This is a genomic window from Nocardia noduli (genome assembly GCF_019038455.1).
Classification (GTDB): domain Bacteria; phylum Actinomycetota; class Actinomycetes; order Mycobacteriales; family Mycobacteriaceae; genus Nocardia; species Nocardia noduli.
In genome coordinates, this window is the sequence record NZ_JAFMPL010000023.1 from 1 (window position 1) to 57,671 (window position 57,671).

The 57,671-nt window shown below is 68.5% G+C and carries 55 protein-coding genes (1 of these 55 running past the window's edge); 15 read left to right on the top strand and 40 right to left on the bottom strand.

Annotation, left to right across the window (positions count from 1 at the left end; all coding sequences use genetic code 11):
* The 8 genes from JZ792_RS15545 to ftsY all read right to left on the bottom strand — a co-directional run.
* Positions 1–937, bottom strand: a 937-nt coding sequence (locus JZ792_RS15545) for an amidohydrolase family protein (protein WP_216911180.1), incomplete at its 3' end; no start/stop codon positions are given.
* 117 nt (positions 938–1,054) lie between these two features.
* Positions 1,055–1,462, bottom strand: a complete 408-nt coding sequence (locus tag JZ792_RS15550; protein WP_216911181.1) for a DUF302 domain-containing protein — start codon at positions 1,460–1,462, stop codon at positions 1,055–1,057.
* Positions 1,463–1,617: 155 nt separating this feature from the next.
* Complete coding sequence (gene ffh / locus JZ792_RS15555; RefSeq protein ID WP_216911182.1) at positions 1,618–3,180, bottom strand: signal recognition particle protein; 1,563 nt, start codon at positions 3,178–3,180, stop codon at positions 1,618–1,620.
* 143 nt (positions 3,181–3,323) lie between these two features.
* Entirely contained in the window at positions 3,324–3,608 is a 285-nt protein-coding gene (locus tag JZ792_RS15560) for a hypothetical protein (RefSeq protein WP_408637484.1), read from the bottom strand.
* Positions 3,609–3,806: 198 nt separating this feature from the next.
* Positions 3,807–6,254, bottom strand: a complete 2,448-nt coding sequence (locus tag JZ792_RS15565; RefSeq protein ID WP_308165310.1) for a [protein-PII] uridylyltransferase — start codon at positions 6,252–6,254, stop codon at positions 3,807–3,809.
* A gap of 101 nt (positions 6,255–6,355) precedes the next feature.
* A complete protein-coding gene (locus tag JZ792_RS15570) occupies positions 6,356–6,694 on the bottom strand; it encodes a P-II family nitrogen regulator (protein ID WP_039799550.1) in 339 nt (112 codons plus the stop codon).
* A gap of 5 nt (positions 6,695–6,699) precedes the next feature.
* Positions 6,700–8,046 (bottom strand): ammonium transporter, encoded by a 1,347-nt coding sequence (locus JZ792_RS15575; protein ID WP_308165311.1) that lies wholly within the window; start codon positions 8,044–8,046, stop codon positions 6,700–6,702.
* Between the two features lie 587 nt (positions 8,047–8,633).
* On the bottom strand, positions 8,634–10,277 hold the full coding sequence (gene ftsY, locus JZ792_RS15580; RefSeq protein ID WP_254189878.1) for a signal recognition particle-docking protein FtsY: 1,644 nt from the start codon (positions 10,275–10,277) through the stop codon (positions 8,634–8,636).
* A gap of 155 nt (positions 10,278–10,432) precedes the next feature.
* On the opposite strand from ftsY, the gene JZ792_RS15585 reads away from it, so the two are divergent.
* Positions 10,433–10,822, top strand: a complete 390-nt coding sequence (locus JZ792_RS15585; protein ID WP_109529650.1) for a DUF2237 family protein — start codon at positions 10,433–10,435, stop codon at positions 10,820–10,822.
* Between the two features lie 245 nt (positions 10,823–11,067).
* On the opposite strand, the gene JZ792_RS15590 is transcribed toward JZ792_RS15585, so the two are convergent.
* Entirely contained in the window at positions 11,068–11,853 is a 786-nt protein-coding gene (locus JZ792_RS15590; RefSeq protein ID WP_216911184.1) for a TetR/AcrR family transcriptional regulator, read from the bottom strand.
* Positions 11,854–11,985: 132 nt separating this feature from the next.
* Here JZ792_RS15590 and JZ792_RS15595 point away from each other — a divergent pair, with 132 nt between their 5' ends.
* Positions 11,986–12,903, top strand: coding sequence for an NmrA/HSCARG family protein (locus JZ792_RS15595; RefSeq protein WP_216911185.1), 918 nt, complete (start codon positions 11,986–11,988; stop codon positions 12,901–12,903).
* A 31-nt stretch (positions 12,904–12,934) separates the two neighbouring features.
* On the opposite strand, the gene smc is transcribed toward JZ792_RS15595, so the two are convergent.
* Positions 12,935–16,549, bottom strand: coding sequence for a chromosome segregation protein SMC (smc, locus tag JZ792_RS15600; protein WP_216911186.1), 3,615 nt, complete (start codon positions 16,547–16,549; stop codon positions 12,935–12,937).
* A gap of 412 nt (positions 16,550–16,961) precedes the next feature.
* Here smc and JZ792_RS15605 point away from each other — a divergent pair, with 412 nt between their 5' ends.
* Entirely contained in the window at positions 16,962–19,466 is a 2,505-nt protein-coding gene (locus JZ792_RS15605) for a hypothetical protein (protein WP_216911187.1), read from the top strand.
* Positions 19,467–19,493: 27 nt separating this feature from the next.
* Here the strand turns inward: JZ792_RS15605 and JZ792_RS15610 are convergent, their stop codons facing one another.
* Positions 19,494–19,991: a DUF1707 SHOCT-like domain-containing protein gene (locus tag JZ792_RS15610; protein ID WP_254189879.1), complete on the bottom strand. Its 498-nt coding sequence runs from the start codon at positions 19,989–19,991 to the stop codon at positions 19,494–19,496.
* Positions 19,992–20,109: 118 nt separating this feature from the next.
* Between JZ792_RS15610 and JZ792_RS15615 the strand changes: the two genes are divergently transcribed.
* Positions 20,110–21,195: an S-(hydroxymethyl)mycothiol dehydrogenase gene (locus JZ792_RS15615; RefSeq protein WP_216911188.1), complete on the top strand. Its 1,086-nt coding sequence runs from the start codon at positions 20,110–20,112 to the stop codon at positions 21,193–21,195.
* Positions 21,192–21,818 carry an MBL fold metallo-hydrolase gene (locus tag JZ792_RS15620; RefSeq protein WP_216911189.1) on the top strand — a complete coding sequence of 209 codons (627 nt, stop codon included), beginning with the start codon at positions 21,192–21,194 and terminating at the stop codon, positions 21,816–21,818. The genes JZ792_RS15615 and JZ792_RS15620 overlap by 4 nt, the downstream gene beginning before the upstream one ends.
* Positions 21,819–21,880: 62 nt before the next feature.
* Here the strand turns inward: JZ792_RS15620 and JZ792_RS15625 are convergent, their stop codons facing one another.
* The 6 genes from JZ792_RS15625 to JZ792_RS15650 form a co-directional block, all read right to left on the bottom strand.
* Positions 21,881–22,330 (bottom strand): DUF350 domain-containing protein, encoded by a 450-nt coding sequence (locus JZ792_RS15625; protein ID WP_216911190.1) that lies wholly within the window; start codon positions 22,328–22,330, stop codon positions 21,881–21,883.
* 27 nt (positions 22,331–22,357) lie between these two features.
* Positions 22,358–23,524, bottom strand: a complete 1,167-nt coding sequence (locus tag JZ792_RS15630; RefSeq protein WP_216911191.1) for a glutathionylspermidine synthase family protein — start codon at positions 23,522–23,524, stop codon at positions 22,358–22,360.
* Positions 23,524–23,877, bottom strand: a complete 354-nt coding sequence (locus tag JZ792_RS15635; protein WP_254189899.1) for a hypothetical protein — start codon at positions 23,875–23,877, stop codon at positions 23,524–23,526. The genes JZ792_RS15630 and JZ792_RS15635 overlap by 1 nt, the downstream gene beginning before the upstream one ends.
* 808 nt (positions 23,878–24,685) lie before the next feature.
* Positions 24,686–24,994, bottom strand: a complete 309-nt coding sequence (locus tag JZ792_RS15640; protein WP_216911192.1) for an acylphosphatase — start codon at positions 24,992–24,994, stop codon at positions 24,686–24,688.
* A gap of 88 nt (positions 24,995–25,082) precedes the next feature.
* A complete protein-coding gene (locus JZ792_RS15645; protein ID WP_216911193.1) occupies positions 25,083–25,565 on the bottom strand; it encodes an OsmC family protein in 483 nt (160 codons plus the stop codon).
* A gap of 240 nt (positions 25,566–25,805) precedes the next feature.
* Positions 25,806–26,768: an NADP-dependent oxidoreductase gene (locus tag JZ792_RS15650; protein ID WP_254189880.1), complete on the bottom strand. Its 963-nt coding sequence runs from the start codon at positions 26,766–26,768 to the stop codon at positions 25,806–25,808.
* A 69-nt stretch (positions 26,769–26,837) separates the two neighbouring features.
* Between JZ792_RS15650 and JZ792_RS15655 the strand changes: the two genes are divergently transcribed.
* A complete protein-coding gene (locus JZ792_RS15655; protein WP_216911194.1) occupies positions 26,838–27,881 on the top strand; it encodes a GlxA family transcriptional regulator in 1,044 nt (347 codons plus the stop codon).
* A gap of 96 nt (positions 27,882–27,977) precedes the next feature.
* Here JZ792_RS15655 and JZ792_RS15660 read toward each other — a convergent pair whose 3' ends face one another.
* The 3 genes from JZ792_RS15660 to JZ792_RS15670 all read right to left on the bottom strand — a co-directional run bounded on the left by JZ792_RS15660 (position 27,978) and on the right by JZ792_RS15670 (position 31,536).
* A complete protein-coding gene (locus JZ792_RS15660) occupies positions 27,978–28,688 on the bottom strand; it encodes a response regulator (RefSeq protein WP_216911195.1) in 711 nt (236 codons plus the stop codon).
* 62 nt (positions 28,689–28,750) lie between these two features.
* A complete protein-coding gene (locus JZ792_RS15665; RefSeq protein WP_216911196.1) occupies positions 28,751–31,375 on the bottom strand; it encodes a sensor histidine kinase in 2,625 nt (874 codons plus the stop codon).
* A complete protein-coding gene (locus tag JZ792_RS15670) occupies positions 31,372–31,536 on the bottom strand; it encodes a hypothetical protein (protein ID WP_216911197.1) in 165 nt (54 codons plus the stop codon). Before JZ792_RS15670 ends, JZ792_RS15665 begins: the two co-directional genes overlap by 4 nt.
* A gap of 289 nt (positions 31,537–31,825) precedes the next feature.
* On the opposite strand from JZ792_RS15670, the gene JZ792_RS15675 reads away from it, so the two are divergent.
* The 5 genes from JZ792_RS15675 (at position 31,826) to JZ792_RS15695 (ending at position 38,029) form a co-directional block, all read left to right on the top strand.
* A complete protein-coding gene (locus JZ792_RS15675; RefSeq protein ID WP_109529663.1) occupies positions 31,826–31,909 on the top strand; it encodes a potassium-transporting ATPase in 84 nt (27 codons plus the stop codon).
* An 83-nt stretch (positions 31,910–31,992) separates the two neighbouring features.
* A complete protein-coding gene (gene kdpA, locus JZ792_RS15680) occupies positions 31,993–33,663 on the top strand; it encodes a potassium-transporting ATPase subunit KdpA (RefSeq protein WP_216911199.1) in 1,671 nt (556 codons plus the stop codon).
* Position 33,664: 1 nt separating this feature from the next.
* The gene (gene kdpB, locus JZ792_RS15685; RefSeq protein WP_216911200.1) at positions 33,665–35,800 is read left to right on the top strand and encodes a potassium-transporting ATPase subunit KdpB; all 2,136 of its coding nucleotides are present in this window, start codon (positions 33,665–33,667) and stop codon (positions 35,798–35,800) included.
* 1 nt (position 35,801) lies between these two features.
* Complete coding sequence (locus JZ792_RS15690) at positions 35,802–36,725, top strand: potassium-transporting ATPase subunit C (RefSeq protein WP_216911201.1); 924 nt, start codon at positions 35,802–35,804, stop codon at positions 36,723–36,725.
* Positions 36,726–36,946: 221 nt separating this feature from the next.
* Positions 36,947–38,029, top strand: a complete 1,083-nt coding sequence (locus tag JZ792_RS15695; RefSeq protein ID WP_216911202.1) for a saccharopine dehydrogenase family protein — start codon at positions 36,947–36,949, stop codon at positions 38,027–38,029.
* A gap of 113 nt (positions 38,030–38,142) precedes the next feature.
* Here JZ792_RS15695 and JZ792_RS15700 read toward each other — a convergent pair whose 3' ends face one another.
* Genes JZ792_RS15700 through JZ792_RS15720 form a run of 5 tightly spaced genes read right to left on the bottom strand, consistent with a single transcriptional unit; the run spans position 38,143 to position 41,833 of the window.
* Entirely contained in the window at positions 38,143–38,583 is a 441-nt protein-coding gene (locus JZ792_RS15700; RefSeq protein WP_308165312.1) for a hypothetical protein, read from the bottom strand.
* Entirely contained in the window at positions 38,580–39,857 is a 1,278-nt protein-coding gene (locus JZ792_RS15705) for a molybdopterin-dependent oxidoreductase (protein ID WP_216911204.1), read from the bottom strand. Before JZ792_RS15705 ends, JZ792_RS15700 begins: the two co-directional genes overlap by 4 nt.
* A complete protein-coding gene (locus tag JZ792_RS15710; RefSeq protein WP_308165313.1) occupies positions 39,844–40,518 on the bottom strand; it encodes a methyltransferase domain-containing protein in 675 nt (224 codons plus the stop codon). Before JZ792_RS15710 ends, JZ792_RS15705 begins: the two co-directional genes overlap by 14 nt.
* Positions 40,515–41,195 carry a TIGR04282 family arsenosugar biosynthesis glycosyltransferase gene (locus JZ792_RS15715; RefSeq protein ID WP_216911205.1) on the bottom strand — a complete coding sequence of 227 codons (681 nt, stop codon included), beginning with the start codon at positions 41,193–41,195 and terminating at the stop codon, positions 40,515–40,517. Before JZ792_RS15715 ends, JZ792_RS15710 begins: the two co-directional genes overlap by 4 nt.
* Positions 41,192–41,833 carry a glycosyltransferase family 2 protein gene (locus JZ792_RS15720; protein WP_216911243.1) on the bottom strand — a complete coding sequence of 214 codons (642 nt, stop codon included), beginning with the start codon at positions 41,831–41,833 and terminating at the stop codon, positions 41,192–41,194. The genes JZ792_RS15715 and JZ792_RS15720 overlap by 4 nt, the downstream gene beginning before the upstream one ends.
* 174 nt (positions 41,834–42,007) lie before the next feature.
* Here JZ792_RS15720 and JZ792_RS15725 point away from each other — a divergent pair, with 174 nt between their 5' ends.
* The 3 genes from JZ792_RS15725 to JZ792_RS15735 are packed head-to-tail and all read left to right on the top strand — an operon-like array spanning position 42,008 to position 45,186.
* A complete protein-coding gene (locus tag JZ792_RS15725) occupies positions 42,008–43,465 on the top strand; it encodes a hypothetical protein (RefSeq protein WP_438804335.1) in 1,458 nt (485 codons plus the stop codon).
* A 4-nt stretch (positions 43,466–43,469) separates the two neighbouring features.
* Positions 43,470–44,168, top strand: coding sequence for a response regulator transcription factor (locus JZ792_RS15730; protein ID WP_216911207.1), 699 nt, complete (start codon positions 43,470–43,472; stop codon positions 44,166–44,168).
* Positions 44,161–45,186 carry a sensor histidine kinase gene (locus JZ792_RS15735; RefSeq protein WP_216911208.1) on the top strand — a complete coding sequence of 342 codons (1,026 nt, stop codon included), beginning with the start codon at positions 44,161–44,163 and terminating at the stop codon, positions 45,184–45,186. Before JZ792_RS15730 ends, JZ792_RS15735 begins: the two co-directional genes overlap by 8 nt.
* A gap of 3 nt (positions 45,187–45,189) precedes the next feature.
* On the opposite strand, the gene JZ792_RS15740 is transcribed toward JZ792_RS15735, so the two are convergent.
* From JZ792_RS15740 to JZ792_RS15785, 10 genes are all read right to left on the bottom strand, one after another.
* Positions 45,190–46,245, bottom strand: a complete 1,056-nt coding sequence (locus tag JZ792_RS15740) for an NAD-dependent epimerase/dehydratase family protein (protein WP_216911209.1) — start codon at positions 46,243–46,245, stop codon at positions 45,190–45,192.
* 145 nt (positions 46,246–46,390) lie between these two features.
* Entirely contained in the window at positions 46,391–47,479 is a 1,089-nt protein-coding gene (locus JZ792_RS15745; RefSeq protein ID WP_216911210.1) for a winged helix DNA-binding domain-containing protein, read from the bottom strand.
* Between the two features lie 84 nt (positions 47,480–47,563).
* Complete coding sequence (locus JZ792_RS15750) at positions 47,564–49,069, bottom strand: PstS family phosphate ABC transporter substrate-binding protein (protein ID WP_216911211.1); 1,506 nt, start codon at positions 49,067–49,069, stop codon at positions 47,564–47,566.
* 126 nt (positions 49,070–49,195) lie between these two features.
* Entirely contained in the window at positions 49,196–50,260 is a 1,065-nt protein-coding gene (locus tag JZ792_RS15755) for a PHP domain-containing protein (protein ID WP_216911212.1), read from the bottom strand.
* 5 nt (positions 50,261–50,265) lie between these two features.
* On the bottom strand, positions 50,266–50,847 hold the full coding sequence (locus tag JZ792_RS15760) for a dihydrofolate reductase family protein (RefSeq protein WP_109529676.1): 582 nt from the start codon (positions 50,845–50,847) through the stop codon (positions 50,266–50,268).
* A gap of 64 nt (positions 50,848–50,911) precedes the next feature.
* Positions 50,912–51,772: a bifunctional DNA-formamidopyrimidine glycosylase/DNA-(apurinic or apyrimidinic site) lyase gene (gene mutM, locus JZ792_RS15765; protein WP_216911213.1), complete on the bottom strand. Its 861-nt coding sequence runs from the start codon at positions 51,770–51,772 to the stop codon at positions 50,912–50,914.
* A 1-nt stretch (position 51,773) separates the two neighbouring features.
* Positions 51,774–52,496 (bottom strand): ribonuclease III, encoded by a 723-nt coding sequence (gene rnc, locus JZ792_RS15770; protein WP_216911214.1) that lies wholly within the window; start codon positions 52,494–52,496, stop codon positions 51,774–51,776.
* 22 nt (positions 52,497–52,518) lie between these two features.
* The gene (rpmF, locus tag JZ792_RS15775) at positions 52,519–52,701 is read right to left on the bottom strand and encodes a 50S ribosomal protein L32 (RefSeq protein ID WP_109529679.1); all 183 of its coding nucleotides are present in this window, start codon (positions 52,699–52,701) and stop codon (positions 52,519–52,521) included.
* 66 nt (positions 52,702–52,767) lie between these two features.
* Positions 52,768–53,400 (bottom strand): YceD family protein, encoded by a 633-nt coding sequence (locus tag JZ792_RS15780; protein WP_216911244.1) that lies wholly within the window; start codon positions 53,398–53,400, stop codon positions 52,768–52,770.
* A gap of 88 nt (positions 53,401–53,488) precedes the next feature.
* Positions 53,489–54,235: a DivIVA domain-containing protein gene (locus tag JZ792_RS15785; RefSeq protein ID WP_216911215.1), complete on the bottom strand. Its 747-nt coding sequence runs from the start codon at positions 54,233–54,235 to the stop codon at positions 53,489–53,491.
* 399 nt (positions 54,236–54,634) lie between these two features.
* On the opposite strand from JZ792_RS15785, the gene JZ792_RS15790 reads away from it, so the two are divergent.
* On the top strand, positions 54,635–55,150 hold the full coding sequence (locus JZ792_RS15790; protein WP_216911216.1) for a GtrA family protein: 516 nt from the start codon (positions 54,635–54,637) through the stop codon (positions 55,148–55,150).
* A 75-nt stretch (positions 55,151–55,225) separates the two neighbouring features.
* On the opposite strand, the gene coaD is transcribed toward JZ792_RS15790, so the two are convergent.
* From coaD to JZ792_RS15815, 5 genes are all read right to left on the bottom strand, one after another.
* On the bottom strand, positions 55,226–55,714 hold the full coding sequence (gene coaD / locus JZ792_RS15795; protein WP_216911217.1) for a pantetheine-phosphate adenylyltransferase: 489 nt from the start codon (positions 55,712–55,714) through the stop codon (positions 55,226–55,228).
* A 132-nt stretch (positions 55,715–55,846) separates the two neighbouring features.
* The gene (locus JZ792_RS15800; RefSeq protein ID WP_216911218.1) at positions 55,847–56,218 is read right to left on the bottom strand and encodes a VOC family protein; all 372 of its coding nucleotides are present in this window, start codon (positions 56,216–56,218) and stop codon (positions 55,847–55,849) included.
* A gap of 105 nt (positions 56,219–56,323) precedes the next feature.
* On the bottom strand, positions 56,324–57,025 hold the full coding sequence (locus JZ792_RS15805; RefSeq protein ID WP_216911219.1) for a helix-turn-helix transcriptional regulator: 702 nt from the start codon (positions 57,023–57,025) through the stop codon (positions 56,324–56,326).
* A 40-nt stretch (positions 57,026–57,065) separates the two neighbouring features.
* Positions 57,066–57,629, bottom strand: a complete 564-nt coding sequence (rsmD, locus tag JZ792_RS15810) for a 16S rRNA (guanine(966)-N(2))-methyltransferase RsmD (protein ID WP_216911220.1) — start codon at positions 57,627–57,629, stop codon at positions 57,066–57,068.
* Positions 57,626–57,671, bottom strand: partial view of a pyruvate carboxylase gene (locus tag JZ792_RS15815; RefSeq protein WP_216911221.1) — the 3' end only. 3,359 nt of this gene lie beyond the right edge of the window; the window shows 46 of its 3,405 coding nt (coding positions 3,360–3,405); its start codon lies beyond the right edge, outside the window; the stop codon is at positions 57,626–57,628. The genes rsmD and JZ792_RS15815 overlap by 4 nt, the downstream gene beginning before the upstream one ends.

Genomic DNA, 57,671 nt, shown 5'->3' on the forward strand with positions numbered 1-57,671 from the left:
AGGTGCGGGCGTTCCAGGAGGCGGCGCCGAGCGCGTCGTGCGGAGACAGGCCGGCGGCGGTGAGCGCGGTGATCTCGTCGGCGATGCGGCCGTGGCGGATGGAGCCGCCCGCGTCGGTGCCCGCGTAGATGGGGACGCCCGCGTCGTAGGCGTTGGCGACGGTGCCGCGCACGCGACGGTGCAGGTCGCGCATGTGGGCGGCGTAGGTGGGGAATTTGCCCGCGCCGTCGGCGATGTCGGGGAAGGTGTCGATATTGATGAGGGTCGGCACCAGGGCGGTGCCGTGTTCGACCATCATCGCGACGGTGTCGTCGGTCAGTCCGGTGCCGTGTTCGAGGCAGTCGATACCGGCGTTGATCAGGCCGGGCAGCGCGTCCTCGCCGAAGACGTGGGCGGTGACGCGCGCGCCGTTGGCGTGGGCGGCCTCGATGGCGTCCTTCAGGATCGCGTCGCTCCACAGCGGACGCAGATCGCCGACCGAACGGTCGATCCAGTCGCCGACGATCTTGACCCAGCCGTCGCCGAAACGGGCCTGTTCGGCGACGATATCGGGCAGGTCGCGCTCGTCGTCGAGTTCGATGCCGAGTTCGCGGATATAGCGCTTGGGGCGGGCGATGTGACGACCCGCGCGGATGATGCGCGGCAATTCGTCGTGGTCGTCGATGAACCTGGTGTCGATGGGTGATCCGGCGTCGCGCAGCAGCAGCGCGCCCGCGTCGCGTTCGGTCTCGGCCTGCGCGATGGCGCCGTCGCGGTCCTCGTGTCCGCCGCCGTACCGGATCCCGACGTGGCAGTGCGCGTCGACCAGGCCCGGCACGATCCAGCCCCTGTCACACAGGGTTTCGGCCCCGGGCACCGGCTCGTCGGTCACCAGCCCGTCATGGACCCACAGATCCCGCACCTCGTCATCGGGCAGAACCACACCGCGTAGATGCACAGCGACCTCCTGACGTCTCGGCTGCGTCGAACCTACCGCGCCCGCCGATCGGCGACACGGCGGCCGAGACCATCCGAGGCGAACTCGCGGTGACAGCCGATGTCGAGGCCGAAGCGGTTACGGACGCACCGCGGTCAGCGAGTCGATCGCCGCTTGCAGCGCGGCGGTCGCGTCCTCCGCGACGGGGCACAGCGCCCGGTCGTCGGTGACCTCGACCATCACCTGCGGATTCATCGCCTCGACGATGATGTCGGTCTCGGTGTCCGGATCCCGGCGCACGATGACATTGCAGGGCAGCAGCAGCCCGATCCGGCGGTCGACGCCGACGGCGCGGTGCGCGAGCGACGGATTGCACGCGCCGAGGATGAGGTAATCCTCCATGTCCACGTCGAGTTTGGCCTTCATGGTGGCGCGCATATCGATTTCGGTCAGGACACCGAAACCCTGCCGGGCGAGCGCGTCACGGGTGCGATCGACGGCCTCGTCGAAACCGGTGCGCAGCGTGGTCGACAGTCCCAATTCCATGATCGTTCCTTCCGTGTTCGAGCCGTTTCCCCTTTTCATCGCCCCTTTCCACTATGGCACCGAGTGCGGGGTCACCACCGCGCCGCCGCCACGAACAGACGCGAATCGGCCGCCGTCGGAATGTCGACGGCGGCCGATTCGTGAGGAGGTAGCCCCTACTGTTTCGGGAATTTGAACTTGCTGAGGTCGAAACCTTCGAGTCCGGGCGGCAACTGGTCCAGACCGGGCGGCATATTCGAGATATCCATCCCCGGCGGCAGCCCCGGCATTCCGGCGGGCATTCCGGGGATTCCGCCGCGCATCTTCGGCGGGGTCGGTCCGCGACCGCCCTTCTTACCCTTCTTGCCCTTGCGGTTGTTTCCACGACGCGCGCCGGGCATCCCCATCTGGCGGCCCATCATGGCCATCATCTTCTTCGCGTCGAAGAAACGGTCGACGAGCTGGTTCACCTCGGAGACCTGTACGCCGGAGCCGTTGGCGATGCGCAGCCTGCGCGAGGCGTTGATGATCTTGGGGTTGTCGCGCTCGGCGGGGGTCATACCGCGGATGATGGCCTGCACCCGGTCGAGTTGTTTGTCGTCGACCTGGGCCAGCACATCCTTCATCTGGCCCGCGCCGGGCAGCATGCCGAGCAGGTTTCCGATCGGGCCCATCTTACGGATGGCGAGCATCTGATCGAGGAAATCCTCGAGCGTGAGCTCGCCGCTGCCCATCTTGCGCGCGGCCTCTTCGGCCGCCTGCGCGTCGTAGACCTGTTCGGCCTGCTCGATGAGGGTGAGCACGTCGCCCATGCCGAGAATGCGACTGGCCATCCGGTCCGGGTGGAAGACGTCGAAATCCTCGAGCTTCTCACCGGTGGAGGCGAACATGATCGGCGCACCGGTCACATTGCGGACCGAGAGGGCCGCGCCGCCGCGTGCGTCGCCGTCGAGTTTGGTGAGCACGACGCCGGTGAAGCCGACTCCGTCGCGGAACGCCTCGGCGGTGCTGACCGCGTCCTGGCCGATCATCGCGTCGAGGACGAACAGGGTTTCGTCCGGCTGGACCGCGTCGCGGATACCGGCGGCCTGGCGCATCAGCTCGGCGTCGATGCCGAGACGGCCCGCGGTGTCGACGATGACCACGTCGTACTGCTTGGCCTTGGCCTCGGCGACACCGTCGCGTGCGACCACGACCGGGTCGGCGGCCGCGATGCCGAGCGGATTCTCACCGGCGCCGATGGAGATGCCGGGATGCGGGGCGAAGACGGGGACGCCCGCGCGTTCACCGACGACCTGCAACTGGGTGACGGCGCCGGGACGCTGGAGGTCGCACGCGACCAGCAGCGGCTGATGTCCCTGTCCCTTCAGCCATTTCGCGAGTTTGCCCGCCAGGGTCGTCTTACCGGCGCCTTGCAGGCCCGCGAGCATGACCACGGTCGGCGGATTCTTGGCGAGGGCGAGCCTGCGGGTCTCGCCGCCGAGGATGGTGACAAGTTCCTCGTTGACGATCTTGACGACCTGCTGGGCCGGGTTGAGCGCCGCCGAGACCTCGGACCCCTTGGCGCGTTCCTTGATCTTGGCGATGAAACCGCGCACGACAGGCAGGGCGACGTCGGCATCGAGCAGAGCGAGTCGGATCTCGCGGCAGGTGGCGTCGATGTCGGCCGGTGACAGACGCCCCTTACCGCGCAGATCCTTGAGGGCACCGGTAAGCCGGTCGGACAGGGATTCGAACACCGATCGCGCTCCTGATCTCGGGGGACATCACCGGGGACGGGTATGAGTACCGTCTAGTGAAATGACTACCTTCTGATCAAGGGTAATCGGATCACCCGTACCGGCGCGCAACCGGTGTGTCCTCCGAGGTCACAGGAGTTCGATCAGTCGAGCACGCGGGCGCGCGGCTCGACGGTCTTGCGATAGTCGTGGTTCTCCAGGGCCACCATGAATGTCGCCTCGCGGGCGGTGAGCCCCAATTCCAACGCGAGGTCGTCGAGCAGGGCCCACTCCGCACCGGTCCGCATCTCGCGGGTGGCGACGGTGGTGGCGATGGTCATCGCGGTCACCGCCTGCCTGCCGGTCAGGGTGCGCCCGGGTAGCCAGGAAACGACCCAGCGGTCTCCGCCGACACACCGAGCCATATGTGTCGTCTCGTCACTCGTCATCATCGAAGCCGAAACAACCTCAATTGCCACCGACATGCTCCCCTCGTACTAAGGCGATAGGGCGGGACGCTCTGATCGTAGGGTGCGCAAGGCAGCACGCCGATATGTTCCAGCAAATAGTCTGCAACGGTTTGATTGCTGGCGATTTTTACTGGAACAGCCGGATATAGACGAGCGGACTGGACATTTGGCAAACAACTAGGAAACCTGATCGCCGCCCGGTGTCGACGGCTCGTCGGGCTTCTTGGGCGCGGGTCGTGGCACCACTTCCAGGACCGCCTTCTCGATTGCCTCGCGCCGCGCCGGGCCGGTGTCGGAACCCAGCTCGAGACCGAACACGTCCACCACCGCGGAGCCCATCGTGACCGCCTTCGCCCACCGCACATTCGCGCCCGCGGCGGCGAAGGTCGCGGCCAGCCTGCTCAGCAGTCCGATCCGGTCCTCGGCGCGCAGTTCCAGGATCGCCTGTCCCTCATTCGAGCCGTCGAACCAGATCACCCGAGGCTGAGCCTGCGCGTAGGGACTCGGCCCCACACCGGTCGCCTCGCGTTCCCGCTTGGCGAGCAACGCGGTCAGATCGAGTTCGCCCGAAGTCGCCCTGATCAGTTCCTGGCGCAGCAGCCCGGCGTCGGGCGGATCGCCGAATTTCGGTGAGACCACGAAGGTATTGATCGCCGAGCGGCCCTCGCCGCCGACCGAGGCCGAGAGCACACGCAGCGAATGCAGGGCGAGAACACCCGCCGCGTCGGAGAGCAGACCCGCCGTGTCGGGCGCGATCACCGTGACGGTGTAGGTGTACTTGCCCTCGCCCGGACGCAGATCGACGTGCACGCCGCCCGCCTCGGCCCTTTCCAGCAGTTCCGCGGCGATGGGTTCCGGGGTCGGCAACGGGTCACCGGCCATGACCAGGCGGCACCGGCGCACCAGTTCGCCGATCAGCGAGGCCTTCCAGTCCCCCCACACACCGGGCCCGGTCGCCAGCGAATCCGCCTCCGCGAGGGTGTGCAGCAGTTCCAGTAATTGCACGTCGCCGTCGAGCGCGTCGACGACGTGCTGCACCGTGTCCGGGTCGGCGAGGTCGCGGCGGGTGGCGGTTTCGGGCAGCAGCAGGTGGTAGCGCACGATCGCGCTGAGGGTCCGCACATCCGAAGGCCACAGTCCGAGCCGACGTCCGATGTGGGTGGCCAGTTCCGCGCCGACGACGCTGTGATCGCCCGCGCGTCCCTTGCCGATGTCGTGCAGCAGCGCGCCGAGCATGAGCAGATCGGGGCGGGCGACCCGGGTGACCAGCGCGCTGGCGTAGGCGACGCACTCCATGAGATGGCGATCCACGGTCCAGGTGTGCACCGCGTCGCGCGGCGGGAGATCGCGTACCGCACCCCATTCGGGCAGCAGCCTGCCCCACAACCCGGTGCGGTCGAGCGCCTCGATCGCGTCGATGGTGCCGCGACCCGCGCCGAGCAGCACGAGCAGATCGTTGACCGCGTCCTTGGGCCACGGCTCCCGCAATTCGGGCGCGTCCTCCGACAGCCGGTTCAAGGTGGTCGCCGACATCGGCAGCCCGGTCTGCGCCGAGGCCGCCGAAACCCGCATGATCAGCCCGGGATCACGTTGCGGGCGGGCGTCTCGCGCCAGCACCACCTCGCCCGCGTGCTCGACCACCCCCTCATCGAGTGGTCGTCGCACCGGCATCCGACGCAGCCGCGCCAGACCGCGCCGCGGCAGCGCGTTCGCGGCGGTCCGCAGGCCGACATCGACGGAGTAACTCACCGTGCGCGCGGAATCGCTCAGTGTGCGAGCCAGATCGAAGCGATCCCCGATCCGCAGGGCCGCGCCGATCTCGTCGGCGTCCTGGGCGCGCAACTGATCTCGCGCCCGGCCCGCGACCCGGTGCAATTCCGTCCTGACGTCGAGCAGCCTGCGGTGGGCCTGTTTGAGCCCGCCGCCGGGCACGTCGGGGCCGAGGCCCGGCATCGCGTCGGTCAACTGGGCGATGGAAAGGGCGTCGAGCAGTTGAATATCGCGCAGCCCACCGCGACCGTTCTTCAGATCGGGTTCGGCCCGGTGCGCGATCTCGCCGCTGCGCTGCCAGCGGGTGGCGGCCTGGGCGATCAATTCGTCGAAGCGAGAACGAATTCCGTTGCGCCATTCCCGTCGCACCCCGCCGATCAGCAGGTTGCTCAGTTCGACGTCACCGACGATATGCCTGGCCTCGAGCATGCCGAGCGCGGCGATCAGATCGTCGTTCGCGACACGCAATGCCTGCGGGACGGTGCGGACACTGTGGTCGAGTTTGATGTGGGCGTCCCAGAGGGGATACCAGAGTTGGTCGGCGACCTCGGCGACCCGGGCCGGATCGACATTGTCGTGCAGCAGCACCAGGTCCAGATCGGAGTACGGCAGCATCTCCCTGCGGCCGAGTCCGCCGACCGCGACGACCGACAGTCCGCTGTCGGCGGTGATCCCGAGTTCGGATCCTTTACTGGACAGCCATAATTCGTAGAGGTCGACCAGGGCCGAACGCAGCGATTCCGCGTCGAGCCGAGGATTGCGGGGCATTCCGCCGTCGAGTAATTGTTCCCGTGCCCTGACCAGATCGGCGGCACCGTTGGAAACCCGGTCTCCGCTGTCACGATCGCTACCCACTACCCCACCGCCCGTCAGATGCTTGCGGCCCCGCTCCGACCGGAATTCCGGTGGGAGCGGAGCCGCTGCTCGATTTCGATTTTTCCGTGTCGACCTTGCGCTTACAGCGCGTCGGTGCCGCGTTCGCCGGTCCTGACCCGGATGATCGCCTCGACGGGCGTCACCCAGACCTTGCCGTCACCGATCTTGCCGGTGCGCGAGGCCTCGACGATCACCTCGACGACCTTGTCGACCGACGCGTCGTCGACGACGACCTCGACCCGGACCTTCGGCACGAAATCGACCGAGTACTCCGCACCGCGGTACACCTCGGTGTGGCCCTTCTGCCGTCCGTAACCCTGCACCTCGCTGACGGTCATACCGAGCACGCCCGCCTGTTCGAGCCCGGACTTCACGTCCTCGAGTGTGAACGGTTTGACGATTGCCGTGATCAGTTTCATTGTCGTCATGCCTCCTTGACGAGCGAGCGTGCCGTGCCACCCACAGCAGCGAAATCGTATGCGGTCTCCGCGTGCTCGGACTCGTCCAGACCCACCGACTCGCCCTCCTCGTCTTTACGCAGGCCGATCGTGAACTTGATGGCGTACGCGATCACGGCCGTAGCGACCAGGGAGTAGGCAAGCACGGTGAACGCACCGACGGCCTGCAGCTTCAACTGCTCGATCCCACCACCGTAGAACAAGCCCTCGACCGCCGCCGGAGCTTCCGGCGCGGCGACCAGGCCGATCATGAGGGTTCCGACCAGACCACCGACGAGGTGGACGCCGACGACGTCGAGCGAATCGTCGAAGCCGAACTTGAACTTCAGGCCGACCGCGAGGGCGCACAGGGCACCCGCGACGACACCGATGACCACGGCGCCCAGCGCGTTCACCGAGGAACAGGCCGGGGTGATGGCGACCAGACCGGCCACGATGCCCGAGGCGGCACCCAGCGAGGTGGGCTTGCCGTCACGGAACTTCTCGACCAGGATCCACGCCAGCATGGCCGCGGCCGTGGCGATCGTGGTGGTGAGGAAGGTGGCACCGGCGATGCCGTTGGAGCCGACAGCGGAGCCGGCGTTGAAGCCGTACCAACCGAACCACAGCAGACCGGCGCCGAGCATGACGAACGGCAGGTTGTGCGGACGGAACGGGGTGCCCGGCCAGCCCTTGCGCTTGCCGAGGACGATGGCCAGCACCAGACCGGCGGCGCCGGCGTTGATGTGGACCGCGGTACCACCGGCGAAGTCGATCGCCTTCAGGTTGTTGGCGATCCAGCCACCGGCCTCACCGGTGTAGCCGTCGAACGCGAACACCCAGTGCGCGACCGGGAAGTACACGACCGTTGCCCAGATTCCGGAGAAGATGAGCCAGGAGCCGAACTTCAGGCGATCGGCGACAGCGCCCGAGATGAGTGCGACGGTGATGATCGCGAACATCAACTGGAACGCGACGAATACCGACAACGGGATGGTTCCGTTCAAGGGAACCGCGGCAGGTGCCGCCGGATCGGTGGAGGCAAGGTAGCTACCGCCGAATACGCTCTTCAATCCGAAATATTGACCCGGGTCTCCGATGAGATTGCCTTTGTCCTCGCCGAATGTCAGCGAGAAGCCGTACAGCACCCACAGGATCGTGATCAAGCCCATGGAGCTGATGCTCATCATGATCATGTTCAGCACGTTCTTGGAGCGGACCATGCCGCCGTAGAAGAACGCGAGTCCGGGTGTCATCAAGAGCACGAGTGCTGAACTGGCCAGCATCCATGCGGTGTCACCGGCGTCCGGCGCGCCGATTACGGGAAATGCCACCTTAATGTCCTCCTCATCTCGGGCCCAGCCGACTCCGGCAAATGGACCTGCACAAGAGGTTCCTCACTCGGTGTTTCATCCGTCATGCTGCAATGTTTCACCTGCGTGAACGGATGGCGGAGTTGTGTTGCCGCCACGTTTCGCGGTGTACACCACGGGTTTCCGCCCCCGCGTGAAGCCGGTGCCGCGCCACCCGAAATATGACTACCCGACAGTAGGTCATGTGTCACATTCCCCCGGGGAGCGCGCGATGTTTGCGGGATCTCCGCGCGAGGACAGAAAGAATGTCACCACTCCCTCCCCCTTCACGAAGAAATCTGCGATCAACCGCAAAGCAGCAAACCCTCCGCACAACCGCTACCTACGGTGAGCCCCCATTCGACCCCTCCGAACGAACCCGCCCCGCCCACGGTGAGCCCATATACGAACCCTCCGAACCGAAACCGGCCCCGCCCGGCGCGAGTCTTACGAGCGCCCGGTTCGCGGCCGTCTCGCGTCCGAGCGGTCGAAGCGCATGCGCCGAAGGCGCGAGTCTCGACCGCTCGGACGCGAGACGGCCGCGAACCACGCCGCGCCGCAGGCGCGGCCTAACCAAGGAGCGCGTCCACGAAGGCGCCGGGCTCGAACGGCGCCAGATCGTCGGCGCCCTCACCGAGCCCGACGAGCTTCACCGGAACCCCCAACTCGTGCTGAACCTGGAAGACGATTCCGCCCTTGGCCGTCCCGTCGAGTTTGGTGAGCACCACACCGCTGATGTCGACGACTTCGGCGAAGACCCTGGCCTGGGTGAGGCCGTTCTGGCCGACGGTGGCGTCGAGTACGAGCAGTACCTCGTCGACCTTCGCCTTCTTCTCCACGACGCGTTTGACCTTGCCGAGTTCGTCCATCAGGCCGGTTTTGGTGTGCAGGCGGCCCGCGGTGTCGATGAGGACCACGTCGACGCCGCGTTCGATACCCGCGGCGACGGCGTCGAAGGCGACGGCGGCGGGGTCGGAGGCTTCCTTGCCGCGTACGGTCTCGGCCCCGACCCGTTCACCCCAGGTCTGTAGTTGGTCTGCGGCGGCGGCGCGGAAGGTGTCGGCCGCGCCGAGCAGTACCCGGCGGCCGTCGGCGACGAGCACCCGGGCCAGTTTGCCGGTGGTGGTGGTCTTGCCGGTGCCGTTGACGCCGACGACGAGCAGGATCGACGGGTGGTCGTCGTGCGGGAGCGCGCGCACCGATCGGTCGAGTTCGGGGCGCAGCGCTTCGATCAGCACATCGCGCAGCACGTCGCGGGCCTGATCGGGGGTCCGCACGCTGCGGAGTGCCATTTCCTCGCGCAGCCGGGCGACGATGGCGGCGGTGCTGGCGGTGCCGAGGTCGGCGAGGACGAGGGTGTCCTCGACCTCTTCCCACGAATCCTCGTCGAGATCGCCGCCGCCGAGCAGCCCGAGCAGGCTCTTGCCCACGGCGTTCTGGGAGCGCGACAGACGGCCGCGCAGGCGGATGAGGCGGCCCGCGGTGGGTTCTATCTCCTCGAGCGCGGGAGCGGTCGTCTCCGGCGCGGTGAGGGCTGTCTCCGGCGCGACGGTGGCGGGGGCGTCGGTCGGCGCGGATAGCGTGTCGGGTTCGGCGAGCCCGATCCCGTCGGAGGCTGCCGCGGCGGTGCCGGGCGTGGAGGTTTCCGCCGCGGCGGTACCGGGCGCGACAGTGTCGGCCCGGGCGGTATCAGGCGTCGTGAGGTCGGGCGCGACTGTGCTGGTCGCGCCGGTATCGGGTGTGGCGGTTGTCGCCCCGTCTGCGGTCGCCGTGCCGTCCGGCTCGGCGAGGGCGGTACTCGTGGCCGACGCGCCCGCTGATCCGTCGGTGTCGGGTGCGGCGGTCGCCGTATCGGGCGCGACGGCTGTCTCGACATCCGCGTCCGGCAGCGGGACATTGGTGATCCCGCGTTTGGGCGCGTCGCGCGGGATCGCGGCGTCGTCACCGATATGCGGTTGGCCCTCGGTGTCGGTCCGTTCGATCGGCGCGGGCTCCGGGCGTGTCGGCGTCGCCGTGCCGCCGCCCTGGCTGAAGCTGAAGCCGCCCGAGGCGGTGTAACCACCCGATCGGTCGGTCAGCTCCTTTTCCTCGGTCGGTGGCGTCAGCGATACGCGGCGACGCTTGTACAGGACGAATCCGGCCACAAACGCCACCAGCAGCAGCGCGGCGACAACGGCGATCAGAATCCAGGCTTCGGAACTCACGCCGACCATCCTTGCAGAACCCGGCGCGGATGCCGGTCGCCGCGTCGCGCCGCAGGTAGTCGGCGCGCGGGCATGCGCTGGGGGCGGCGAAGAGGCCATCGACACAGCCCCCGAGATTTCTTGTCCTGCGGAACTTCTCGCGAAGTGACAATAGGATCGGCCACGTGACCGATCGAAACGTGCTTGGGGGGCCGCTGGAAGAGTGCGGCGCCGATCCTCTCACCGGGTTCTACCGGGATGGCTGCTGCAGTACCGGGCCGGAGGATCTGGGAAGCCATACAGTATGCACTGTTGTCACGGCCGAGTTCCTCGAGCATCAGGCGTCCATCGGGAACGACTTGAGTACGCCGCGTCCGGAGAACAATTTCCCCGGACTGCAACCGGGCGACCGCTGGTGTGTGGTCGCGGTGCGCTGGCTGCACGCGCACGAGGACGGCGTCGCCGCCCCCGTCGTACTGGCCGCCACCCACGAGAACGCGCTGGAAGTGATCTCCGTCGAGATCTTGCGGAAATACGCCGTCGACGTCCCCGACGACGTCAGCGACCTGCTCTGAGTCCCCCACCGACGCCCTGAACCACGGCAGCCCGCACGGAGTCCGGCTGTCGGGCTCTCGCATGCCCGGACGCCGGTGTCTCCCACGATGCGGATGAGCGCCGCTCGCCGTGCGTCGCACACACCTGCCGAGGCGGCACTGTGCCGCGCGACGGATGCCCTCGCTCACCTCCGCGCCCGATCGGCCGAATCGGTCGACATAGACGACACGACAGTCCCGTATACCGGTTCAGCGGCGCGCCCCGCTCACGATGCCGAACCGACCGCCCGACGCCTGCGGTGCGCCTTCTGGCGGCAGGCCGCCGAGCAATACCGCGCGGGCCGCCCCATTCCGGTGCTGCGCACCGGGCCGCGACAGATCGGGCACCGCGCGACAGTGGCACTTTCGTTACGTTCCGGCGTTTCGTAGCGGTCATCACTCTCCGGCGCACGTTTCGTTACCGAAGGTGCGGTGGGATTCGTGCGCAGTGCGTCGAGCACCAGGGCGGCGGCGCGGACCAATTGCCCGTCGGGGCGTTGATATCGCTGGATCGCAACACATCCGGTGAACAGATCCTGGACATCGGCGGCGGTGATGTCGGCGCGGACCGACCCTTGACGCTGGGCGGCGCGCAGCAGTTCCTCCAGCGCGCGTTGGAAGCGTTCCCCCGCGCCGCGCAGCAGGGCCTTCGGCCAGCCGTCGTCGGATTGGACCAGATCGCACAACGCCTGGTTGCCGGGGCTGCGGGCGACCACCTCGGTGCAGACCGCGAAGAAGGCGGCCCCCGGGTCGGGGTCGCCGAGGCGAGATGTGGCGAGCCGGGCGAGACCGTCCACCCGCTGCTGCATAACCGCTTCCAGCAGATCGGTTTTCGTCGGGAAATGCCGGTACACGGTGCCCGCGCCGACGCCTGCCCGCCGCGCGATCTCGATGAGGGACACCCCGGTCCCGTTTTCCGCGAAGGCGCGTTGAGCGGCGTCGAGAACACGACCGCGATTGCGCCGAGCGTCGGCGCGACCGAACCCGTCACGCGGGAGCGAAGGGGCGGACATTCGTTACGGCCTTCCATTTCGAGTGCTGGCCAGGGTGCGCGGCGGCACCATACGGTGCTGATACGGGTTGATCGACCCGATTCTACCGAGACTGTCCGATCGGACGAAGTCCGTTCGGACCGAAAGGTCAGCATGTCCTCTCAGCACGATCCGATCCTGGTCACCGGAGCGACCGGCCAGCAGGGCGGCGCCACCGCGCGCGCACTTCTCGCCGACGGCGTCGCCGTGCGCGCGCTGGTCCGCGACCCGCTGTCGGCAGCCGCGCGCGATCTCGCCGTGGCGGGCGCGGAATTGGTGACCGGTGACCTCGACCGACCCGAGAGTCTCGCGCCCGCTGTCACGGGCACGCGCGGTGTCTTCCTGGTGCCTCCGGTGGCCTTCGGGCCCACCGGGTGGGATGTCGATCTGGAGGCGAGCCGCGGCATCCACGTCATCGAGGCCGCCGCGCGCGCCGGGGTCGACCACATCGTGTTCACCGGAGTCGCGTCGATGAGCCGCGACAGCCAGCGTGACGCCGAGGGCAAGCGACGTATCGAAGCGGCGCTGATCGACGGCCGGACCCGCTACACGGTGCTGCGACCGGTGCGGTTCATGGAGAACTACCTGATCCGGGATTTCCCCATCGACGGCATCGTCGACGGCGTGAACCACCACATCTTCCGGGCCGATCGCCCGTTGCAGATGATCGCGGTGGCTGATATCGGGGCATTCGCCGCTATGGCCTTCGCGAATCCCGACCGCTTCCACGGCGAAATCCTCGAGATCGCCGGTGACGATCCCACTCCCGACGATGCCGCGGCGACCATCACCCGCGTCACCGGTCACCCGGTCCGCTACCAGGAACTCACCGAGGCCGAAGCCGAGGCGTTCGGCACGGAGATCGCCGGTGCCTGGCGTGTGTCGCGCGAAACCGGCGGCTGGCGTGCCGACATCCCCGCGCTCCGGGAACTGCACCCCGGCCTGCTCACCCTCGAAACCTGGCTGACCACGGGCGGATCCGCGAAACTCGCGGCCGAGCGCGATCAGCAACGGGCCGACGCCGGACACTGATCGAACGGGCACGCCCTCGCGACGGTGGTTCTCAGCTCGCGGACCGCACCCGCGACGGCTCGTCTCCGCGCAGACGCTGGGAGATGACCTGGGTGATGCCGTCGCCGCGCATGCTCACGCCGTAGAGGGCGTCGGCGATCTCCATGGTCGGCTTCTGGTGCGTGATGACGATCAGCTGACTCTTCTCGCGCAACTGCTCGAACAACCCGATCAGACGCCGCAGGTTGGTGTCGTCGAGTGCGGCCTCGACCTCGTCCATCACATAGAACGGTGACGGGCGGGCCCGGAAGATGGCGACGAGCAGGGCCACCGCGGTCAGCGATTTCTCGCCGCCGGACAGCAGCGACAGTCGTTTGACCTTCTTGCCCGGCGGCCGCGCCTCCACCTCGATACCGGTGGTCAGCATGTCGGAGGGGTCGGTGAGCACCAGCCTGCCCTCGCCGCCGGGGAACAGTTTCGCGAAAACGCCGACGAATTCGCGTTCCACGTCCTCGTAGGCCTCGGTGAAGACCTGAAGGATGCGCGCGTCGACTTCGGCGACCACCTCCAGCAGATCCTTGCGGGCGCTCTTGACATCCTCGAGTTGGGTGGCGAGGAAGTTGTAGCGCTCCTCGAGCGCGGCGAACTCCTCGAGCGCGAGCGGGTTCACCTTGCCGAGGGTGGTGAGATCCTTCTCGGCGCGTTTGGCCCTGCGCTCCTGGCTCGCGCGGTCGTAGGGCATGGGGGCGGGCGCGGTGACCTGCTCGCCGCGCTCCTTGGCCTGTTCGTATTCCTGCCATTCCAGATCCGAGGGCGGCAGCGGCACATCCGGACCGTATTCGGCGATCAGATCCGACAGCGCGATACCGAACTGCTCGGCGATATTCGCCTCCAGCTGTTCGATGCGCAGCGCCGCCTGGGCCTTGGCGACCTCGTCGCGGTGCACCGCGTCGGTGAGCTGGGACAGCTGGACGGTCAGCGCCCGCGCCCGCTCCTTGACCTGGTCCACCTGGGCCGCGGCCTCGGTGCGGCGGCGCACCAGGTCGTCACGCCGCGTGCTCGCCTCGGCCACCACCTTCTCCAGTTCGGCGGCGATCCTCGCACCGGATTCGGCGACCGCGGCGGCGACTCCGGCGGCTTGGCGGCGGGCGGCCTGTGCGCGTTCGGCGCGGGCGCGGGCCTCCCGTTCGGCACGGGCCGCGCGACGCAACGAATCGGCTTTGCCCCGTACCGATTCGGCGCGTTCCTCGGCGGTGCGGACGGACAGGCGCGCCTCGACCTCCATCGAGCGGGCCTCGGCCAACGCGGCGGCGGCTTCCTCGCGGTCGCGTCCGGCCGATTCGGTGCCCGCCGCGCCCGCTCCGTCGTCGTCGCCCTGTTCCAGTTCGACCGCGCGCAGCCGATCCTCCAATTCGGCCAGCGCGGTGAGGGATTCCTCACGGTTCGACTCGGCCACGTCGCGCTGTCCGGTGAGTCGTTCGCTGTCGCGCTCGGCGGCGCGGGCGGCTTCGCCGAGTCTGCCGAGCCGGTCGTAGATTCCGGTCAGCGCCTGATCGGATTCGTGCAACGCCAGCAGCGCCTGGTCGACGGCGTCCTTGCGGTCGGCCTGTTCGTCCAGCGCGCCGGACAGCGCCGCTTCCAATTCCTCGGCACGTCGTTGCGCGGCGGTGAGGTCGGCCGCGGCCGTATCTATGTCGGCCTGGATCTCCAACTGGCTGGGCGCACGATCGGACCCGCCGAGCACCCAGCCGCTTCCGGCCAGGTCACCGTCGCGGGTGACGACCCGCAATTGCGGACGTTCGGCGATCAATCGCGTCGCCTCGGCGAGATCGGACACCACCGCCACGCCCGCGGTGAGCGCCGCGATCGCCCCGCGCACCTGTTCGGGGCAGTCGACCACATCGCCGAGCCAACGGGCGGAATCGGGCAGGGGCGCATCGAGCGCAGGTGTCGCCGTGCCCGTGTCGAAGACCAGCGCGACCCGTCCGCCGTCGGCTTCCTTCAAAGCCCGGACCGCGGCGTGCGCGCCGTCGCCGGTCTCGGCCGCGACGGCGTCGGCGAGCGGACCGAGGGTCGCGGCCACCGCGGCCTCGAAACCGCCGTGCACCCGCAGCATTCCCGACAGCGGGCCGAGCAGTCCGTCGACGCGTTGCTCGGCCAGCCAGGCCGCGCCGTCACGCCGCGCCAGATTCATGCTCAGCGCCTCGATGCGCGCGCTCAGCGACGCCACCCGTTTACTCGCGTCGCGATCCTGTTCGCGCAGTTCGGTGACGCGCTGGTCGGCCAGTGCCATGGCTTGCACCGCGTGTTCGTGCTGGGCGTCGAGTCCGGCCTCACCCGATTCGAGTTCCCCGAGTTCGTTCTGGACCGACTCGAATTCGGCCCCGGCGATCTCGCCGCGCTGCCGCGATTCGGTGATCGCCAGCGACAGCCTCGCGATATCGGCATCGAACGATTGGCCCCGGGTGCGCAGGTTGTCGACCTGTCCGGCGAGCCTGGCCAAACCCTCGCGGCGATCCGCGATGGCCCGCACCGCCGCCAGATGCGCCTGTTCGGCGGCCTTGGCCGCGTACTCGCGCTCGTGCAGCGCGTCGCGCGCCGCCTCCAGGGTTTCGGTGGCCATCTCCACCGCTTCGCGCAGTTCGGCTTCCTCGGCCTCGACGCGCGCCGCCTCGGCCTCCAGTTGGTCCGGGTCGCGGCCGGTGCCGACCTGGGTCTCGGTGTGCAGGTGCCGGGCCCGGTCACCGGCGATCCGGAGGGTGGCGTTCACGCGTTCGGCGAGCGCGGAGAGCTGGAACCAGATCTGGGCGGCGGCCTCGGCACTCGGCGTGAGCCGGGAGAGCTGGAATTCCTGCTGGGCGAGCGCGGCATTGGCGGCGTCGAGTTCGGACTGCACGGTGATCTGCTGCTCGCGCGCGTACGCCTCTTTGCTCTGCTGACTCTCCAGTTCACCGCGGCGGGTCACCAGATCGTCGGCGGCCAGGCGCATCCGCGAATCGCGCAGGTCGGCCTGCACGGTCTGCGCGCGTCGCGCGACCTCGGCCTGGCGCCCGAGCGGTTTGAGCTGGCGGCGCAATTCGGTGGTGAGGTCGGTCAGGCGAGCCAGATTGGCCTGCATCGCCTCGAGTTTGCGAACCGCCTTCTCTTTGCGCTTGCGGTGTTTGAGCACACCGGCGGCCTCTTCGACGAAGGCGCGGCGGTCCTCGGGACGCGATTCCAGGATGGCCGAGAGCTGTCCCTGCCCGACGATGACGTGCATCTCGCGCCCGATACCGGAATCGCTGAGCAGTTCCTGCACATCCATCAGACGGCAGGAACTGCCGTTGATCTCGTATTCGCCCGCGCCGTCACGGAACATGCGCCGGGTGATGGACACCTCGGCGTAGTCGATGGGCAGCGCGCCGTCGGAGTTGTCGATGGTCAGGGTCACCTCGGCGCGGCCGAGCGCCGCGCGGCCGGTGGTTCCGGCGAAGATGACGTCCTGCATCTTGCCGCCGCGCAACGCCTTCGCACCCTGCTCACCCATGACCCAGGTGAGCGCGTCGACGACATTGGATTTGCCCGAACCGTTGGGACCGACCACACAGGTGATGCCGGGCTCGAAGCGCAGTGTCGTCGCGGACGCGAAGGATTTGAACCCCTTCAACGTCAGGCTCTTCAGGTGCAAATTCGGACGACCTTTCCGTCTTCGATGCGGCCGACAGTACTGGGAGACGACCAACCGTGCCCATCGGCCGAGCGGCGCGTACCCGCTGACCGGCGGGCAGCCCGGTCCAGGTTATCGAGTCATCGGGCGATATCGGGTATCCGGGTGTGCTCCGCGTTTGCCCCGAGGCCGTCGTTGCGACACTCGCCCGCGCCCGGCACGGCGTTGACCTGTGCGGGAAGTCCTGCGGCCGAGCCGGGAGCCGGACCTCTACTCGATCACCGCAACCGCCGAGGGGCGGGTTCGCGCGCTTTTCACGGGGCTCGCGCGTGCCCGCCCCGTGTCGATCAGGGCGCAAACTCTGCCATGAAAGCCTCACTGGGCTTACCATCCACGTGATTCGCCAGCGGAATGTTGTTCGGGAGTATTGCCGATGCCAGCCCCCACACTCGGGACCAGCACCCGCTACCGGCTTGCCCGTATCACCGCCCTGGTGCTCGGCAGCCTGGTCTTTCTCTACGCCTGTGAACGCAGCCGCAGTTCGATGCTCTCGGATGTGCTCGGCGAGGTGCTGCTCGCGGCCTGTCTGGGAATCGCGGGGATCGCCGCGGCCTGGTTCGAGATCTCGCTGAGCAATCGGACCGCCGAACAGGAAGCCGCCGAGACCGGCGAATCCGGTGAGTTCCTCCTCGAATCCGAGGGACGGCGGATCCGGGCGCGGATCGCGCCCTCGGGCAATCTGGTGTTCCACGGCAGGGAGATCTCCGACGGCCCGCAGGCCCACGAGTGGTCGTGGACCTTCCGTCCCACCACCTTCCCCGCGATCCGGACCGCGCTCGGCGGCGGTGACGGCGAACTGGTGCGACTACTCGAGGAGATCGTCCCCCGACTGGATCGGCACAGTCGCCGCGACCCCGGCGCGTGGGTGCGCGCGCACGGCATCACCGCGACCTACCGCGAGAAGGGCGACAACCCCAGCCACGCCACCCGCAAACTTCCGATACTCAAACGCGGTCTTCCACGCGAATTGCAGACCGGTCGGGTCGCCGCCATCGGGGCGGGAACGACCGCCGAGCCCGCGGCGCCGGTCCGGCGCGATGCCACGCGCCCGCCGTCCGGCCCGAACCCCCGGGTCACGCCCGAACCCGCGCGGGTATCGGTCCGAGGTGGTCGCCGTGCCGATCGGGACGTCGATGAGTCCGACCTCGACGACATCGTGGATTCCGCGCCCGCCGAAGACTATCCGCCGTCGTTGCGCGACCGGCTCGACCAGGCGCGCGGGCTGCTGGCCCGCGTGATCCCACAGCGCCGCGCCGACGACGACTTCGACGAATTCGACGACCTCGAGGACGAATACGACGACGAGTACCGCGACGATCCGGACGACGAACTGTTCGCCGCCGCCGATCGCTCCGACTACCGGCCCGCTCCGGCCGACTACGACGACTATGCCGAATACGACGTCCGCTACGACGACCTCGGACCGCGACGCCCTGCACGCGGTGACGGCACGACCACAGGTGCGGCACGCCGCAACGGGTCCACCGCGACCGAGCGCGCCGACACGGGCGGCAGGCGCGCGATGCCCGCGCGAACCGCCGACGAGCGGGTGGCACCGGCGGGGCGCGAACGTCGCGCCCCCGAACCGGACCGGCATCGGCGCGCGGACCGGGTCGCGGCACCGGCCGCCGCGCAGTCCCGTCGGGAAGACTCCGATTCGGACCGCAACGGCCGACCCGTTCGTGACCGCGGGGAAGCGGCCCACGACCGGTCGGTCACGCAACGATCCGAGTGGCCGGTCCGGCCTGCCACGGACTCGGCACCGCCTCGATCCCGTCGCGCCGGGCACGATTCGGGGCCACAGCCCGCGGTCGAGTCGCCATCCAACCGATCCCGTCGCGCCGCACACGAGTCGGGGCAACCCGCGGCCGACCACGCCTCCAGCCGCTCCCGTCGCTCCACACACGAGTCAGGTCCGCAGTCGGCGGTCGACCCCGCTTCGCCCCGATCCCGTCGCGGCCTACCCGATCCGGAACAGCTTGCGGCCGAACCGACACCGAGCCGCTCGCGCCGCCCCGCCCGCGATTCGGGGCCGCAGCCCGCGGTCGAACCGACCTCCGACCGATCCCGTCGCGCCGCACACGAGTCGGGTCGACAGCAGGCGATCGGTCCGACGTCGAGCCGCTCGCGCAGCGCATCGCACGACGCGGAGCGGCAGTCCGCAGCCGATCCGGCCGCGACCAGATCCCGTCGCGCGGCGCACAACTCGGGACCGCAGTCGGCGATCGACGCCGCCGCTCCTCGATCACGTGGCGCGGCACGCGATTCGGGGCAACAGTCGGCGGGGGATCCTGACGGCCGGACCCGGCGCGCGCCGAGTGATCCGGGGCGTGAGCCCGCCGGTTCGACGCCTCGGGCGCGTACGCCGTCCGCACGCGCGAACGGCGCGGTGCCGGCCGAGTCGATCGATGAGGGGCGTCGCGGGCGTCGCGATCAGGACGACTATCCGGTCGATCGCCCGACGCGCAGGCCGGTCGTGGCGGCAGAGCCGCGTGACCGTCGCGCACCGTCCGAGGAGCCTCCCGCCCGTCGTGCCGCGGCCGCGCGCGAGGGCGACGCGCGACGCGATCAGGACGCGCGACGGCAACCGCCCGCGAGCAACGGGACACGCGCGGCGAATTCGCGGTCGGCCCAGCCGGAGTCGAATCGCCACGGCCGGTCCGCACCGGAGACGTCGGGGCGCGAACGTTCCGAGCGCGCCCGGTCGCAGCCCGCGCGCACACCGCTCGAACCCGCACGGGCCGCCGACACTGCACGGCGGCGCGCTCCCGTGACCTCCGACCGCAGGGTCGACGGCGCGTCCGCCGCGCGGTCCCGTCGAGATTTCGACGACGACGACTACTACGACGACGTGCCGCGCTCCCGCCACGGCAGATAGCGGGCGACATCGCGCCGCCCGCGATGCTCACACGCGCTTGCGGTGATGACCGGATTCGAATCCGGTCACCATTCGGAACGCGAGGACCGCACCCCACGGTCCGATCACCCAGACCGGCCAGAAGTAGGTGAGTTCGCCGACGCCGAGCGAGATCGCGCCCCAGATCACCAGTACTAGCAGGCTGACTCCCAGCCACGAGGCGCCTTCGATGCGCTGCCAGAGCGGAATCCGGGTCCGGGTGACGCCGGTGTCGCCCGGGGCCTGCTGTGAGAGTCGGGGCAGGTCGGAGAGCACCAGCGCCAGATCGTCTCGGGTGGCGGTGGCGTAGACCTTCGCCACGCGCTGGTCGTATTCGGCGAGGTCGAGCCTGCCTTCGGCAAGATGTGTGCTCAGTAGCCCCACCACATGGTCACGCTCTTGGTCCGATGCCCGCATACCGGTCGCGATATCCATATCCGATTCCTTATGTCGTTGTTCGTACGGCCGCGACACCGCGGTCATATTCCACATTGGAATGTAACTCAAGGATGAATCCTCCAATGTGGAATGTCAACCGTTTGCCCCGGGCCCCGTGGCGCGCCGATCCCGTGCACGGCAGGATGGGCCCTGTTCGAAAGCGACAGGCCGAACCCAGGAGGCATTCGTGTCGGAAACCGTGCGTGGCGTCATCGCCCGAGGCAAAGGTGCACCGGTAGAGATCGTCGACGTCGTCATCCCCGATCCCGGACCGCACGACGTGGTCGTGCGCGTTCAGGCATGCGGGGTGTGCCACACGGATCTGCACTACCGCGAGGGCGGCATCAACGACGAGTTCCCGTTTCTGCTCGGCCACGAGGCCGCGGGCATCGTGGACACCGTCGGCGCCGAGGTCACCCACGTGACCCCGGGCGATTTCGTGGTACTGAACTGGCGCGCGGTCTGCGGACAGTGCCGTGCCTGTAAACGCGGGCGGCCCTGGTACTGCTTCGACACCAGCAACGCGAGCAAGAAGATGACGCTCACCGACGGCACCGAACTGAGCCCAGCCCTCGGCATCGGCGCCTTCGCCGACAAGACCTTGGTGCACGAGAAGCAGTGCACCAAGGTCGATCCCGAGACCGATCCGGCCGTCGCGGGCCTGCTCGGCTGCGGCGTCATGGCGGGGATCGGCGCGGCGGTCAACACCGGCAATGTCTCCCGTGGTGACAGCGTCGCGGTGATCGGCTGCGGCGGCGTCGGCGATGCCGCCATCGCGGGAGCGAGGCTGGCCGGGGCGAAAACCATCATCGCCATCGACCGCGACGCGCGAAAACTCGCCTGGGCCACCGAATTCGGCGCGACCCACACCATCGACGCGAGTACCGAGGACGTGGTGGAGCGACTCAAGGAACTCACCGACGAATTCGGCGCGGACGTCGTGATCGACGCGGTCGGTCGTCCGGAAACCTGGAAGCAGGCGTTCTACGGGCGCGATCTGGCCGGAACCGTGGTTCTCGTGGGCGTCCCCACCCCGGAGATGACCCTCGACATGCCCCTGATCGACCTGTTCTCCCACGGCGGCGCGCTCAAATCCTCGTGGTACGGCGACTGTCTGCCCGAGCGCGACTTCCCCGTGCTGATCGACCTGTACCGCCAGGGCCGTCTGCCGCTGGACCGTTTCGTCTCCGAACGCATCGCGCTCGACCAGGTGGAAGCGGCATTCCACTCGATGCACAAGGGTGACGTGCTGCGATCGGTGGTGGTCCTGTGAGCGCGCGTATCGATCGGGTCGTCACCTCGGGCACGTTCTCGCTCGACGGCGGCACCTGGGATGTGGACAACAACGTCTGGCTGATCGGCGACGACAGCGAGGTCGTGGTCGTCGACGCCGCGCACGACGCGGACGCGATCGCGGCGGCCGTCGGCGGCCGCAACGTCGTCGCGGTGCTGTGCACGCACGGGCACAACGATCACGTCACCGTCGCACCGGAATTGAGCAAGCGCCTGGACGCGCCCATCCTGTTGCACCCGGGCGACGAGCCGCTGTGGCAGATGACCCACCCCGGCGTCGCGTATCGCTCGCTCGCCGATACCGAGCGAATCACGGTGGCGGGCACCGATATCGACATCCTGCACACCCCCGGCCACTCCCCCGGCTCGGTCAGCCTGCACCTGCCCGACCTGCGCGCGCTGTTCACCGGCGACACCCTGTTCAACGGGGGGCCGGGAGCCACCGGGCGCTCGTATTCGGATTTCGACACCATCATCGAATCCATCCGGACCCGACTGCTCACTCTCCCCGAGGACACGACGGTGCACACCGGCCACGGCGACGGCACCACCATCGGCGCCGAGAAGCCCGCGCTGGCCGACTGGATCGCCCGCGGTCACTGACCCGGTGACACGCCTAGAAAGGCCGGAGCCCTCGAACGGGTTCCGGCCTCCGGGACGGCGGTCTACAGGATGGCGAAGGCGACGACGAGACCGAGCGCGAAATGCGCCGCGGCGACGACGAGAACCTCGACGGTGTAGGTATCGGCGTGCAGGGCGTTCCCGATGTGGATGCCGAGCACCCGCTCCAGCACGCGCACCGAGATGACCTGGGCGATGATGCCGACCAGGCCGTACACCAGCGAGGAGATCAGGCCCTCGGACAGTTTGCCCTCGGAGGAGAAGATCGCGAGGACCACGATGATCGCCATGCTGATGATGCCCGCGGCGGTCACGATGATGGCGTTGGGCTTGCCCGCGGCGACCAGTTTGCGCAACTTACCCGGCGTCGTCAGATCGATGGCGTAGAAGCCGATGAGCATCAACGCCAGGCCGATCACGGCGTAGAGGAGAATGGCCCCCACGCCTTCGCCGAGTGAGCTCCAGTACCCCGATTCGAGGGCGACTGCGGTCATCGATGGTCCTTCCTGAACACTGAACGTCTAGTTCGTGGGAATGCGGTGCGGGACGAAGGCGGCGCCGTCGTCGGTGATCAGACCGGCGGTCTCCCTGATACCGAGACCGGCGGCGGTGTCGCCGACCATCCAGGCACCGAGGACCGGCCGCATATCGTCGAATTCCGGCAGCGGATCGAGTAATTGGTAGACGAAACCCTCGTCGCCGTACATTCCGCCGGTCGCCGTCTCCATACCCGCGCCGACGATCGTCATATTCGCGCCCTCGCGCCCCAGTTTCGGTTTGCGGATGTACTCGGTGAGTTCGTGCGGCTCGTCGAGATAGGCGGGCAACAGATTCGGGTGCCCGGGATACATCTCCCACAGCACAGCGAGGATCGCCTTGTTGCTCAACAGGGTTTTCCACAGCGGTTCCACCCACATGGTCTGCGGCAGGCTCTGCACGACCTTCTTTCCGAAGTCGTCGTCGAGCACCCACTCCCACGGGTAGAGCTTGAACGCCGATTCGATCGGTGCCTCGGCCAGATCGACGAAACGTTCCAGCTCGGAATCGAATCCGATCTCCTCGATCGGCAGCGCGATGGTGTCGAACCCCGCTTCGGCGGCGGTCTCCTGCATATACGCCGTGGTGACGTTGTCCTCACCCGTGGCGTCGGCGGACGACCAGCTGAAATGCAGTTGTGCCGAGGGCAGGATGTCGCGCAACTCGCGCCAGCGCTCGACCAGCTTCTCGTGCAGCGAATTCCACTGGTCGTCGTCGGGGTGGACGGTGGTCAGCCAGTGCCACTGGATGATCGCGGCCTCGAGCAGCGAGGTCGGCGTATCGGCGTTGTATTCCAGCAGTTTCGCCGGACGTCGCGCGTCGTAGCGCAGATCGAAGCGGCCGTACACGTGCGGATCGCTGCGCCGCCAGGATTCGGCGATCGGTTCCCACGTCCATTCCGGCAGGCCGAATTCCCGGTATCGCTCGGTCAGGACGACGTGTTCGACCGCGTGCAGGCACATCGAATGCAGCAGTTCGACATCGGCTTCCAGCGCGAGGATCTCCGGCATGTCGAATTCGTAGTGCACCGATTCGTCCCAGTACGGGCGCGGCTGTCCGCTCGCGTCGCGGCCGGGCGCACCGTAGACCAGGCCCTGGCCTTCGATGATCTGCTGCCATCCCGGCCGCGGCGTGCCTCGGACACGCCGCATTACGATCCGCCCCCGGTGCTCTTGCTGCCGAGTCCGCCGCGCTGCACGGTGGTGCCGGACTTGGTCTTGATCTCGGTGCCCTTGGGCCGCACGGTGACCGCGCCCGTCGGCGGTTTGCCGATGGTGGTACTGCCGCCGTAGTAGTAGCGGTACTGCGGCCAGCCTCCGAGCAGGATGATGGCGCCCGCGCTGTTGCGTCCGGTGTCGTCGTCGGCGAACCCGGCCTGGCCGGGCTTGCAGAACTTGTCCTCGACCACGACCTCCTGCCCCTTCTCGTTCACCTGCACGCACGAGGCCGTCACCGAATCCGGCGCTGTCAGCGCGCGATACGCGAGATAGCCGCCGCCGACCAATCCGGCGACACCGACGACGGCGACACCGCCGATCAGGACGCGATTGCGGTTGCGCTTCTTGTTCTGCGTGGCGGCGACCGCCGCGCGCTGCGCTTCCTCGGCGCGTTTGCGCGCTTTGTCGCGCGCCCTCGACTCGGCGACCGTCGGTGGACGCGGTTGGGTGACACCGGGTTCCTGGCGCTGGACACTGCCCTGCCAGGGTTGCTGGTCACCACCCTGCTGGGGCTGCGCACCGAACGGCGTGGTCGGAACCGGCTGGCCCGCATCGGAACCTGTCGAACCCGGGGGCGGCCACGGCGGCGGCGCACTGCCACCGGCCCCGGAAGAACCTCCGGGCGACGGCCACGGCGGAGGCGCGTTATCACCAGACCCGGAAGCCCCTCCGGGCGGTGGCCACGGCGGAGGCGTATTGCCACCAGCCCCGGAAGAACTCTCGGAAGGCGGCCACGGCGGAGGTGCACTGCCACCAGATCCGGAAGGACCCCCCGCCGGAGGCCACGGCGGAGGCGCGTTACCACCGGACGCGGAAGAACCTCCCGCCGGAGGCCACGGCGGAGGCGCGTTGCCACCGGATCCGGAAGGACCCCCGGCCGGAGGCCACGGTGGCGGCGCGTTACCACCAGATCCGGAGGAACCTCCGGGCGGCGGCCACGGCGGCGGCGCGTTATCGCCGGACCCGGGAAATCCTCCGGGCGGCGGCGGAATCGGCGCACCACTACCCGGTTCTTCACGACCGGAACCGCCAGATGATTCCCCACCCGGTTGCTGCGTGCTCAACGAAACCTCCCCGGCACTCTCGAAACCACCACTACCGCTCCTCGAATCCGGGCATATCACCCCGCGCGGGCTCCCAGCTTTCCACAACCAGGGTCACCCGGCCAGCCGTATCGCCCGAGCGCAACAGTTCCAGCAACTTCAGGCAGGCGGTGCGCTGTCCCTCGGCGACCACGTGCACGCGGCCGTCGGGTGCGTTCCTGGCATATCCGGTGAGTTCGAGTTCCAGTGCGCGCGAGCGCGTCCACCAGCGGAATCCGACACCCTGCACGGTGCCGTGCACCCACGCACTCAGTCGCGCGCGCTCGTCCGGCCCGGATCCCGGCGCAGGTAACTCACCCATGGCGCAGACCCTAACGGGTGCGATGTCGGCGGGTGCACTCCACCGGTGGAGTCGGTTCGCGCTGCGGCGCGGCTTCCCGCGTGTCGGCTCAGGCGTCGACCTCGAACGACAGGGTCACCTTCGTGCCCGACTTCAATGTCCGACCGACGGTGCACACCTTGTCGATGGCCCGCGTCACGGTGACGAGTAGTCGCTCGCGGGCCTCGTCGTCGAGTTCGCTCAGATCGAGTTCGAAGACCTCGTCGAGCTGCGGGTAGACCTCGTTCTCCCGATCCGGGTCGCCGGACACCCGGATGGTGGCGTCGAAATTGTCGCCGAGCCGACGCGAGAGCGGGAAATCCGCGCTCAGACCCGAGCAGGCGGCCAGCGCGATCTTCAGCAGTTCGCCCGGTGTGAACCGGCCGGGGACCCCCTGCGACCCGATCAGTACCTCGGCGCCACGGGAACTGCGACCGGTGTATTCGCGGGTTCCGGTGCGCTCGGCCCACAGCGTGGTCGGTTCCGCGCTCGTCGGCGCTGCCGCGTCGCTCACGGCGGCATTGGTCACGGGTGCAGCGGTCTGGTCAGCCATGGGTCGATCCTGCCATTGTCGTCGGGACGGTCGGGAACCACTCACGGTTGGCAACACCGTCCGGACGCGCCCGCATTCCGGCGGGGAGCATCGTGGCGTCCGGAGATGCCGCCGCGCCGCGGTAGGGGCGATGGTCTGCCATGTCGACAATGCCACTCTCCGCGTGCAGCACCGCGGGGGTATCAGCGTCTGAGGCTCGGCGAGTGAACCAGGCCGCACAGTGCGACCTGGTATCGACGGTCATGGCACGGTGAGGACGATCTTGCCGACGGTACGCTCGGTGTCACCCAGAGCGTGTGCCTTCGCCGCCTCCGCGAGCGGGAAGGTGTCGGCGACAGTGGGGCGAAGGGTGCCGGCCGTGGCCATATCGGCGATTGCCCGCATTCCGGCCTGATCGGCCTCGACCAGCATGAGAGCCACACGAGCAGAGTACTTTTCGGCCTCGGACGCCATCTGGGCAGCGTCGCCGCCGAGTAGTGACACCACGATTCCCCCGGGACGCACGACGCGCAACGACTTCATGACGTTGTCGCTGCCGAGTGGATCTACCACGACATCGACATCGCGCACAGCCGTGGTGAAATCGGTTGTGCGATAGTCGATCACCTCGTCGATGCCCAACTCGCGCAAGAAGGGGTGATTCGGTGCGCTCGCGGTGCCGATGACATGAGCGCCACGTGACTTGGCGATCTGCACCGCGAAATGACCGACTCCTCCTGCTGCGGCATGAACCAGAACCCGTTGTCCGGCTTGTATATCCGCGATATCGATCAGCGCTTGGTAGGCGGTAAGTGCCGCCAGCGGGATAGCGGCGGCCTCGGCGTGGTTCAGATTGCTCGGCTTTCGGACGAACGCGCGCGCCGGGCCGACAACGTACTCGGCCGCGCTCCCGTGTCCATGCGGGTAGGGCAGCATGCCGAACACCTCGTCACCCGGGGCGAACAATGTCACGCCGTAGCCGACCGCGACCACTTCACCTGCGACATCCCAACCCAGGACGAAGGGGGGTGCGGGCAGGAACATGCCGGAGAAAGCCCGGTGCTTCCAGTCGGTCGGGTTCAGAGCGGTAGCACGCACACGGATGAGAATTTCGCTCGGTCCGGGTTGCGGGACCGGCAGTTCGATCTCGTGCAACACCTCGGGTCCGCCGAGGACTTCTTGGCTGATCGCATACATCACGGTGGGGATAGCGGAGTTGCTCATAGTTCGAGCGTGCCTGCTGTCGACAGAGACTGAAATGGCACGATTGCCATTGTTCGATAGAATCGGGCCATGGTGAGTCTGACGCCACATCGCGTGGTCGTATTGGCGCTCGATGGTGTATATCCGTTCGAGCTCGGAATCCCGAACCGTGTCTTCGGGGTGGCCGATGGCCGATACGAGATACTCACCTGCTCGGTCGACGGCTTCCCTGTGCGCAGCCAGGCCGACTTCGGCATTGCGGTCGGGCGGGACGCCGCGGTGCTGGAAACCGCCGATACCGTAGTGATACCGCCCTGCGATATCGCGCCCTATCTCGCCGGTGAACCGCCGAGGTCGGTAACCGATGCGCTGACGAGAATTCGACCCGGTGCCAGGATCGTTTCCCTGTGCAGCGCGGCGGCGGTGCTGGCGGCTACCGGGATGCTGGCCGGTCGCCCCGCGACCACGCACTGGAGCGTGACCGATCAGTTCCGCCGCGTCTTTCCGGAGCTACGACTCGATCCGAACGTGCTATGGGTCGATGACGGCGACGTCCTCACCTCGGCAGGGGCTACCGCCGGTATCGATCTGTGCCTGCACCTGGTGCGGGCCGACTACGGCAGCGAGGTCGCCAACATGGTCGCCCGTCGCTGCGTGGTGGCGCCGTGGCGCGACGGCGGTCAAGCCCAGTTCATCGAACAGCCCATACCACCCACAACGTCGACGGGTACCGCGACGGCCCGACAATGGGCTCTGGCCCGCCTGCATCTTCCGCTCACGCTGGCCGAACTGGCTGAACAGGCACGGATGAGCCATCGGACATTCGCACGCCGATTCCGTGACGAGGTGGGTGTCAGCCCTGGCCGGTGGCTGATCCAGCAGCGCGTCTTCCAAGCGCGTGAACTGCTCGAATCCACCGACCTGCCGATCGACCGCATCGCGTCCGAGGTCGGCTTCGCCACCGGCACTTCCTTACGTCAACACTTGCACGAGGCGATCGGTGTTTCGCCGATCGCTTACCGCCGTAACTTCCGGCAGGCACGCCGGGACAAACTACTGCGGCCTGCTGAACCCGGGTATGTGCCCGCGGGCCGTCGGCCTTCGGAACCGTCGAACTGTAGTCCCCAGCGTTGAGGGTGGGGACTGTTGCAAGACCGCGGGCGGAAGAGCCGTTGTCGGTGCCAGAGCCGATTTCGGTGTAATCGGGTCACCGATCGCGATCGGCCACTCTCATTCCTGGAAGCGGTAACCCATCCCCGCCTCGGTCAGCAGGTGTTTCGGGTGCGACGGATCGTCCTCGAGTTTGCGGCGCAGTTGGGCGAGGTAGACCCGGAGGTAGTGGGTTTCGGTGGCGTAGGACGGTCCCCAGACCTCGCGCAGCAGTTCCTTGCGCCCGACCAGCTTTCCCCGGTGCCGGACCAGCATTTCGAGCATGCCCCATTCGGTGGGCGTCAGATGAACGGCCGCACCGTCCTTGGTGACCTTCTTGGCGGCCAGATCGACGGTGAACGACGAGGTCACCACCACCGGATCGTCGGAATCGGCCGAGGCGGCCGCGCCGCGCCGAACGGCCGCGCGCAGCCTGGCGAGCAGTTCGTCCATGCCGAAGGGTTTGGTGACGTAGTCGTCGGCGCCCGCGTCCAGCGCCTCGACCTTGTCGGCGGAATCGGTGCGGGCCGAGAGCACGATCACCGGGATCTCCGTCCAGCCGCGCAGCCCGGCCAACACCTCGATCCCGTCCATATCGGGCAGCCCGAGATCGAGGATCACCACGTCGGGATGCCTTTCGGCCGCCGCGCGCAATGCCGCCGCGCCGCTGCCCGCGGTGATCACCTCGTAGCCGCGCACCGACAGGTTGATGCGCAGCGCCCGCACGATCTGCGGTTCGTCGTCGACGACCAGCACCGTGATCGACGGGCCGTCCTGCTTCGTTTCGGTCATCGAGACTTCGCTCCGCCTCTCCGGATACTGCGCCGTGGCCCGTTCGATCACGGTCGTTGTCATCATCGGCCACCGCCTTCACGCTCGTCGACGGGGTTCGGCGCCGACGCGACATCGGCGGGAACCACCTCGGGCGTCTGTTCCGTCGCGCCCGTCGCGGTCCGCGACGCCGTCCCGACGGACGCGGACCCGGCCGACGTCTCCGGGTCGGCGGGCAGATCGACGACCATCGTCAGCCCACCACCCGGCGTCGGTTCGGCGTGCACCGTGCCGTCCATCGCCTCGACGAAACCGCGCACCACCGACAGCCCCAATCCGACACCGGTGGTGTTGTCGTGATCGCCCAGGCGCTGGAACGGTTCGAACAGTTGCTCCTCGGCACCGCGGGGGATGCCGGGGCCGACGTCGACGACCGTGAGCGAGACCCGGTCGCCGACCCGTTCCGCCGTCACCCGGATCGGGGTGTCGCGTCCGGAGTGCCGCAACGCGTTGTCGATCAGGTTGGCGACCACCCGTTCCAGCAGGCCGCTGTCGGCGAGCACCGAGACCTCGCCCACCGCCACCTCGACCCGATCCATGGCGGCGCGGCGCGGTCCACGCGCACCCATCCCGACGCTGACCAGCGCGCGATGCACCACCTCGTCCAGATAGATCCGGTGCACCCGCGGCGTCACGACGCCGACGGCCAGGCGCGACGAGTCCAGCAGATTGCCGACCAGCGCGGTCAGTTGATCCACCGACTCCTCGACGGCCTCCAGCAGTTCGGCGGTGTCCTCGGGCGAGAATTCGACATCGTCGCTTCGCAGACTGGAGACGGCGGCCTTCGCCCCGGCCAACGGGGTGCGCAGATCGTGGCTGACCGCCGACAGCAGCGCCCGGCGCAACCGGTCCGCTTCCAGGAGTGCCGCCGCCGCGCTCGCCTCCTCGGCCAGTCGCGCCTGTCGCACCAGACCCGCCGCCTGGTTCGCGACGGCGGTCAGCACCGGCCGGTCACCCGCCGACAGCGCGGATCCCGCGAGCAGCAACGCGCTGGTCGTGTCACCGGCTTCGACGACGGTCTCGGCATCGGCGACCCGGCGCGGCGGATCGACCCCGACCTCCGCGACCACCACGTCACCGCACATCATGGCGACCGCGCGAAACCCGTAGGTCTCGCGCACCTGTTCCAGCAGTTTGGGCAGGTCGGCGCCGTGCAGTATCGCGCCGGCGAACATCGTCAGCAGTTCGGCCTGCCGAGAGGCCTTGCGCGCCTGGCCCGTGCGTTCGGTCGCGACATCGACCAGGGCCGCCACCGCGACCGCGACGATCAGCAATACCACCACGGTGACGAAACTGTCGGGTTCGGCGATGGTCAGGCTGTAGCGGGGGTCGGCGAAGAACCAGTTCAGCAGCAGTCCGGAGAACAGCGCCGAGAACGCCGCGGGCACGACGCCGCCCAAGAGAGCGACCGCGACCACGCCGATGAAGAACATCGCGCTCAGACCGCCGAGTTCGAGGTACCCGTCCAGGAACGCGGCGCCGATCCCGCAGACCGCCAGCGGCACGAGGACCGCGGCTAGCCAGGCCGTCACCGGCTGCCGGGGTGCGATGGACCGCCGACGCTGGCCGCGGTTGGCCTCCTCGTGGGTGACCATGTGGACGTCGATCTTCCCCGACCGCTGCACCACGGTCGACCCGATGCCCTCGTCGAAGATCCTGGCCCAGCGCGACCGCCTCGAGGTGCCGAGCACCAACTGGGTCGCGTTCACCTCGCGGGCGAATTCCAGTAGCGCGGCGGGCACATTGTCGCCGGTCACCGTGTGCAGCGACGCGTCGAGACTGGCCGCGAGATCACGGAGCCTCGCCATCCGCGCCGCGGAGACGCCGACCAGCCCGTCACCGCGCACCACGTGCAGCAGGACGAGATCGGCACTCGATTTCGTCGCGATGCGACTCGCGCGCCGGACCACGGTCTCCGATTCCGGACCGCCGGTCACCGCGACCACGACGCGCTCGCGCGCTTCCCACAGATCGGTGATCTTGTGGTCGGCCCGGTACTTCGCCAGCGCCGCGTCCACCTGATCGGCCAGCCAGAGCAGGGCGAGTTCGCGCAGCGCGGTCAGATTGCCCTGACGGAAGTAGTGGCGCAGCGCGGCGTCGACCTTGTCCGCGGCATACACGTTGCCGTGGGAAAGCCTGCGCCGCAACGCTTCCGGGGTGATGTCGACCAGTTCGACCTGTTCCGCGCCGCGCACGACCGCGTCGGGAACGGTTTCGCGCTGTTCGACTCCGGTGATCTGCTCGACGACGTCGTTGAGGCTCTCCAGATGTTGCACGTTCACCGTCGAGATGACGTCGATACCGGCGTCGAGTAGTTCCTCGATGTCCTGCCAGCGCTTCTCGTGCCTGCTGCCCGGCGCGTTCGTATGGGCCAGTTCGTCGACGAGCACGACCGAGGGTTGGCGGCGCAGCACCGCCTCGACGTCGAGTTCCCGGAATTCGGCGCCGCGATAGGTGATCGGCTTGGTGGGGATGCGCTCGATTCCCTGGAGAAGTTCCGCGGTCTTGGCCCGGCCGTGGGTCTCGACCAACGCGGCCACCACATCGCGACCGCGTTCGACGCGGCGATGCGCTTCGCCCAGCATGGCGAAGGTTTTGCCGACCCCCGGTGCCGCACCCAGGTAGATGCGAAGCTGACCGCGTTTCACTCGTCCATCATCGCGCGCCACGACGCGCGGCCACCGTTGCGAACACGGTCTGTCGCGAGCTTCGTTCCTCGGCGACCGACGCCACGATCACCGGCCGCCACCTGCGATGTCCTTATCAACAGCGCGCAGAGTACGAACCCCACGACGAGGGTGACCGCCACGACCGACTTCCTTTCGAACACCGGGGTCGCGCTGGGATGTCCGCTCGGCCTCTCGATGTCGTTCCTACCCCCGGTGTCCGGCGACGAGCGCGGTCTTTACGACGTCTTGACGGGATCGCGCCCGGCCTTGACGGACTCTTTCCACACGCGGCACGCCCCGTCAACGAGACGTCAAGGCCTGCCGCCGGACCGCCAAGAACCCGTAAGGAAGCGCGGCGACGGCCCTTTCACGGACTTGACTCACCGGTGCGCACTCCATGAGGGGAGTGCGAACGGAGGTTGATTGTTCATGTCTGTCGTGATTTTCACGGTGCTCACCGTGGCGGTGTTCGCACTGCTCGGCCTGATCCAGCGGGCGGTGGAGAAGCTGTGATCGCGAATCTGGTCGGTCTCGTGCTCGCCGTCCTCGTCGCGCTGTACACGGTGGCGGCATTGCTCTTTCCCGAGAGGTTCTAGGTGAACACGACAACGGCGGGGATCGCGTTCGTCGCTTCCCTGGTCCTCGCGCTCGCCCTGGTGCACGTACCGCTCGGCGACTACATGTACCGGGTCTACAACGGCGACCGGCATTCGAGGGCCGAACGGCTGATCTACCGGGCCATCGGCGCGAAACCCGAGGTCGAGATGACCTGGGGCGTCTACGCGCGCAGCGTGCTCGCCTTCTCGGCGGTCGGCATCCTGTTCCTGTACTTCCTGCAATTGCTCCAGCGCGGACTGCCGCTGCACCTGACCGATCCCGGCACCGAGATGACTCCCGCGCTGGCCTGGAACACCGCGGTCAGCTTCGTGACCAATACGAACTGGCAGGCGTATTCCGGCGAATCCACCCAGGGACATCTGGTGCAGATGGCCGGTCTGGCGGTGCAGAATTTCGTGTCGGCGGCCGTGGGCATCTCGGTCGCCGTGGCGCTGGTGCGCGGTTTCGCGCGCAGGCATACCGGTGAACTCGGCAATTTCTGGGTCGATCTGGTGCGCGGCACGATCCGCATCCTGTTGCCCCTCGCGTTCGTCTTCGCGATCGTGCTGGTGGCGGGTGGCGTCGTACAGAACTTCCACCTGCACGACCAGGTGGCCTCGACACTCAACGGCGGGCAACAGACCGTTCCGGGCGGGCCGGTGGCCAGCCAGGAGGTCATCAAGGAACTCGGCACCAACGGTGGCGGTTTCTACAACGCGAATTCCGCCCATCCGTTCGAGAATCCGACGGCGTGGACGAACTGGATCGAGATCTTCCTGCTGCTGCTGATCAGTTTCTCGCTACCGCGCACCTTCGGCCGTATGGTCGGCAGCACCAAACAGGGCTACGCGATCGTGGCGGTGATGGGCACCATCGCGCTGGTCGGCGTGAGTCTCACCAACCTCTTCCAACTCCAGCATCACGGCACCGTGCCGACCGCGATCGGCGCGTCCATGGAAGGCGTGGAAACCCGCTTCGGCGTGGCGAATTCGGCGACCTTCGCGGCCTCGACCACGCTCACCTCGACCGGTGCTGTCGACTCGTTCCACGACTCGTACACCAGCCTCGGCGGCATGATGACCATGGTCGATATGCAGTTGGGCGAGATCGCGCCCGGCGGTACGGGTTCCGGGCTCTACGGCATGCTCATCCTCGCGGTGATCACCGTTTTCGTCGCGGGTCTCATGGTCGGGCGCACCCCGGAATACCTGGGCAAGAAGATCACACCGCGCGAGATCAAGCTGGCCGCAGCGTATTTCCTGATCAGCCCGTTGATCGTGCTGGTCGGCACCGCGCTGGCGATGGCCTTGCCGGGCCAGCGGGCGAGCATGCTCAATGCGGGCCCGCACGGACTCTCGGAAGTGCTGTACGCCTTCACCTCGGCGGCCAACAACAACGGGTCCGCCTTCGCCGGTCTGAGCGTCGACACCGAGTGGTACAACACCGCGCTCGGCCTGGCCATGCTGTTGGGCCGGTTCCTGCCGATCATCTTCGTCCTCGCACTCGCCGGGTCGCTGGCCCGGCAGGGCACCACCCCCGCGTCGATCGGCACCCTGCCGACGCACCGGCCGCAATTCGTCGGCATGGTCGCCGGCGTGACGGTGATCCTGGTCGCGCTCACCTTCCTGCCCGCTCTCGCGCTCGGGCCGCTCGCCGAAGGAATCCACTGAAATGACCAGTGCCGTCATGGAAAACAAGTCCGATCAGCGACGCGGAGGCGTTGCACGGGGCGCGCTCGAACCGAGGATGCTGCTGACCTCGCTGCCCGACGCGGTCCGCAAACTCGACCCGCGCGTCATGTGGCGCAATCCGGTGATGTTCATCGTCGAGATCGGCGCGCTCTGGTCGACGGTGCTCGCGATCGCCGACCCCGCCTTCTTCGCCTGGGCGATCGTCGTATGGCTGTGGCTGACGGTGATCTTCGCGAATCTGGCCGAAGCGGTGGCCGAGGGCCGGGGCAAGGCCCAGGCCGACGCGCTGCGCAGAGCCAAGACCGACACCATCGCACGCAGGCTCGCCGACTGGACACCGGGCGGCCGCGTGATCGAACAACGCGTCGGCGCACCGGAACTGCGGCGCGGCGACCACGTCGTCGTCGAGGCCGGGCAGGTCATCCCCGGCGACGGTGACGTCGTCGAAGGCATCGCCTCGGTGGACGAGTCGGCCATCACCGGCGAATCCGCGCCCGTGATCAGGGAATCCGGCGGCGACCGGTCCGCGGTGACCGGCGGCACCACGGTGCTGTCCGATCGGATCGTCGTGCGGATCACCCAGGAACCGGGCCATAGTTTCCTCGACAGGATGATCGCCCTGGTCGAGGGCGCGAGCAGGCAGAAGACGCCGAACGAGATCGCGCTGAACATCCTGCTCGCCGCGCTGACGATCATCTTCGTCTTCGCCGTGGTGACCTTGCAGCCGCTGGCGATCTACTCCAAGGCGAACAACCCCGGTGTTCCCGACACCTCCGCGCTGGACGCGCACGGCATCACCGGCATCGTCATGGTCTCGCTGCTGGTCTGCCTGATCCCGACCACCATCGGCGCACTGCTCTCCGCCATCGGCATCGCGGGCATGGACCGGCTGGTCCAGCGCAATGTGCTGGCCATGTCGGGTCGTGCGGTGGAGGCCGCGGGCGATGTGAACACCCTGCTGCTCGACAAGACCGGCACCATCACCCTCGGCAACCGCCAGGCCGCGGAATTCGTTCCGCTGCCGGGCATTCCGGACGACGAGGTGGCCGACGCGGCGCAGCTTTCCAGCCTCGCCGACGAGACGCCGGAGGGCCGCTCGATCGTGGTGTACGCCAAACAGGTCTACAACAAACGTGAACGGACTGCGGGCGAGTTGACCGGCGCGACCTGGGTGGAATTCACCGCACAGACCCGCATGTCGGGAGTCGACCTCGCCGGTGATCACCGGTTGCGCAAAGGGGCCGCGGGCGCCGTCACCGAATGGGTCCGGTCACAGGGCGGTGCGGTTCCCGTGGAACTCGGCGTCATCGTCGACGGCATATCGGCGTCCGGCGGTACGCCGCTGGTCGTCGCGGAGGTGGCCGAGGGCCGGGCCCGGCTGCTGGGTGTCGTCCACCTGAAGGATGTGGTCAAACCGGGCATGCGGGAACGGTTCGACGAGATGCGCAGAATGGGCATCCGCACCGTCATGATCACCGGCGACAATCCCTTGACCGCCGAGGCCATCGCCGACGAGGCCGGTGTCGACGACTACCTCGCCGAGGCCACGCCGGAGGACAAACTGGCGCTGATCAAGAAGGAGCAGGACGGCGGGCGGCTGGTCGCGATGACCGGCGACGGCACCAACGACGCGCCGGCGCTCGCGCAGGCCGATGTCGGCGTGGCGATGAATACCGGCACCTCCGCGGCCAAAGAGGCCGGGAACATGGTCGATCTGGATTCGGACCCGACCAAACTGATCGAGATCGTGGAGATCGGCAAACAGTTGCTGATCACCCGTGGCGCGCTCACCACGTTCTCGATCGCGAACGACATCGCCAAGTATTTCGCGATCCTGCCCGCCCTGTTCGTCGGGCTGTTCCCCGGTCTGGACGCACTCAACGTGATGCGCCTGGCCAGTCCGCAATCGGCGATCCTGTCGGCGGTGATCTTCAACGCCCTCGTCATCGTCGCCCTGATCCCACTGGCGCTGCGGGGTGTGCGCTACACGCCGGCGCACGCGTCGAAACTGTTGAGCCGCAACCTGACCGTCTACGGCCTCGGCGGCATCGTCGCGCCGTTCCTCGGCATCAAGATCATCGATCTGCTCGTCCAACTCCTCCCAGGGATGTCCTGAAATGCGTATGTCGACATGGGTGCGTCAGCATCTGGCAGCGCTGCGCGCGCTGCTCGTACTCACCGCGATCACCGGAATCGTCTATCCGGTGGTGGTTTTCGCGGTCGGGCAGGTACCGGGCCTGAAAGACCGGGCCGACGGCTCGCTGATCGAGGTGGACGGGAAGGTCGTCGGCAGCAGTCTGATCGGCCAGCCGTTCACCGGTGCCGACGGCGCGGCGCTCGTGCAGTACTTCCAGAGCAGGCCGTCGGCGGCCGGGGAGCTCACCGAGGGCACCGGTGACGGGTACGACCCGCTGTCCACCTCGGCGTCCAACCTCGGGCCGGAGGATATCCGCGACGTCACCGTCACCGGCGAGGCGGGCGATACCGAGACGAAACCCGGCCTGCTGACCACCGTCTGCGCGCGGAGCAAGGAGATCGCCGACCGCGAGGGGGTCGACGGTCGCCGTCCGTTCTGCACCGAGGACGGTATCGGCGCTGTCCTTTCGGTCATCGGGCCGCGCGACGCCGACGGGCAGGTCTCGCGGCCGGTGGCGGTCTACAGCGTCAACGAACTGTGCTCGCGACATCCGACCCCGTTCCTGGAGCGCTACCACGGCGTCGAAGTGCAGTGCGCGAGCGAACTCGGCGGCTACACCGAAGGCCGTATCGTCCCGATCCGTGGCGACGGGCCTACCGAACCCGCCGTCCCCGCCGACGCCGTGACCGCGAGCGGCAGCGGGCTCGATCCGCACATCTCCCCGGAATACGCGACCATCCAGATCGCGAGAATCGCTCGGGCCCGCGGCATTTCCGAACAGCGGGTGTCCGACCTGGTCGAGGCGAACACCTCCGGCCGCGTGCTCGGATTCCTCGGCGAACCGACCGTGGACGTGGTCGAACTCAACCTGGCACTCGACCACGCCTATCCCTACCGGGGCTGAGGTCTCGACGGAACACGGCCCGCTCACCTCGTGAGGTGAGCGGGCCGGACCGGCGCTACCGGGCGAACCGCACCGGGTCGAACCCGCACCCGCCTTCGGCCGTCCCCGAGCGGTCGGATTCGAGGCCGGCGTGCGGGCCATGTCCGACCCGGGGAACAAGTTACAGTTTGTCAGTACCGGTAGTTCATACCGGGCAACCAGCGGAGAGGACCGAGACCGGCATGACGTGGATGATCTACGGGGCGAACGGCTACATCGGTGGGCTGCTGGCCGAGCGCGCGGTCGCCGCCGGTGAGCGGCCGGTACTCGCGGGCCGCAACGCGAAAGCCGTGGGCGCGGTCGCGCGACGACTGGATCTGCCGTTCGTCGTGGTGGATCTCGCCGACAGCGCCGGGCTGGACGCGGCGCTCGCCGATGTCGATATCGTCGCGCACTGCGCGGGCCCGTTCTCGGCGACGGCCCTGCCGATGGCGCGGGCCTGCCTGCGCACCGGCACCCACTACACCGACGTCACCGGCGAGGTCGACGTCTTCGAGGCGCTGTACGGGCTGCACGACGCGGCGGTGGCGGCCGGGGTCGCGCTCGTGCCCGGTGTGGGATTCGACGTCGTGCCCACCGAATACCTCGCGGTGCGCCTGGCCAGGGAACTGCCGACCGCCACCCACCTCGATATCGCCCTGGTCAGCCGGGGCGGATTCAGTCGCGGAACCCTGCGCACCGCGCTGGAGGGCGCGCAGGCGGGCGGGCGGGTGCGCGCCGACGGTGACCTGGTGTCGGTCGCGACCGCGCATCGCTCCCGCCGGGTCCGGTTGACCGATGAAGAGGTCACCGTCCACAGCATTCCGCTCGGTGACATCAGCAGCGCGTACCGCTCCACCGGCATCGCGAATATCACCGACTTCACCCGAATCCCGTTCGGCGGATTCCTCCGTCGCGTCGATCCCGTCGTGCGCGCGACGCTACGCCTGCCCGGCGTCGCGAAACTGCTCGATCGCGGGATCGCGGCGGCGATCACCGGACCGTCGGAGAACACCCGCGCCGACACCCGCAGCGAACTGTGGGCCGAGGTCACCGATCCCGCCGGGCAGGCGAGGCAACTGAGCCTCGTGGTCGCCAACACCTACGATTTCACCGCCGCCAGCGCCCTGCACGCGGTGCGGACACTGGCCGCGGCCGAATCCGTCCCCGCCGGAGCACACACCCCGAGCCAGGCCCTCGGCGCGGATTTCCTCGAGGGGATTCCGCGGGCGGGCGTGGACGTGGGCGCGATCGTCGCGCCGACGGGGACCGGCGCGGCACGGTAGCCCGCCGACCTCGATTCAGCGGTATTCGGGGTTCTCGAAATCGAATCGGCAACCGGCGTCCCATTCGGAGCGCTGGTTGCCGTGCGCGGACTTGCTCGAATCGTCGAATCCGGTCACGGTGTACTCCTTGTCGCGGTGGTGCCGTGGGAACGTCGGGAGCGCAGGTGTCCTGCCGTTCCCACGGCGAGCACGAGAATCCAGATCAGGGCCAGCGCGACGGTGAGGCCGAGCGGATAGTCGCGGTCGAGCACGGTCGGGTTGTCCGCGACGGCCCCGCCGCGGCGCAGGACCGGGGCGGTGATCAGCAGTACCGCGACAGTGCAGACCGCACCGCAGGCGATCGGACCCCACCAGGTGCGCGGCAGGTAGTAGCGCGCCGTCGCCCCGGTCAGGGCGCACAGCGGCGCGAAGATCCCGTCGTGCACCAGGATCGCGGCCGCGAACCAGAGGAGCACCGACACCAGATCGGGGCGGCTCAGATCGAACAACAGGCCGATGCCGTGCCAGCCGAGCCACAATCCGGCCGCGACCAGCGCGACGCGTACGGCGGTCACGCGCGCACCTCGATACTCGACAGCCATTTCGTCTGGAGCACGCCGGGCCGGTTCGGTGCGATCAGGCGACACGGGTAGCCGTGGTCCAGATCCAGCGTCTCGCCGTTGAGCGTCAACGCGATCAGCGTGTCCGAGGCGACCACATGCGGTTGCGGTAGCAACGACGTGCGATAGATGCCGCCGGTCTCCAGCGAGGCGAAGCCGACCGCACCGCCCGGATACGGACCGACGGCCTCGAGCAGGTCGCGCAGCCGCACCCCGGACCAGTCCGCCGACGCACTCCATCCCTCGACGCAGGCGATCGGCAGTGTCGCCGTGGTCTGCGGCAATGCCGACAACTCGTCGCGGCTGAATTCCCTACTGCGCTCCCCCACGACGACCCGCAGCCGATACGCGGGATCCCGCGCGCTGTCGCGCACACCGGCCGCCGTGGCCGATCGGTTCACCGGAAGCCCCTGCGGCCCTTGCCCGCTGCGCGGCGCGGCGAAGGACAGGCGCCGCAGCAGTGGCACGCTCTGTCCGGCGACCGCGACCGCGGCCAATCCCGCCGACACCCCCGCCGCCGCGAGCACCGTCCGCCGCGAACTACGCTGTCCACCAGCAATGTCGGTGTCCGACGGCTCCGACGTTCCGGGCGACCCGCCCGATGCCTCGACGGGCCGACCGGCCTCCACGCCACGACGCGGCCCGACCGCGGTGCCCGGCACGGCCCCCGCCTCCGAATCCAGCGGACGACTCAGCGCCGCCCTGATGACCGGCAACTTCACCGCGAGGTGTACCGCCAGCGCACCGGCGACGATAAAGGCCATCGCGTAGTGCGCGGTCGGGAAGAAGAATTTCCACGGGTACCACTGGGCGATATTGAGCAGTCCCGTCGACAGTTCGAACAGGACCGCTCCGACGAGCAGTGCGATCGATCCGCGTTCCAGGGCGCGCAGCGGTGAGCCGAACAGCGGACGCTGGAACAGCCGGGGATAGACCGCCCAGAGTTTCACCACGACAAGCGGTATCGCGGCCACCCCGGAGACGACGTGCAGTCCCTGGGTGAACCGGTAGAGCCAGACCGGATGCGCGGGCCACCGGAACCAGTCCGGCGGATGTTGGATGCCGTGACTGATCAGACCGGTGCAGAAACAGATCAGGATCGCGACGCCGAGCGCGATGCCGACCCGGCTCGCGACCTCGGGCCCCCGCGCACGCGAGATCCGCGACCACTCGCGCACCCGCCGGAAGTCCGAACCCTCCGGGCTGGAATCGATGTCACCGGAACTCATCGCAACGCACCTGCTCCGCCTCTGGATCACGCCGTAACCACCCGATATGTCTGCCGTCCACCGAGGCCGTGCCGACCACTCGAAGGCCCGCCCCGGCCGCGACCTCGTCCGCGTGTTCGATGCCGACGCGGGACCAGGGGAACCACGCGCCGACCCCGGACCGTGATTCCAGCCGGATCGGGCGGGTCACCACACCTGTTCCTGGAACGGCGAATTCGACGATGGCCAGCCCGTCGTGGGCGAGCAGTTCGGCGGTGCGCGCGAGGATGCGCCCCGGATCACCGCCGATGCCGATATTGCCGTCGGCCAGCAGGGCATACGCCCAGCGTCCGGTTCCCGGTAGCGGGCCGAACAGATCGCGATGCAGCGCGGGCGCGCCACGGAACCTGGTGATGTGCACCGCCGCGGGCGAGATGTCGACACCGAGGGCGAGCACCCCGCGCCGCAGCAATCGCGCGACGAGCCTGCCCGGACCGCAGCCCAGGTCGAGCGTCGGTCCGTCACAGCAGGCGGTCAGCGCGGAATCCGCGCGGTGCTCGGCGCCTGACAGCCCGAGCCAGCGCCGGGTCGGCAGTCGATGACGCATCCCGTCGTCGCTGCGTATCCAACATCGCTCGCCCGCGAGCATGCGATCGAACACGTCGAAATCGGTGCCGCTCACCGCCTCACCAGCCCGTGTTCGCGCACGGCGTCGACGGTCGCGGCGAAACGTCCACCGGAGACCGCGGCCACCGCCACGGCATCGGCGAAGGTGTCCACATCCCGGAAGGTGGGCAGGTCGCGCACCCGGAACCCGCAGTGGCGCACCATGTCACGGGTCAGCTCGCCGGTGCGCGGGGTCGACATCGGCACCCCCGCGAGCAGATGCGCCGGCTGCGGCACGGGCAGACCGAGCGCCCACCATCCGCCGTCCTCGGCCGGTCCGAGCAATGCCGAATCGTCGTCGGCCAGCTGCCGTGCGGCGGCGCCGAGCACATCGGGCCCGACCTGCGGGGTGTCCATCCCGATCTGGAGAACGGGCGCGCCGAATCGGGCTGCGTCGGCGTGCGCGTTGGCGAGCCTGGTCCCGAAATCTATTCCGCGCTGCGGAAATACGATGAATTCGTCCAGGGCCCGCGCCAATTCCGCACCGCGTTCGGCGGCGGCGAGATCACCGGTGAACGCGACCACCCGGTGGGTGACCCCGCTGCGGGTCACCGCGTCGAGAGTGTCGAGCAGCGACGCCGCGGCCACCCGGGCCGCCGCGCGCGGATCGAGCGGCGGGGTCAGCCTGGTCTTGGCGAATCCGGCGATCGGCGCCTTGGCGATGACGAGCAGCGTCGTCTCGCGGCCGGTCATCGCAGCACCGCCAGGAAATCCCTGGTGGCGCGCACCGTGCCGAGCCACGATCCCGACACCTTGGACCGGCCGCCCGACCTGGGCCGATAGCTGATATCCCGTTCGACGACCCGCCATCCCGAACCGGCCGCCCCGACCAGCAGTTCCAGCGGATATCCGGAACGGGGATGCAGCGGCCCCAGCGACAGCACCGTGCTGCGCCGGGTCACCCGCATGGCGGCGATATCGTGCACGGGGAGTCCGTACCTGCGCCGCAGCCTGCGGGCGATCAGGATATTGCCCATCCGCGCGTGCCACGGCCACACCCCCGCGCCGACCGGGCGACGCCGCCCCACCGCGAGATCGGCTCCGCCACGGACCAATTCGACGAGATCGGGCAGTTCGGCGGGATCCATCGACCCGTCGCCGTCCAGTACCGCGACCAGTTCGGTGCGGGCCGCGTGGATACCCGCCTGCACCGCCGAGCCGTATCCGGGGCGTTCCTCGCGGACCACGGTCGCGCCGCGACTGCGGGCGACGGCGTCGGTGCCGTCGGTCGACCCGTTGTCGACGACCAGCGCGTGATAGCCGGCGGGGATCGCCGCCAGGACATCCGGCAATGATTCAGCTTCGTCTCGACACGGAATAACCACGGTCACTCCGTGCGGATCAACGTGGGCTTCGGTCACGGTTCGACGCTATGCGGTGCGGGCTCGATCGGCGGTCGAAATCCTGTGACGAAACAGTGACGGTGCCTGAAAAGTGGTCTGGAACTGCGGTAACCGCCCTGTCGGCACCCTAGGGTGAGAGCCGTGCACGACGTCAGGGACGCCATCGAACAGGAAGCAGCGGAGCAGCCGGGATTCCGGTGGCGGGGCGAGATCGCCGCCGCGGGGATCGCCGCCGTATTGGTCGCCGCGGCCTTCATCGTGCCGCGAATCCACAGCGAACAGTGGCGGGCCACGCTGTACGCGGGCTCGGCGCCGATCTTCGGGAACTGGCTACCGCATATCGGCTGGGGAACGGGTCCGGCCGTCCTCGTGGCCTGCCTGGTGATCCTCCGGGGACCGGACCTGGCGGCACGGCTCCCGTGGCGGGGGCTGCTCGTGACGGCCTGGCTCACCGCGCTGGCCTGGGCCTTCGCGCTCGCCATGGTCGACGGATGGCGGCGCGGCTTCGCCGACCACCTGACCGACGGTCACGAATACCTGAGCGAGGTGCCCGGCATCACCGACATTCCCGCTGCGCTGCAAGGTTTCTCGGACCGCATCCTCGATTTCCAGCCGGATTCGTGGACCACGCACGTCTCCGGGCATCCGCCCGCCGCGCTGCTGTTCTTCGTCGCCCTGGACCGGATCGGTCTCGGCGGCGGGACCTGGGCGGCGACGGCCTGCCTCCTGATCGGCACGAGCACCGTGGTCGCGGTGGCGGTGACGCTGCGGGCACTGGGCGCCGAGGAACGCGCGCGCACCGCGCTGCCGTACCTGGCGCTCGCGCCCGCCGCGATCTGGATCGCCGTCTCCGCCGACGCGATGTTCGCCGGTGTCACCGCGTGGGCGGTGGCGTTGCTCGCGATCGCGACCCGCTCCCGCCCGGCGCGCACCCCGAGCCGAGAGATATCTGCCGTCGAGTTCGCCGTCTCGCAACGCGCCGGTCGTGGCCGCTCCACCCGCGGTGCCGCCGAGACCCCGATCACCGCTCCACAACGCGGGTGGCGACCGTTGATCGCCGTTTCCGCCGGTGTGCTGTTCGGGCTAGGGATCTACCTCAACTACGGCCTGGTGCTGATGGCCTTCCCCGCGGTGGCGGTATTGATCGCCGGACGCACCGTGCGCCCGCTGCTCCCCGCGGCGGCGGGCGCGTTGGCGGTGGCCGCGGCGTTCACCGTCTCGGGATTCTGGTGGTTCGACGGCTACCACCTGGTGATCGAACGCTACTACCAGGGGATCGCCACCGAACGTCCCTACTCGTACTACTGGTGGGGCAATCTCGCCGCCACACTGTGCGCGGTCGGGCTCGCCACCGCGGCGGGTCTGGCCCGGGCCCTGGCCCCGCGCACGCTGCGGGCACTCGACCCGGCGGCGCTACTGGTCGCCGCCACACTGTGCGCGATCGTCGCCGCCGACATCAGCGGACTCAGCAAAGCCGAAACCGAGCGGATCTGGTTACCGTTCGATGTGTGGCTGCTCGCCGCGACAGCTTTCCTGCCCCGGTCCCACGCCAGGGTCTGGCTCGCGATCCAGGCGGCGGGCACGCTCGCGCTCGTCCATCTGGTCCTGACGAATTGGTGACACCATGTGCATTCTCATCGCCGACGACGATCCCGTCGTCCGGGACGTGGTCCGGCGCTACCTGGAACGCGACGGGCACACCGTGCGCGAAACCGTCGACGGCGCGACGACGACGGCCGCGCTGGCCGAGGAGGGCGACGCGGTGGAACTCGCGGTACTCGACGTGATGATGCCCGCGCCCGACGGGATCGAGATCTGCCGGGCGATCCGGTCCGGTCCGCGCCCGGACACCCCGATCATCCTGCTCACCGCACTCGGCGACGAGGACGACCGGGTTCTCGGACTGGAGGCGGGCGCGGACGACTACGTGACCAAACCGTTCAGCCCGCGCGAGTTGGCGCTGCGGGTGGCCTCGGTGCTGCGGCGCGCGCAACCGGTCCGCGAGAACGGTCACCAGGTGCTGCGCGACGGACCCATCGAGGTGCGTCCCGCCGCGCGCCTGACACTGGTCGACGACAAACCCGTCGACCTGACCCCGCGCGAACTCGACCTGCTGGTCTTCCTGCTGAAACATCCGGGCGAGGTCTTCAGCCGGGAGGAACTGCTCGCGCGGGTGTGGGGCTGGGATTTCGGCGATCTGTCCACCGTCACCGTGCATATCAAGCGGTTGCGCGCCAAACTCGGCGACCGGCACCGCATCGACACCGTCTGGGGGCGCGGCTACGCCTGGGGACGCACCGATTCCGGAGGAAACCATGCCTGAGGACACCTTCGCGCTGATCGCGTTCTCGCTCGCCTGTTCGGTGCCGGTGGTGCTGATCGGCGCGCTGATACTGCGCGCCAACAGCAATCGGTCGCTGACGGTCAGCATGGCCGTGCTCGTCCTGATCCCGACACTGGCGACCTTGGCCGGCATCATCGGCGTGAGCGGTCTCATGTTCACCCACGAATTGCAGCGCACCGCCGTGGTTCTGGCGGTCGTCGCGGCCGTCACCGTTCCCGCGGCGATTCTGCTCGGGCGCGAGCAGGCGCGCAAAACCGTGTGGGAGAAGCAGATCCGGGATCAGGAGCGCGCGGCCGAGAAATCCCGGCGCGAACTGGTCGCCTGGGTCAGCCACGATCTGCGCACGCCGCTCGCCGGGATCAGGGCGATGGCCGAGGCCCTCGCCGACGGTGTCGTGAGCGGTCGAGACGATGTCGCGGGCTATGCCGCGCAGATCGGCTGCGAGACCGACCGGCTGTCCAGAATGGTCGACGACCTGTTCGAGATGTCGAAGATCAACGCGGGCGCGCTGCGACTGGAGTTGGAACCGGTGGACCTGCGCGAACTCATCGACGAGGTGCTCGCGGCCAATCGGACCACCGCCGAACGCGCCCGCATCACCCTGCGTGCCGACCAACCCGAGCACCGGATCATGGTGACCGCCAGCGACCAGGCCCTCGGCCGGGTACTCACCAACCTGGTCTCCAACGCCATCGCCCACACCCCGCCCGGCGGTGAGGTGTCGCTGTCGGCGGGCGCCACCGACGGACAGGCGTGGGCACGTGTCGACGACACCGGTCCCGGAATCTCGGAAGCCGATCTGCCCCGCATCTTCGACGTCGCCTACCGCGGCACCGCCGCGCGTTCCCCGGTCGCCGCCGACGGGGTTCCCGCGGGCAGCGGTATGGGCCTGGCCATCGCCGCCGGACTCATCCAGGCACACCACGGCGACATCACCGTCGAGAACCGCGACAGGGGCAGCCGCTTCGAGGTGCGATTACCGCTGTCGAAGAACTGAATCTCATACGCTCGGCGCGCACACTCCCGCGCTCTCACGCAACGGCTCGAAGGCGAAGCGGGCCAGACCGTCGAGCGGGTCCACGGTCGCGACGAAACCCAGTGCGCGCGCGGCCCTTCCCGGATCGGCGACGATATGGCGCACATCCCCGGCCCGGTAGCCGCCGGTGACCACCGGTTGCGGTCCGCCGCGCGCCACGGCCAGGGTCGCGGCGACCTCGAGGATCGAGATCGGGCGTCCGGAGGAGATATTGAGCGCCTGGAAACCGGGTAGCGGCCGTTCGACGGCCGCCAGATTCGCGGCCGCGATATCGGCGACGTGCACGAAATCCCGCATCTGCCCGCCGTCCTCGAAAACCCGTGGCGGCTGCCCGACCTCGAGCGCGGAGCGGAAGATCGCCGCCACCCCGGAATACGGTGTGTCCCTGGGCATATCGGGGCCGAAGACATTGTGGTAGCGCAGGGCCGCGACCGTCGATCCGGTGACGGCGGCCCAGGCGGCCGCGTAGTTCTCCTGCGCGAGTTTGCTCGCCGCGTACAGACTTCGCGGCCGCAGCGGCGCGTCCTCGTCGACGGTGTCCCAGGTCAGCGATTCGCCGTCGGGGCCACGGTATTCGAAGATTCCGGCCGCGAGATCCTCCGGTCGACGAGATTCGACCTCGACGCGGCCGCACCGCCGACCGAAATAACGCCCCTCGCCGTAGACCACCATGGACGACGCCAGCACGAGTCTGCGACAGCCGGCCCGGTCCATGGCGGCGCACAGTACGGCGGTGCCGACATCGTTGTGACTGGCGTAGGCGGGCGCGTCCTGCGCGCTCACGCCCGCGCCGACCACCGCGGCCTGATGGCAGACCACGTCGATGCCGCGCAGGACGCCGTCCAACGCGACGCCGTCGCGCACGTCGATGCGCGCCACACCCGGTGGCGTCGTCGCGTCGGGGCCGTGCGCGGCGGGCACCATGAGGTCGATCGGGACCACCTCGTGTCCCGCGCCGGTCAGCGCGCGGTAGACGTGGGATCCGATGAACCCGGCCGCGCCGGTCAGCAGGACTCTCATGCCGCCCACCGGCGCGATTCCGGCCGGTGTACCACGCCCATCGCCACTCGCCGGTCTCGTGTCATACCCCGATCGTGCCCGGTCGTGCCGCGATGCGGGAGTACCCGCGCCGGAGCGTCAGATTTCGGTCACGGTTGCCGGGCCGTCAGCGCTCGATGACCACCTTTCCGTCCTCGCCGGGGGCGACGAAACCCAGCAGGGAGGCCGCCTCGGCGCGCACCGCCTCCTCGTCACCCGGGGTGAGGGGATGCCAGGGGATGACGCGGACGGTGGCGCCGTCCAGCGCCCACCGGCCGTGGACGAAACCGTCGACCAGGTACACGGGCACCCCCGCCGACGCCTCCGCGGCGGTGCGCGCGCGGTCCTCCTCGCTGATCATCCGGCGGCGGTCCTTGTGCCCGAGCAGGGCATTGTCGAAGGCGGGCAGGAAACGGACCGGCACGGGCAGGTCCGGATCGGCCAGCGGCGCGTCCTGGACGTCGAACAGCACCTTGTGCTTGTCGTCGGTGAAGACGCGCAGGCGGTCGCGCATATCGTCGATCACCTCGGCCAGCCTGGTCACCCCCGCCCAGGCCTGCATATCGGCGACGGTGGCCGGGCCGTAGGCGGCCAGGTAGCGCAGGATCAACTGCTCGGGGTCGGGCTCGGTGCCCATCGGGTCGCCGATCCATTCGTCGGCCAGGCTCATCGTCACGTAGCGATTGCGCCACCTGCCCCACTCGCCGGTCTCGGGACCGTGCGCCATCGGCACCAGCATCTCCACCGATTCCGCGAGTCTGCGGGGCAGTCGGTCGGGAAACCGCTCGGCGAGCAACTTCCCGAAATCACTACGGCTCAACGTCTTCCCCGCGAGGATCTCGCGTCCGACGACGGCGAGTTCGTCGAGGTCGATACCGTCGATCTCGTCACGGAAATAGGGTGCGCGCAGCGCCGCGTGCACGATCGGGCGCACGGTCGGCCGCAGCCAGCGGAAGTCCTGCGCGGCGGCCAGGTGCACGGTGCGACGGATCATGGTGGAGCGCACCAGCATCCGCTCGCGCAGCAGCGCAGCCAGCTCGTCGTGGTCGAAATCCACCAGCCGCGACCACAATCCGACATACGGCCAGTTGGGTTCCTGCCCCTGCACGGCGACCACGTGCCGGACCAGCTCGAGCGGACCGATCGGGGACCGCTCGGCCAGCATCTGACGCACCAGCAGGGTCCGGTTCAGCGCACGCAGCGAAAGTTCCGTCATGAATGAATCTTCTCCGACACCACCGACAGGTCGGCGCGGCCGCCGGTGCGCGGACGACGCTATCGGCCGCCGTGAACGCCCGATTCACCGGTTCGGATCGCAGCGTCCCGGTTCGATCAGCGCGCTGCCGCACGGCTCGTTCCCGTGTGCGCGCAGCACCTCGGCCCCGATATCGGCGGTCAGGTAGTGCAGGAAGCTCGCCGCCAGGGAGTCGCCGGGCGGGTCACCGTTGCTGTAGGCGTACTCCACGCCCCAGAACGGATACGAGCGATCGATGGCCCGCTGCCGGTCGGCGGCCACCCCGTCGACGGTGACGATCCGCATATCGGCCTTGCGGGCCTCGGAGAGTTCGCTGTAGCCGATGGCACCGGGAATCTCGGCGACGGCCTTGTGCATATCCTTCGTCACCGGGACGTCGCAGTAGGTGCCCGCGGTGTCCTTGATCGCCGTACAGCTCCGGTGCGGACGTTCGGTCCGGCCACCGCCGAGCATTCTGCGCTCGAACAGTGCGCGAGTCCCCGAGCCGGGCGTGCGATCCACCAGCACCACGGGCAGGTCCGGTCCGCCGATCTGACTCCACCTGGTGATCCTGCCCTGGAACAGGTCGTCGATCTGTTTCGCGGTCAGATCGGTGATGCCGAGATCCTTGTGCACGATCACGGTGAACATCGACAGCGCGAGCGGGCGGGCGAGCAGCGCTGGATAGCCGGGCCCCTTGGCGCCGTCGCTGATGGTGATCAGCGACGGGTCGGGGCCCGCCTCGGTCACGCGGTCCAGTCCGCGTTCGGTACCGGCGAAATCGAAGACGAATTCGGCCCCGGTGCAACGCTTCCCGTATTGGGTGGCGGCGTCGCGGATCACCGGCTCGAAAGCGGAGGAACCGACGACGGTCAGTTTTCCGGACGCGCAGTCGAGCGGATCGGGCCGCGGCTCGACCTGGGCGACGACGAACTGCACCACGATCACCAGCACCAGGAAGGCCATCAGCGCCAGCATCACCCGTGATACCCCGGTGCGGCTCCGCGTCTCGGTGACGCGTCCGCGCCTGATCCCGCCGAGCAGTACCGGATCGGGATATTCGCCGCTGCCCTCCGAACGTTGCAGAATCGCGAGCACCTTGTAGTGATCGCCGCGATTCAACGGCACCTTGGGCAGATCGATCACGCCGATGTGCCCGCCGGTGTCCTCACGGACGCCGATCCCGGAATTGGGCCCGAGGGAGTCGGCCAGATCCTGATCGCTCAGTTCGGTGACCGCCATACCGACCACCCGTCGCTGCGGAAACCGCAGGTGCAATCCGACCCGGGCGACCGGGGCCAGATAGTCGGCGGCCTCGATCGTCGACGTCCCGCTGTTCTCGATCCGCACCAGCACGATCGACAGATCGCGCATGTGCGCACCGGCATCGCGGCGCAGCTGCGTCAGCACCCCGGGAAATACCGCTTCGACCTCGCCGGTGACCGGCGTGTCCATCTGCACGCGATAGCCGAGCCTGCGTCGTCCGCCGATCACGAACTCCCACAGGAAAGCGGCGACCGGTATCGCGATACCGATCAGCGCCAGTATCGTGTCGACCGGAAAATCTCCCACCGACGGTTCCCTCCCCCGAAATTATTGCCACGCGAACTCGACTACCCCCGCGTGCCAACCATTTTCGAGCGGATTCGGCTACCCACCCGGTGGCGGTGCCAGTGTTCGGCGACTGTTCACGTCCGGTCAACCGGCGTCGGCGCGCGTCCAGGCGATCAGTCGCTCCACCGGCCAGGTGTTGATCACCCGATCGGGTGCGATGCCGTTGGCCAGCGCGCGCTCACAGCCGTACCCCTGCCAATCCAATTGCCCCGGCGCGTGCGCGTCGGTGTCGACGGAGAAGAAACACCCCATCTCGACGGCGAGCCGAATGAGCCGCGACGGCGGATCGCGGCGTTCCGGGCGGCAGTTGACCTCGACGGCGGTGCCGTACTGCCTGCACGCCTCGAACACCACTTCGGCGTCGAAACTCGACTCCGGCCGCGTCCCGCGACCGCCCTCGACCAAACGTCCCGTGCAATGACCCAGCACGTCGACATTCGGATTCGCGACCGCGTAGACCATCCGCTTGGTCATGACCGCGGCATCGGCCCGCAGGTGCGAATGCACACTCGCCACCACGATATCGAGTTCGGCCAGCAGATCGGCGCGCTGATCCAGGGTGCCGTCGTCGAGGATGTCGACCTCGATCCCGGTCAGTATCCGAAACGGCGCGACCCGCTCGTTCAGTTCGGCGATCACATCCAGTTGGCGGCGCAGCCGATCCGCCGACAGGCCGTTGGCCACCGTGAGCCGGGGCGAATGATCGGTCAGCGCGCAGTATTCGTGCCCGAGCGCGGCGGCGACGCCCATCATCTCCTCGATCGGGCTGCCACCGTCGGACCAGTCCGAATGGGTGTGCAGATCACCGCGCAGCGCAGCGCGCATCGATCGGCCCTCGAGACCGATGGGAGTCGCGGCATCGCGCAATTCGGTCAGGTAGACGGGCACCGCGCCGGAATACGCCTGCTCGATGACCGCGGCGGTCTTGGGCCCGATCCCCGCGACCTCCTGCCAGCTGTGCGCGGCCCGGTGCGTCTCACGATCGTCGGAGGACAGACCGGCGACGATATCGGCGGCCCGCCGATACGCCTTCACCCGATGCGTCTGCGCGCGGGCGCGTTCGAGCCAGAAACCGATTTCGCGCAGCGCCTCCACCGGGCCCGGCGCCGCGGCCGGGCTCGGTGTGGCCGACGACTCCGGTCCGGCCACCGCGACTATCGAATCTTGCTGTACTTGATGAAGGCCACCCCGTCCTCGAAGACCCGGCTGGTGATCACCCGGTACCGGGTGATGTCCGGCAGCCTGGTCCCCACACCGAACAGCGGCTTACCGTGCCCGAGCACTATCGGATACAGCTTGAGGTAGATCTGATCGATTTCCGGCAGCAGCGCCTGCGCCAGCTCCCCGCCGCCGCACAGCCAGATTCCGAGGCCGGGCTCCCGTTTGAGTTCGCGCACCGTCGCCAGCGGATCCCGCGCGATCAGCTCGACCGCGGGATCGGGATTCTCCGGCAACGTCGTGGACACCACGAACTGCCGCAGATGGGCGTACGGACTCGACGTGCCGGTACGCACGCCGAAATCGTGCGTCTTGCGACCCATCAGCACCGTGTCGAAGCTGGCGTTGCGTTTGTCGATCCCCCGCGCCTCGCGCACCTTGGTCGGCAGCGTCTCGGGATACTGCGCGGTGATCGCCGGACCGTGGTCGCCCCCGACCGGGAAGAAGTCGACCGCTCCGTCCTCGGTGGCGATGAATCCGTCGATCGTGGATGCGACGTAATACGTGAGCTTGCGCATAAATCCTTCCTCCAACGACCGGACCGATATCCCGACCGCCTGAGGAAACGGTAGCTCGCTCGGCTCAGCGGTGGTGAGGCTTGCGCTGGCAGCGCGGGCAGGAGTAGGAAGACCGGCTCATGAATCGCTCGCGCACGATCGGGGCGCCGCAGCGGCGGCACGGTTCGTCCTCGCGGCCGTATACGGCCAGTGAGCGCTCGAAATAGCCGGATTGCCCGTTGACGTTCACGTAGAGCGCGTCGAAGGAGGTGCCGCCCGCCTCCAGCGCGTCGCCCATCACGGCGCCGACCTCGGTGAGCAGAGTGCGCAAGGCGGGGCGCGTCAGCCCGGAGGCCGGACGATTGCCGTGGATGCGAGCGCGCCACAGCGACTCGTCGGCGTAGATGTTTCCCACCCCCGAGATCACGGTCTGATCCAACAGCACCCGCTTGATCTCGGTGTTCTTGGCGCGCAGCGCGGCGACGGCCGCTTCCTGATCGAACAGCGGATCGAGGGGGTCACGCGCGATATGGGCGACCGACTCCGGCAGCAGCGATCCACCCACCTCGACCAGCGGGGCCAGCGCCCAGCCGCCGAAGGTGCGCTGGTCGACGAAACGCAATTCGGCGCCGTCGTGCAGGGCCGCGCGGATATGCGCGTGCTTCTCCACCGGCGCGACGGCGGGCTGCACCAGCATCTGCCCGCTCATACCCAGGTGCACGACCAGCGCGGTATCGGGTTCGTCGAAGGTGAGCCAGAGGTATTTGCCGCGACGTTGCGCGGATTCCACGCGCAGACCGGTCAGCCTGGCCGCGAGATCCGCGGCGCCTTCGGGGTGGCGGCGTACCGACCGGGGATGGGTCACCGTCACCGATTCCACGGTGCGGCCGACCACATGTGTGGCGAGTCCGCGCCGCACCACCTCGACCTCGGGAAGTTCGGGCACGTCAGGCGTCTGCGGTCAGCGCCCGATAGGCGGCGCCCGCCGCCTTCTGCTCGGCTTCCTTCTTCGAGCGACCGACGCCCTGCCCGTAGTAGGCACCGCCGATCACCGTCGTCGCCGTGAATTCCTTGTCGTGGTCGGGGCCCGTCGAGGTGATCTCGTAGCTGGGCACACCGATACCGCGTTCGGCGGTGAGCTCCTGGAGGCTGGTCTTCCAGTCCAGGCCCGCGCCCATCCGCGGTCCGCGTTCGAGCAGATCGGCGAACAGGCGCAGCACCACTTCGCGCGCCACGCCGATACCGTGCTCGAGGTGCACGGCGCCGAGCAGCGATTCCATGCCGTCGGCGAGGATGCTCGGCTTGTCCCGGCCGCCGGTGAGCTCTTCGCCCTTGCCCAGCAGCAGGTGCACACCGAGACCGCCTTCGCCGAGACCCCGCGCGACCTCGGCCAACGCGTGCATGTTGACCACGCTGGCACGCAACTTCGCCAGCTCACCCTCGGACTTGTGCGGGTGCTCGTGGTAGAGCCGCTCGGTGATGCTCAGGCCGAGCACCGAGTCGCCCAGGAATTCCAGGCGCTCGTTGGTCGGCAATCCGCCGTTCTCGTAGGCGTAGGACCGGTGAGTGAGGGCGAGCCGCAGTAGATCCGGCCCCACCTCGACACCGAGTGCCTCGAGCAGGCTCACGTGTTCACCGGCCGAACCGGCTTCGTCCTCGCTGACGGCCACGTCGATACGAATGATCGAACTGTCAGACAGCGGAGGTGACCTGACGGCCCTTGTACGTGCCGCAGGAAGGGCACGCGATATGCGGCAGGGTCTTCTCACCGCAGGCGCGGTTCGGGCAGGTGATCAGGGTCGGCGCGGTGGCCTTCCACTGGCTGCGCCGCGACCTGGTGTTGGAACGGGACATCCGGCGCTTGGGAACGGCCACGACTACTTCTCCTCTGTCCTGTGTGCATGCCATGGCGGTGTTCGCCACGGCGGCTGACTGGTGTTGCTACTGATGGTCCGGCTCGGCCGCGCCCGCATCGGGGCCGGCGCTGCCGGACGATTCGGGGGCGAATTTCGCCAGCCCGGCCCAGCGAGGGTCAAGTATCTCATGCCCGTGATCGGAACCCGCAATCGCCATCCTGACACCGCATTCCGGGCAGAGCCCGGCGCATTCCGGCGTGCACAGCGGCTGCAACGGCAGTTCCAGACCGAGCTGGTCGATGATCACCGGCTCGAGATCGACGGTGTCGTCGACCAGGCGGTAGACCTCGTCGTCCTCGGTGGTCTGCTCGGTGGCGCTGTCCGGGTAGGCGAACAGTTCGGTGAGGTACAGCTCCTGCGAATCCGTGAACGGCTCCAGGCAGCGCGAGCACTCCCCCGCCGTCGGCGCGGTGACCGTTCCGGTGACGAGCACGCCCTCCGAGACCGCCTGCAAACGCAGGTCGAGTTCGACCTCGGCGCCCTCGGGCACCGCGATCATCTCCAGCCCGAGCCGATCGGCGGTGACCGCCGTCCTCCGGAGTTCTTTCATGGTGCCGGGCCGCCGACCGAGGCTGCGGACATCCAGCACGAATGCCGCGTCCGGCTCGCGGCGCTGGGCCGCGTGCGAACGCGATGTGGAACCGGAACCGGCGGGCATCACGAACTCACTCACGATCGAAGGGGTATGGGCAACCACTCGACAATACGCGAGGTGACCCGGGCGAATCAAAACGCCCCCGGGCGGGCTACCGGCGGAAATCGCTCGCGTAGTCGGGTGAGCCCGTGCCGGAACGCAACTGGTGCCTGCCCCGGCCCACCGTGCGCAGCGTCGTGCTGAGCGTCTCCTCCAGATCGGCCAGCGTCGAGTCGACGTAGTGGTCGCATTCGTCGCGCATCCGGTCCGCCTCTTCCTGTGCGCCGTCGATGAGGCGCGCCGATTCGGCGTGGGCGGCGCGCACCACCTCGGTCTGGGCGACCAACCTGGCCTGTTCGGCCTTGCCCTCGGCCACCGAGCGCTCGAAGGAGGCTTTACCGGCCTCGATCACGCGATCGGCCTCGGCGCCCGCCCGCCCGGTGACGGCCTCGAATTCGGCGTTGCCCTCCGCGACAACGCGATCGGCCTCGGTCTGGGCGGAATTCACCAGGTGATCGGCATGCGCGCTCGCCTCGGCGACCATGCGATCGGCGTGCGCCTTGGCATCGGCCAGCATCCGGTCGGCTTCCTCGCGGGCCGAGCCGATGGTCTGCTCGGCCTGCTCGTTGGCGCCGGTGACCGTGGATTCGGCCGCGTTGCGGGCGTCGGAGACGATCTTGTCGCGATGATCGAGGACGTCCTGGGCGTCGTCCAGCTCACCCGGTAGCGCGTCGCGCACGTCGTCGAGCAGCTCCAGCACATCACCTCGCGGCACGATGCAACTCCGGGTCGGCGGTATGCCACGCGCCTCCTCGACGATGGCCACCAACTCGTCCAGCGCTTCGAATACGCGATACATGCTGACTACCCCGCTCTCGTACAGGCCTTCGGGCGAAACATTCCGCCGAGCCCAGTGTGCCCCTCATCACGGCCCGTGCCGAGTCACTTTCCGGCGTGTCACCGCCAGTGTCTCGCAGACCACACAAAATCAAGTGGAGACCACCTCTCCGCTTCGTGTTACATTTTTACCGAGGGAGATCTCGACAAGATCTTCATAAGAGAAGTACAGGCCCCGACCGGAACCGTGGGACTGAGAGGAGGCCGACGGTCGGATCAACCCCTCCCCTATACCGATTGACCAGTTCGCGTTTGCATTGGATCCTTGACGTGCACGACGAACGGAACACCCGGTGGCGGGAAGGAAGCGATGACCATCGCCGTTGTTCCAATCGAAGGCAGAGTGTGGATCGGATAGACCATGACCGTTCTGGAAGTACCGCGGACACCGATGTTGCCCGCCGGCATGTACACACCGTGGGTGGGGCCCAACACGGTCCTGGACACGGCGCCGGTGACGCGTCGCATCGGTCGGATCGCCGGATACCTGCGCGGTGATCGGACTTTCGCCCAGCTGATCCGGTTCGCGGCGGTCGGGGGATCGAGCAATATCACCTACGTCCTGCTGTTCTTCGCCATGCACGGCGTCGGTCCGCTGCTCGCGAACGTTGCGGGTTCGATCGTGAGCACCGTCATCGCCAACGAACTGCACCGTCAGCTCACCTTCCACGCCGCCGGTCGCGTCGGCTGGTTCACCGCGCAGTGGGAGGGCGGCGGTCTGGCACTGGTCGGACTCGGCATCTCCACCGCGGGACTCGCCGCCCTGGAAGTGTGGGCGCCCGGCCTGGGCGGCAGCATGCAGGCGGCCGCCGTACTCGCCATCACCGCCGCGGTCGGCGGTATGCGCTTCCTGGCTCTGCGCGGCCTGGTCTTCTGAGCGCCGCTTTTCGAACCGACAGATCCGCCCCGGCTCCGTGATCAGGAGCCGGGGCGGATCCGTGTCCGACGCAACCTATCCCCTGTTCCGTTCGGCCAGCCGTGCCAGTAGCCGCTTGTGCACCAGCGGCGGCAGCATGTCGGTGACATCGCCGCCGTAGGACGCGACCTCTTTGACAAGGGAACTGGACAGATAGCTGAACGAGGGGTTGGTGGCGATGAAGAAGGTGTCCACCCCGGACAGCTTCTTGTTCATCTGCGCCATCTGCAGTTCGTAGCCGAAATCGCCCGCGTCGCGCAGACCCTTGATGATGGCGCCGATCCCCTGTTCCCGCGCGAAATCCACGAGCAGGCCCTGCCAGGACTCCACCCGCAGGTTGGGCAGATCCGATGTCGCCTCGCGCAACATCTCCATCCGCTCCTCGACCGTGAACATCCCCTGTTTCTTGGGATTGATCATGACGGTCACCACGACCTCGTCGAATTGTGCCGACGCCCTGGCGAATACGTCGATATGTCCGTTGGTCACCGGATCGAAGGATCCGGGGCACAGTGCTCCAGCCATGGGCCGACCGTAGCAGCCGCGAGGCCGCCCGCGCCCCCGCCACTTCCGAGGCAGACGGGTCGCCGACGCCGAGACGGGCGGGACACGACGTCGCTGTCGTGTACGCCGCCCGATAGCCGCGCGGGTCGCCTGTTACGAGCCGGGGGTGAAAACGCCGAAGTTGTTGCCGGACGGGTCAAGGATGTGGGCGAAGACGAGTCCGTCCTTCGCGGTGGTCGGCGGGACCAGGACCTTGCCGCCGTACCCCTCGGCGGCGGCGACCGTGGCCGCGACATCGCGGACCAGAACGACGAACGTGGCGTGATTGGCGCTCGCGTCGGGGGAATGCATGATCCCGCCGCTCGGTCCCTGGCCGCCGGGGTAGGTGATGAGGTCGTATCCGTCGGTGTTCGGATCCGGGGTGAAATTCCACCCGAACAGATCACCGTAGAACTTGCCAACCTCGGCGGGCTTGTCGCTGCCGATCTGGAACCAGGCGACCGTGTTCTCCGCGGGCTGTGTCATCTCGCTCCTCCTGGAGTGTGGATGTGTGGATGCTGACGTGCCCGTTCACCATCTCCCGCTCCGGCGACAACCCTATGTCGGTGTTTCCGAGCCGAATCCACCGATTCAGAAGCCGACCGCGCGCACGACACGGTCGGGCGGCGCGGCGGCGGTGGGGTCGAGCAGGCGGCGCGGGAACGGCGAGTCGGTCATCGTCACCGCGCGGATCCGATCGAGGCGGAAACACCGCGAGTTGTCGCGCAATCTGCACCAGGCCACCAGATACCAGCCGTTGACGCCGTCGACGAACGCCATCGGCTCGACCTCGCGCGCGCTGTGCGCTTCGAACCGGTCGATGTAGTCGATGCGCAACACCCGCCCGATCTCGATGGCGTGCTCGATCACCGCCGGAATCTGCTCGGCGGGTGGCTGGTCGGGCCGTTCCACGCGCCGCACACACGCCACCAGATCACGCGCGGCCTCGGCGTCGGTTTCCCGCATCACGGCCAGGATCTTGCGCAGCGCACTGCGCCCGGCGTCGGCGAACGGCGTGGCACGACTGTTGTCCAGCGCCACCGCGAGGGCGACGGCCTCGGCCGGGGTGAAATTGAGCGGCGGCAGCGACATGCTCTTGTCCAGCGCGTAGCCGCCGCGCCTGCCGACATCGGCGTAGACCGGAATACCGGCCTGCTGGAGTGCGGTGATATCCCTTTCGATGGTGCGGATACTCACCTCGTACCGCTGCGCCAGTTCCCGCGCGGTGCGCAACCGTGGCGCGACGGCCCTGAGTTCTTCGACGATGGCGTACAACCGATCCGTGCGGTTCACGCGCACACGGTAGCCCCCGGCACTGACAGATTCGGTGTGCTCAGACCGCCGGATCGTATTCCGCGAGTTCGATCCGCGTCTCGCCGTATTTGCGCGCCTTCGACGCGATATACCCGGTGGGCCACCCTATTTCGGGCGAACGAACCGAGCGTTCGACGACGACAAGCGCGCCCGCCGCCAGCCACCCTCTCGCCGCCAGCGCGGTGAGGTCGGCGACGACGGCCGCGGTGTCCACGTCGTAGGGCGGATCCGACAGCACCAGATCGAACGGGCCCGCACCGCCCTGTTCGAGAACGGCGGCGACGGTCCCTACCCGCAAGTCCGCGCCCGGCAGACCGAGGTCTGCGATATTGCCGCGCACGATCGTCGCGGCTCTGCGGTCGGATTCGACCAGCAGCGCCAGCGCCGCCCCGCGCGAGAGCGCTTCCAGTCCGAGCGCACCCGACCCCGCATAGAGGTCGAGCACCCGGACGCCGTCGAAATCGATTCTGGCGTCGAGTGCGCTGAAGAGCGCCTCGCGCACCCGGTCGGAGGTGGGCCGGGTACCCGACGGCGGCACCCGCAGGCGCCGCCCGCCCGCCGAACCGGCGACGATCCGTGTCATTCGCTCGCGGACTCCGGTACCGACACCTCGATGAGCAGATCG

Excerpts from the sequence above, each read along its gene's own strand:
- JZ792_RS15570 (WP_039799550.1), bottom strand. The coding sequence starts at position 6,694 with ATGAAACTGATCACGGCAATCGTCAAACCGTTCACACTCGAGGACGTG.
- JZ792_RS15640 (WP_216911192.1), bottom strand. The coding sequence starts at position 24,994 with ATGGGTGAGTTACCTGCGCCGGGATCCGGGCCGGACGAGCGCGCGCGA.
- JZ792_RS15560 (WP_408637484.1), bottom strand. The coding sequence starts at position 3,608 with ATGACGAGTGACGAGACGACACATATGGCTCGGTGTGTCGGCGGAGAC.
- coaD (WP_216911217.1), bottom strand. The coding sequence starts at position 55,714 with ATGGCTGGAGCACTGTGCCCCGGATCCTTCGATCCGGTGACCAACGGA.
- JZ792_RS15705 (WP_216911204.1), bottom strand. The coding sequence starts at position 39,857 with ATGAGTTCCGGTGACATCGATTCCAGCCCGGAGGGTTCGGACTTCCGG.
- JZ792_RS15760 (WP_109529676.1), bottom strand. The coding sequence starts at position 50,847 with ATGCGCAAGCTCACGTATTACGTCGCATCCACGATCGACGGATTCATC.
- JZ792_RS15730 (WP_216911207.1), top strand. The coding sequence starts at position 43,470 with ATGTGCATTCTCATCGCCGACGACGATCCCGTCGTCCGGGACGTGGTC.
- JZ792_RS15675 (WP_109529663.1), top strand. The coding sequence starts at position 31,826 with ATGTCTGTCGTGATTTTCACGGTGCTCACCGTGGCGGTGTTCGCACTG.
- JZ792_RS15655 (WP_216911194.1), top strand. The coding sequence starts at position 26,838 with ATGGTGAGTCTGACGCCACATCGCGTGGTCGTATTGGCGCTCGATGGT.
- ftsY (WP_254189878.1), bottom strand. The coding sequence starts at position 10,277 with ATGGTCGGCGTGAGTTCCGAAGCCTGGATTCTGATCGCCGTTGTCGCC.
- JZ792_RS15790 (WP_216911216.1), top strand. The coding sequence starts at position 54,635 with ATGACCGTTCTGGAAGTACCGCGGACACCGATGTTGCCCGCCGGCATG.
- JZ792_RS15785 (WP_216911215.1), bottom strand. The coding sequence starts at position 54,235 with ATGTATCGCGTATTCGAAGCGCTGGACGAGTTGGTGGCCATCGTCGAG.
- JZ792_RS15740 (WP_216911209.1), bottom strand. The coding sequence starts at position 46,245 with ATGAGAGTCCTGCTGACCGGCGCGGCCGGGTTCATCGGATCCCACGTC.
- JZ792_RS15630 (WP_216911191.1), bottom strand. The coding sequence starts at position 23,524 with ATGCGGCGTGTCCGAGGCACGCCGCGGCCGGGATGGCAGCAGATCATC.
- JZ792_RS15650 (WP_254189880.1), bottom strand. The coding sequence starts at position 26,768 with ATGAGCAACTCCGCTATCCCCACCGTGATGTATGCGATCAGCCAAGAA.
- JZ792_RS15780 (WP_216911244.1), bottom strand. The coding sequence starts at position 53,400 with ATGCCCGCCGGTTCCGGTTCCACATCGCGTTCGCACGCGGCCCAGCGC.
- JZ792_RS15745 (WP_216911210.1), bottom strand. The coding sequence starts at position 47,479 with ATGACGGAACTTTCGCTGCGTGCGCTGAACCGGACCCTGCTGGTGCGT.
- JZ792_RS15690 (WP_216911201.1), top strand. The coding sequence starts at position 35,802 with ATGCGTATGTCGACATGGGTGCGTCAGCATCTGGCAGCGCTGCGCGCG.
- kdpB (WP_216911200.1), top strand. The coding sequence starts at position 33,665 with ATGACCAGTGCCGTCATGGAAAACAAGTCCGATCAGCGACGCGGAGGC.
- rsmD (WP_216911220.1), bottom strand. The coding sequence starts at position 57,629 with ATGACACGGATCGTCGCCGGTTCGGCGGGCGGGCGGCGCCTGCGGGTG.
- JZ792_RS15595 (WP_216911185.1), top strand. The coding sequence starts at position 11,986 with ATGTCCTCTCAGCACGATCCGATCCTGGTCACCGGAGCGACCGGCCAG.
- JZ792_RS15625 (WP_216911190.1), bottom strand. The coding sequence starts at position 22,330 with ATGACCGCAGTCGCCCTCGAATCGGGGTACTGGAGCTCACTCGGCGAA.
- JZ792_RS15550 (WP_216911181.1), bottom strand. The coding sequence starts at position 1,462 with ATGGAATTGGGACTGTCGACCACGCTGCGCACCGGTTTCGACGAGGCC.
- JZ792_RS15660 (WP_216911195.1), bottom strand. The coding sequence starts at position 28,688 with ATGACCGAAACGAAGCAGGACGGCCCGTCGATCACGGTGCTGGTCGTC.
- JZ792_RS15695 (WP_216911202.1), top strand. The coding sequence starts at position 36,947 with ATGACGTGGATGATCTACGGGGCGAACGGCTACATCGGTGGGCTGCTG.
- JZ792_RS15800 (WP_216911218.1), bottom strand. The coding sequence starts at position 56,218 with ATGACACAGCCCGCGGAGAACACGGTCGCCTGGTTCCAGATCGGCAGC.
- JZ792_RS15645 (WP_216911193.1), bottom strand. The coding sequence starts at position 25,565 with ATGGCTGACCAGACCGCTGCACCCGTGACCAATGCCGCCGTGAGCGAC.
- JZ792_RS15590 (WP_216911184.1), bottom strand. The coding sequence starts at position 11,853 with ATGTCCGCCCCTTCGCTCCCGCGTGACGGGTTCGGTCGCGCCGACGCT.
- JZ792_RS15605 (WP_216911187.1), top strand. The coding sequence starts at position 16,962 with ATGCCAGCCCCCACACTCGGGACCAGCACCCGCTACCGGCTTGCCCGT.
- JZ792_RS15735 (WP_216911208.1), top strand. The coding sequence starts at position 44,161 with ATGCCTGAGGACACCTTCGCGCTGATCGCGTTCTCGCTCGCCTGTTCG.
- JZ792_RS15715 (WP_216911205.1), bottom strand. The coding sequence starts at position 41,195 with ATGACCGGCCGCGAGACGACGCTGCTCGTCATCGCCAAGGCGCCGATC.